The organism is Enterococcus sp. PLH-Efm8 (assembly GCF_053011625.1).
On sequence record NZ_CP172568.1, the window covers coordinates 1,195,686 to 1,253,356 of the forward strand.

At 37.6% G+C, this 57,671-nt stretch carries 59 protein-coding genes, 2 tRNA genes and 1 other annotated feature (2 of these 62 cut by a window edge); of the genes, 40 read left to right on the plus strand and 21 right to left on the minus strand.

The window, feature by feature from the left end:
- From ACIFUW_RS05945 to holA, 13 genes are all read left to right on the plus strand, one after another.
- Positions 1-2,297, plus strand: partial view of a pyruvate carboxylase gene (locus ACIFUW_RS05945; protein WP_002288741.1) — the 3' portion only. The gene continues 1,132 nt to the left of window position 1, outside the view; 2,297 of the gene's 3,429 nt are visible here — the last part of the coding sequence; its start codon lies off the left edge, out of view; the stop codon is at positions 2,295-2,297.
- Positions 2,298-2,317: 20 nt separating this feature from the next.
- Entirely contained in the window at positions 2,318-3,442 is a 1,125-nt protein-coding gene (locus ACIFUW_RS05950; protein WP_002295486.1) for a CAP-associated domain-containing protein, read from the plus strand.
- Positions 3,423-3,869, plus strand: a complete 447-nt coding sequence (locus tag ACIFUW_RS05955; protein ID WP_002295488.1) for a YlbF family regulator — start codon at positions 3,423-3,425, stop codon at positions 3,867-3,869. Before ACIFUW_RS05950 ends, ACIFUW_RS05955 begins: the two co-directional genes overlap by 20 nt.
- On the plus strand, positions 3,853-4,191 hold the full coding sequence (locus tag ACIFUW_RS05960) for a YlbG family protein (protein ID WP_002297107.1): 339 nt from the start codon (positions 3,853-3,855) through the stop codon (positions 4,189-4,191). Before ACIFUW_RS05955 ends, ACIFUW_RS05960 begins: the two co-directional genes overlap by 17 nt.
- A 118-nt stretch (positions 4,192-4,309) precedes the next feature.
- The gene (gene rsmD, locus ACIFUW_RS05965) at positions 4,310-4,870 is read left to right on the plus strand and encodes a 16S rRNA (guanine(966)-N(2))-methyltransferase RsmD (RefSeq protein WP_002295491.1); all 561 of its coding nucleotides are present in this window, start codon (positions 4,310-4,312) and stop codon (positions 4,868-4,870) included.
- Positions 4,867-5,358: a pantetheine-phosphate adenylyltransferase gene (coaD, locus tag ACIFUW_RS05970; protein WP_002295492.1), complete on the plus strand. Its 492-nt coding sequence runs from the start codon at positions 4,867-4,869 to the stop codon at positions 5,356-5,358. The genes rsmD and coaD overlap by 4 nt, the downstream gene beginning before the upstream one ends.
- On the plus strand, positions 5,348-6,391 hold the full coding sequence (locus ACIFUW_RS05975) for a SepM family pheromone-processing serine protease (protein ID WP_002295493.1): 1,044 nt from the start codon (positions 5,348-5,350) through the stop codon (positions 6,389-6,391). The genes coaD and ACIFUW_RS05975 overlap by 11 nt, the downstream gene beginning before the upstream one ends.
- 158 nt (positions 6,392-6,549) lie before the next feature.
- Positions 6,550-7,278: a helix-hairpin-helix domain-containing protein gene (locus ACIFUW_RS05980; protein WP_002320838.1), complete on the plus strand. Its 729-nt coding sequence runs from the start codon at positions 6,550-6,552 to the stop codon at positions 7,276-7,278.
- Between the two features lie 115 nt (positions 7,279-7,393).
- Positions 7,394-7,639 (plus strand): SGNH/GDSL hydrolase family protein, encoded by a 246-nt coding sequence (locus ACIFUW_RS05985; RefSeq protein ID WP_002297231.1) that lies wholly within the window; start codon positions 7,394-7,396, stop codon positions 7,637-7,639.
- Positions 7,636-7,854, plus strand: a complete 219-nt coding sequence (locus ACIFUW_RS05990) for an esterase (RefSeq protein ID WP_002295502.1) — start codon at positions 7,636-7,638, stop codon at positions 7,852-7,854. The genes ACIFUW_RS05985 and ACIFUW_RS05990 overlap by 4 nt, the downstream gene beginning before the upstream one ends.
- A 135-nt stretch (positions 7,855-7,989) precedes the next feature.
- Entirely contained in the window at positions 7,990-8,529 is a 540-nt protein-coding gene (locus tag ACIFUW_RS05995) for a ComE operon protein 2 (protein ID WP_002295503.1), read from the plus strand.
- Positions 8,522-10,795: a DNA internalization-related competence protein ComEC/Rec2 gene (locus ACIFUW_RS06000; protein WP_002322120.1), complete on the plus strand. Its 2,274-nt coding sequence runs from the start codon at positions 8,522-8,524 to the stop codon at positions 10,793-10,795. Before ACIFUW_RS05995 ends, ACIFUW_RS06000 begins: the two co-directional genes overlap by 8 nt.
- 37 nt (positions 10,796-10,832) lie before the next feature.
- Entirely contained in the window at positions 10,833-11,879 is a 1,047-nt protein-coding gene (holA, locus tag ACIFUW_RS06005; protein WP_002320835.1) for a DNA polymerase III subunit delta, read from the plus strand.
- A gap of 88 nt (positions 11,880-11,967) precedes the next feature.
- On the opposite strand, the gene rpsT is transcribed toward holA, so the two are convergent.
- The 8 genes from rpsT to ACIFUW_RS06045 form a co-directional block, all read right to left on the minus strand.
- The gene (gene rpsT, locus ACIFUW_RS06010; RefSeq protein ID WP_002292188.1) at positions 11,968-12,222 is read right to left on the minus strand and encodes a 30S ribosomal protein S20; all 255 of its coding nucleotides are present in this window, start codon (positions 12,220-12,222) and stop codon (positions 11,968-11,970) included.
- 399 nt (positions 12,223-12,621) lie between these two features.
- Positions 12,622-12,891 carry a hypothetical protein gene (locus tag ACIFUW_RS06015; protein ID WP_002289125.1) on the minus strand — a complete coding sequence of 90 codons (270 nt, stop codon included), beginning with the start codon at positions 12,889-12,891 and terminating at the stop codon, positions 12,622-12,624.
- Positions 12,892-13,152: 261 nt separating this feature from the next.
- Positions 13,153-13,281, minus strand: coding sequence for a hypothetical protein (locus ACIFUW_RS06020; protein ID WP_002295511.1), 129 nt, complete (start codon positions 13,279-13,281; stop codon positions 13,153-13,155).
- A 79-nt stretch (positions 13,282-13,360) separates the two neighbouring features.
- Complete coding sequence (locus ACIFUW_RS06025) at positions 13,361-13,816, minus strand: DUF441 domain-containing protein (protein WP_002289123.1); 456 nt, start codon at positions 13,814-13,816, stop codon at positions 13,361-13,363.
- A 137-nt stretch (positions 13,817-13,953) separates the two neighbouring features.
- Positions 13,954-15,882, minus strand: coding sequence for a heavy metal translocating P-type ATPase (locus ACIFUW_RS06030; RefSeq protein WP_002289122.1), 1,929 nt, complete (start codon positions 15,880-15,882; stop codon positions 13,954-13,956).
- Positions 15,883-16,078: 196 nt separating this feature from the next.
- Positions 16,079-16,912, minus strand: coding sequence for an undecaprenyl-diphosphate phosphatase (locus ACIFUW_RS06035; RefSeq protein WP_002289121.1), 834 nt, complete (start codon positions 16,910-16,912; stop codon positions 16,079-16,081).
- 191 nt (positions 16,913-17,103) lie between these two features.
- The gene (locus ACIFUW_RS06040; protein WP_002289120.1) at positions 17,104-17,808 is read right to left on the minus strand and encodes a histidine phosphatase family protein; all 705 of its coding nucleotides are present in this window, start codon (positions 17,806-17,808) and stop codon (positions 17,104-17,106) included.
- 22 nt (positions 17,809-17,830) lie between these two features.
- Positions 17,831-18,457: an MBL fold metallo-hydrolase gene (locus tag ACIFUW_RS06045; RefSeq protein WP_002289118.1), complete on the minus strand. Its 627-nt coding sequence runs from the start codon at positions 18,455-18,457 to the stop codon at positions 17,831-17,833.
- Between the two features lie 325 nt (positions 18,458-18,782).
- Between ACIFUW_RS06045 and ACIFUW_RS06050 the strand changes: the two genes are divergently transcribed.
- Positions 18,783-21,158: an ATP-dependent DNA helicase gene (locus ACIFUW_RS06050; protein WP_002289116.1), complete on the plus strand. Its 2,376-nt coding sequence runs from the start codon at positions 18,783-18,785 to the stop codon at positions 21,156-21,158.
- Positions 21,159-21,181: 23 nt separating this feature from the next.
- Here the strand turns inward: ACIFUW_RS06050 and ACIFUW_RS06055 are convergent, their stop codons facing one another.
- On the minus strand, positions 21,182-21,673 hold the full coding sequence (locus tag ACIFUW_RS06055) for a YajQ family cyclic di-GMP-binding protein (protein WP_002289115.1): 492 nt from the start codon (positions 21,671-21,673) through the stop codon (positions 21,182-21,184).
- 186 nt (positions 21,674-21,859) lie between these two features.
- Here ACIFUW_RS06055 and ACIFUW_RS06060 point away from each other — a divergent pair, with 186 nt between their 5' ends.
- Positions 21,860-22,780, plus strand: a complete 921-nt coding sequence (locus ACIFUW_RS06060; RefSeq protein WP_002289114.1) for a YitT family protein — start codon at positions 21,860-21,862, stop codon at positions 22,778-22,780.
- A 153-nt stretch (positions 22,781-22,933) separates the two neighbouring features.
- A complete protein-coding gene (locus tag ACIFUW_RS06065; protein WP_002289113.1) occupies positions 22,934-23,278 on the plus strand; it encodes a metal-sulfur cluster assembly factor in 345 nt (114 codons plus the stop codon).
- A 189-nt stretch (positions 23,279-23,467) separates the two neighbouring features.
- Here the strand turns inward: ACIFUW_RS06065 and ACIFUW_RS06070 are convergent, their stop codons facing one another.
- Complete coding sequence (locus ACIFUW_RS06070) at positions 23,468-23,968, minus strand: GNAT family N-acetyltransferase (RefSeq protein WP_002297227.1); 501 nt, start codon at positions 23,966-23,968, stop codon at positions 23,468-23,470.
- A 527-nt stretch (positions 23,969-24,495) separates the two neighbouring features.
- Here ACIFUW_RS06070 and ACIFUW_RS06075 point away from each other — a divergent pair.
- A tRNA-Leu gene (locus ACIFUW_RS06075) sits at positions 24,496-24,579 on the plus strand.
- A 323-nt stretch (positions 24,580-24,902) separates the two neighbouring features.
- On the opposite strand, the gene apf is transcribed toward ACIFUW_RS06075, so the two are convergent.
- A complete protein-coding gene (apf, locus tag ACIFUW_RS06080) occupies positions 24,903-25,541 on the minus strand; it encodes an aggregation-promoting factor (RefSeq protein ID WP_002289111.1) in 639 nt (212 codons plus the stop codon).
- A 334-nt stretch (positions 25,542-25,875) separates the two neighbouring features.
- Between apf and ACIFUW_RS06085 the strand changes: the two genes are divergently transcribed.
- The 3 genes from ACIFUW_RS06085 (at position 25,876) to ACIFUW_RS06095 (ending at position 26,985) form a co-directional block, all read left to right on the plus strand.
- Positions 25,876-26,310 carry a universal stress protein gene (locus tag ACIFUW_RS06085; protein WP_002296425.1) on the plus strand — a complete coding sequence of 145 codons (435 nt, stop codon included), beginning with the start codon at positions 25,876-25,878 and terminating at the stop codon, positions 26,308-26,310.
- Positions 26,311-26,332: 22 nt separating this feature from the next.
- A complete protein-coding gene (locus tag ACIFUW_RS06090; RefSeq protein WP_002295768.1) occupies positions 26,333-26,653 on the plus strand; it encodes a hypothetical protein in 321 nt (106 codons plus the stop codon).
- Positions 26,654-26,793: 140 nt separating this feature from the next.
- Positions 26,794-26,985, plus strand: coding sequence for a hypothetical protein (locus ACIFUW_RS06095; RefSeq protein WP_002296424.1), 192 nt, complete (start codon positions 26,794-26,796; stop codon positions 26,983-26,985).
- 70 nt (positions 26,986-27,055) lie between these two features.
- Here the strand turns inward: ACIFUW_RS06095 and ACIFUW_RS06100 are convergent, their stop codons facing one another.
- Positions 27,056-27,313, minus strand: coding sequence for a glucose uptake protein (locus tag ACIFUW_RS06100; RefSeq protein WP_002321369.1), 258 nt, complete (start codon positions 27,311-27,313; stop codon positions 27,056-27,058).
- Between the two features lie 157 nt (positions 27,314-27,470).
- Here ACIFUW_RS06100 and ACIFUW_RS06105 point away from each other — a divergent pair, with 157 nt between their 5' ends.
- On the plus strand, positions 27,471-27,734 hold the full coding sequence (locus tag ACIFUW_RS06105) for a hypothetical protein (RefSeq protein WP_002292935.1): 264 nt from the start codon (positions 27,471-27,473) through the stop codon (positions 27,732-27,734).
- Positions 27,735-27,757: 23 nt separating this feature from the next.
- Positions 27,758-27,946 (plus strand): hypothetical protein, encoded by a 189-nt coding sequence (locus ACIFUW_RS06110; protein WP_002288067.1) that lies wholly within the window; start codon positions 27,758-27,760, stop codon positions 27,944-27,946.
- Positions 27,947-28,028: 82 nt separating this feature from the next.
- On the opposite strand, the gene ACIFUW_RS06115 is transcribed toward ACIFUW_RS06110, so the two are convergent.
- Entirely contained in the window at positions 28,029-28,214 is a 186-nt protein-coding gene (locus tag ACIFUW_RS06115) for a hypothetical protein (protein ID WP_002288064.1), read from the minus strand.
- A 214-nt stretch (positions 28,215-28,428) separates the two neighbouring features.
- Between ACIFUW_RS06115 and ACIFUW_RS06120 the strand changes: the two genes are divergently transcribed.
- The gene (locus tag ACIFUW_RS06120; protein WP_002288062.1) at positions 28,429-28,800 is read left to right on the plus strand and encodes a YxeA family protein; all 372 of its coding nucleotides are present in this window, start codon (positions 28,429-28,431) and stop codon (positions 28,798-28,800) included.
- Positions 28,801-28,949: 149 nt separating this feature from the next.
- On the opposite strand, the gene ACIFUW_RS06125 is transcribed toward ACIFUW_RS06120, so the two are convergent.
- From ACIFUW_RS06125 to ACIFUW_RS06135, 3 genes are all read right to left on the minus strand, one after another.
- Positions 28,950-29,022: transfer RNA gene (locus ACIFUW_RS06125), tRNA-Gln, on the minus strand.
- Positions 29,023-29,067: 45 nt separating this feature from the next.
- On the minus strand, positions 29,068-29,496 hold the full coding sequence (locus ACIFUW_RS06130; protein ID WP_002295776.1) for a hypothetical protein: 429 nt from the start codon (positions 29,494-29,496) through the stop codon (positions 29,068-29,070).
- Between the two features lie 59 nt (positions 29,497-29,555).
- The gene (locus ACIFUW_RS06135) at positions 29,556-30,314 is read right to left on the minus strand and encodes a C39 family peptidase (protein ID WP_002296421.1); all 759 of its coding nucleotides are present in this window, start codon (positions 30,312-30,314) and stop codon (positions 29,556-29,558) included.
- Positions 30,315-30,608: 294 nt separating this feature from the next.
- Here ACIFUW_RS06135 and ACIFUW_RS06140 point away from each other — a divergent pair, with 294 nt between their 5' ends.
- Both ACIFUW_RS06140 and ACIFUW_RS06145 read left to right on the plus strand, forming a co-directional pair.
- Entirely contained in the window at positions 30,609-30,806 is a 198-nt protein-coding gene (locus tag ACIFUW_RS06140; RefSeq protein ID WP_002288059.1) for a hypothetical protein, read from the plus strand.
- Positions 30,807-30,911: 105 nt separating this feature from the next.
- On the plus strand, positions 30,912-31,394 hold the full coding sequence (locus ACIFUW_RS06145) for a hypothetical protein (RefSeq protein WP_002288056.1): 483 nt from the start codon (positions 30,912-30,914) through the stop codon (positions 31,392-31,394).
- Positions 31,395-31,451: 57 nt separating this feature from the next.
- Here the strand turns inward: ACIFUW_RS06145 and ACIFUW_RS06150 are convergent, their stop codons facing one another.
- Positions 31,452-32,048 carry a nitroreductase family protein gene (locus ACIFUW_RS06150; RefSeq protein ID WP_002288054.1) on the minus strand — a complete coding sequence of 199 codons (597 nt, stop codon included), beginning with the start codon at positions 32,046-32,048 and terminating at the stop codon, positions 31,452-31,454.
- A 386-nt stretch (positions 32,049-32,434) separates the two neighbouring features.
- Here ACIFUW_RS06150 and ACIFUW_RS06155 point away from each other — a divergent pair, with 386 nt between their 5' ends.
- Positions 32,435-33,901: a peptide MFS transporter gene (locus ACIFUW_RS06155; RefSeq protein WP_002288052.1), complete on the plus strand. Its 1,467-nt coding sequence runs from the start codon at positions 32,435-32,437 to the stop codon at positions 33,899-33,901.
- A 134-nt stretch (positions 33,902-34,035) separates the two neighbouring features.
- Here ACIFUW_RS06155 and ACIFUW_RS06160 read toward each other — a convergent pair whose 3' ends face one another.
- Positions 34,036-35,331 (minus strand): ISL3-like element ISEfa11 family transposase, encoded by a 1,296-nt coding sequence (locus ACIFUW_RS06160; protein WP_002297218.1) that lies wholly within the window; start codon positions 35,329-35,331, stop codon positions 34,036-34,038.
- A gap of 270 nt (positions 35,332-35,601) precedes the next feature.
- Between ACIFUW_RS06160 and ACIFUW_RS06165 the strand changes: the two genes are divergently transcribed.
- From ACIFUW_RS06165 to pheT, 5 genes are all read left to right on the plus strand, one after another.
- Positions 35,602-39,129 carry a PD-(D/E)XK nuclease family protein gene (locus ACIFUW_RS06165; protein WP_002296887.1) on the plus strand — a complete coding sequence of 1,176 codons (3,528 nt, stop codon included), beginning with the start codon at positions 35,602-35,604 and terminating at the stop codon, positions 39,127-39,129.
- Entirely contained in the window at positions 39,126-42,848 is a 3,723-nt protein-coding gene (gene addA / locus ACIFUW_RS06170) for a helicase-exonuclease AddAB subunit AddA (protein WP_002296885.1), read from the plus strand. Before ACIFUW_RS06165 ends, addA begins: the two co-directional genes overlap by 4 nt.
- Before the next feature lie 68 nt (positions 42,849-42,916).
- The gene (locus tag ACIFUW_RS06175) at positions 42,917-43,258 is read left to right on the plus strand and encodes a winged helix-turn-helix transcriptional regulator (RefSeq protein WP_002303789.1); all 342 of its coding nucleotides are present in this window, start codon (positions 42,917-42,919) and stop codon (positions 43,256-43,258) included.
- Positions 43,259-43,301: 43 nt separating this feature from the next.
- Positions 43,302-43,513 (plus strand) — a binding site (T-box leader).
- A 53-nt stretch (positions 43,514-43,566) separates the two neighbouring features.
- Positions 43,567-44,610, plus strand: a complete 1,044-nt coding sequence (gene pheS, locus ACIFUW_RS06180; protein ID WP_010729352.1) for a phenylalanine--tRNA ligase subunit alpha — start codon at positions 43,567-43,569, stop codon at positions 44,608-44,610.
- A 4-nt stretch (positions 44,611-44,614) separates the two neighbouring features.
- A complete protein-coding gene (gene pheT / locus ACIFUW_RS06185) occupies positions 44,615-47,035 on the plus strand; it encodes a phenylalanine--tRNA ligase subunit beta (protein ID WP_002296881.1) in 2,421 nt (806 codons plus the stop codon).
- A gap of 169 nt (positions 47,036-47,204) precedes the next feature.
- Here the strand turns inward: pheT and trpS are convergent, their stop codons facing one another.
- Positions 47,205-48,215, minus strand: coding sequence for a tryptophan--tRNA ligase (trpS, locus tag ACIFUW_RS06190; protein WP_002288045.1), 1,011 nt, complete (start codon positions 48,213-48,215; stop codon positions 47,205-47,207).
- A gap of 253 nt (positions 48,216-48,468) precedes the next feature.
- On the opposite strand from trpS, the gene ACIFUW_RS06195 reads away from it, so the two are divergent.
- The 8 genes from ACIFUW_RS06195 (at position 48,469) to cbpB (ending at position 54,834) form a co-directional block, all read left to right on the plus strand.
- Entirely contained in the window at positions 48,469-49,206 is a 738-nt protein-coding gene (locus ACIFUW_RS06195; protein ID WP_002296877.1) for an amino acid ABC transporter ATP-binding protein, read from the plus strand.
- 13 nt (positions 49,207-49,219) lie between these two features.
- On the plus strand, positions 49,220-50,035 hold the full coding sequence (locus ACIFUW_RS06200; RefSeq protein WP_002288041.1) for a transporter substrate-binding domain-containing protein: 816 nt from the start codon (positions 49,220-49,222) through the stop codon (positions 50,033-50,035).
- 12 nt (positions 50,036-50,047) lie between these two features.
- Complete coding sequence (locus ACIFUW_RS06205; protein ID WP_002288038.1) at positions 50,048-50,695, plus strand: amino acid ABC transporter permease; 648 nt, start codon at positions 50,048-50,050, stop codon at positions 50,693-50,695.
- Between the two features lie 15 nt (positions 50,696-50,710).
- Positions 50,711-51,367, plus strand: a complete 657-nt coding sequence (locus tag ACIFUW_RS06210) for an amino acid ABC transporter permease (protein ID WP_002296876.1) — start codon at positions 50,711-50,713, stop codon at positions 51,365-51,367.
- Between the two features lie 161 nt (positions 51,368-51,528).
- Positions 51,529-52,350, plus strand: coding sequence for a glutamate racemase (gene racE / locus ACIFUW_RS06215; RefSeq protein WP_002317207.1), 822 nt, complete (start codon positions 51,529-51,531; stop codon positions 52,348-52,350).
- Between the two features lie 2 nt (positions 52,351-52,352).
- Complete coding sequence (gene rph, locus ACIFUW_RS06220; RefSeq protein ID WP_002296875.1) at positions 52,353-53,708, plus strand: ribonuclease PH; 1,356 nt, start codon at positions 52,353-52,355, stop codon at positions 53,706-53,708.
- Positions 53,709-54,227 (plus strand): metallophosphoesterase, encoded by a 519-nt coding sequence (locus tag ACIFUW_RS06225; RefSeq protein WP_002288030.1) that lies wholly within the window; start codon positions 53,709-53,711, stop codon positions 54,225-54,227.
- Positions 54,228-54,333: 106 nt separating this feature from the next.
- Positions 54,334-54,834 carry a cyclic-di-AMP-binding protein CbpB gene (gene cbpB / locus ACIFUW_RS06230; protein WP_002295789.1) on the plus strand — a complete coding sequence of 167 codons (501 nt, stop codon included), beginning with the start codon at positions 54,334-54,336 and terminating at the stop codon, positions 54,832-54,834.
- Positions 54,835-55,113: 279 nt separating this feature from the next.
- Here cbpB and ACIFUW_RS06235 read toward each other — a convergent pair whose 3' ends face one another.
- Positions 55,114-56,034: a mechanosensitive ion channel family protein gene (locus ACIFUW_RS06235; protein WP_002295791.1), complete on the minus strand. Its 921-nt coding sequence runs from the start codon at positions 56,032-56,034 to the stop codon at positions 55,114-55,116.
- A gap of 125 nt (positions 56,035-56,159) precedes the next feature.
- Between ACIFUW_RS06235 and ACIFUW_RS06240 the strand changes: the two genes are divergently transcribed.
- Entirely contained in the window at positions 56,160-57,212 is a 1,053-nt protein-coding gene (locus tag ACIFUW_RS06240; protein ID WP_002321517.1) for a branched-chain amino acid aminotransferase, read from the plus strand.
- 109 nt (positions 57,213-57,321) lie between these two features.
- Here ACIFUW_RS06240 and fabI read toward each other — a convergent pair whose 3' ends face one another.
- On the minus strand, positions 57,322-57,671 hold the final stretch of the coding sequence (gene fabI, locus ACIFUW_RS06245; RefSeq protein WP_002295795.1) for an enoyl-ACP reductase FabI. Its footprint extends 406 nt past the window's final position; 350 of the gene's 756 nt are visible here — the last part of the coding sequence; the start codon falls outside the window, past its right edge; it ends in the stop codon at positions 57,322-57,324.

Consider the following 57,671-nt stretch of genomic DNA (forward strand, 5'->3'; position numbering starts at 1 on the left):
ACGCGGGCTATGTAGTGACACCGTATTTTGATTCATTGCTAGTAAAAGTATGTACGCATGGTGCTACCTTTGAAACAGCCATTCAGAAAATGGAACGTTGCTTGAAAGAATTTAGAATCCGTGGAGTGAAAACAAACATTCCATTTATGCTCAATGTCATCACACATCCTGAATTCCAATCAGGAAATGCAAAAACAACCTTCATTGATAGTACAGCAACATTATTTGAATTTCCTCGACTACGAGACCGCGGAAACAAAACGATGAAATATATCGGTGAAATTACTGTGAATGGTTTTCCAGGTATCGAAAGTGGCGAAAAACCATTTTATGAAGAACCACGTATGCCTAAAGATCTAATCACAAGAACTGATTACGTAACGGCTAAGAATGTATTAGATGCGAAGGGTGCCGATGCTTTGGTCGAATGGATCAAAGGACAGGAAAATTTGTTGTTGACGGATACGACATTTAGAGACGCCCATCAAAGTCTGCTAGCAACTCGTGTTCGGACAAAGGATTTCAAGCAGATTGCACGTTTGACTGGAGAAGGTCTTCCTGAACTCTTTTCAAGTGAGATGTGGGGGGGAGCAACATTTGATGTGGCTTACCGCTTTTTGAATGAAGATCCTTGGCAACGGTTGAGAAAAATTCGTTCTTTAATGCCTAATACGTTGCTGCAAATGCTTTTCAGAGGTTCAAATGCCGTTGGGTATTCTAATTATCCTGACAATGTATTGGTGGAATTTGTCAAAGAAGCAGCAGCGCAAGGAATCGATGTATTTCGAATCTTTGATAGTTTGAACTGGACTCCACAAATGGAAAAAAGTATCCAAGCTGTACGGGATACTGGTAAAATCGCAGAGGCAGCTATTTGCTATACTGGCGATATCAACGATCCAAGTCGGGCAAAATACAATGTTCAGTATTATAAAGACATGGCAAAGGAACTAGAACAACTGGGTGCGCATATCATTGCAATCAAAGATATGGCTGGGCTGCTTAAACCGCAGGCAGCTTATCGTTTGATTAGTGAATTGAAAGAAACGACAGATCTGCCAATCCATCTGCATACTCATGATACCAGCGGGAATGGAATCATCACTTATTCTGCTGCTTCAAAAGCAGGAGTAGACATCGTTGACGTGGCAATGAGTGCAATGAGTGGGAATACTAGTCAGCCTAGCATGAGCAGCTTGTATTATGCACTGGTCAATGGTCCACGGCTGCCAGAAATCACGATTGAAAATGCACAGAAATTAAACCATTATTGGGAAGATGTGCGCATGTATTACAAACCGTTTGAAAACGGCTTGAATGCTCCTGAAACAGAAGTATATATGCATGAAATGCCAGGAGGACAGTATTCGAATCTACAGCAACAGGCAAAAGCTGTCGGATTAGGTCATCGCTGGGATGAAATCAAACAAATGTATCATACTGTCAACTTGATGTTTGGCGATATCGTTAAAGTAACTCCATCATCTAAAGTAGTTGGAGATATGGCACTATTTATGGTCCAAAATGATCTTACAGAAGAAGATATTTATGAAAAAGGCGAAACACTAAGTTTCCCTGAATCTGTTGTGACTTTCTTCCAAGGAGAACTAGGGCAACCCGTTGGCGGATTTCCTAAAAAATTGCAAAAGATTATTCTTAAAGGCAGACCTGCATTGAATGAACGTCCAGGTCTTTTGGCTGAATCAGTCGACTTCAACGAAGTAAAAAAAGAATTGGCAGAAAAAATTGGCTATGAACCAAAACAAGACGAAGTATTAAGCTATTTGATGTATCCGCAAGTCTTTTTGGACTATCAAAAAGCATATAATCAATTTGGCGATGTTACATTACTGGACACACCAACATTTTTCCAAGGTATACGTTTGGGTGAAACAATCAATGTACAAATCGAACGCGGAAAAACGCTTATCATTCGTTTAGATGAAATCGGAGAACCCGATATCGAAGGGAATCGCGTACTGTTCTTCAATTTGAATGGACAAAGACGTGAAATCACTATCAAAGATAATTCGATCATCAGTACGGTCCAAACCCGATTGAAAGCTGAACCGACAAACCGAGAACAAATTGGAGCAACGATGTCTGGTTCTGTTTTGGATGTATTAGTGAAAAAAGGCGATAACGTTAAAAAAGGTGATACGTTGATGATTACTGAAGCGATGAAAATGGAAACGGCCATCGAAGCACGTTTTGACGGAGAAGTCGCACATGTATATGTGTCTTCAGGAGACACTATTTCGTCTGGTGACCTTTTGATTGAAGTGACTGAGAAATAATAAGCGAAAGGTGGGGAAACATGAAAAGACTGGGTTTGTTTTGGCTGATTCTGCTATTAGTTATTGTGGCATTCTACATGGAACCAGTCTTGTTTCCGCCAAAACTTGAAGTGAAGGAAAACTCTGATCAACAAATATCAAACCAAATGACAACGTGGAAATACCAGGAGCTTAAAGCAACTGGTTTTTCTACTTATATCGGAAAACCGATCGATCAGCTGGAAAAGGATTTTGGCCAAGCCTATGATCGATTAACTAGCGGATTTGGTTTTGAAACAAGATATTATGAAAATAAAGCTAGTCATCTCACATTTGAAGCGAACATCCAAGACAGCAGAGTCACAACTGTTAAAGTACTGCAAACAGGGCCTGCTGATATCGCGCCGTTTTATTTAGGGATGACGATGCAAGATCTTACGAAAATCACTACTATCTATACTAATTTCACTTTTGAGTACCATGATACAGAAGTTGGAATCGAACTAATGGAAGAGGATATGAATTATCGTCCGCTAATTGCTTTTGATAACGACACTTTTGCTATTTTATTTTTTGATCAAACAACAAACGGCCTATTTTCAGTTGTGTATTTAGATAAAGATAGTCTTTTGAAACTATTGCCATATCAAGTGTTTGGTGAAGGCCTTCCACATTATCAAGCAGATAAATCGGCTGATTGGGAATCAATCAATCGCGTTAAAGAACGAAAAAGTACGACTTTATTAAATATGCTTAGAAGAGAAGACGAACTTCCCATATACAATCAAACACTTGCCTTTCAAAACCACAGTCAGCTGCTACTACATGATTTTTTGACAAGGCCTGAGGAAATATTGTCAGAGGAACGTATGGCTGATTGGCAAAAATCGCTAGGCAGTGCTCAAACGACAGTGAAATTCTCACTGACGAATGATGAATTGGAGAAGTTAATCAGTAAACAAAAATTAGAAAATACTAGTGGGCTATTTATTCATCCGGCGATTGACGCTACTTTTTCGTTTTTATATTGGTACAGCGATCCTTACAACCATGACCGTTTCATGGACCCGGGAACGGATTCTGTAGGCATTGCTTTTTCTAAAGAAAATATGTTAGTCTTATTGCAAGAAGAAAACGGAGAAAGTAGTGATAGCAGTGATCGTTAACGAAGAGCTGTTTCAACTGGAGGATCAATGCCTCCAAGTCGCTGAAATGATAAAAAAGAGTAAAACGATGGCTTCTTATCTTGAACATAAACAGTCAATGGAAGAATCTGCAAAAGTTTGCCAGTTGAAAGAAGCGTTCTTGTCTAAGAAAGAAGCATTTGAAAATGTAGCGGCATATGGTGAGTATGCACCTGATTATCGTGAAAAAAAACGAGCTGTTCGAAAAGCAAAAAGACAGCTTGATATGGATGAGCATGTTGCAGCTTTCCGATATAGTGAAACACAGCTGCAAAGTCTGTTGGATCAAATTGTCCAAGTACTTGCCGAAGAAGTTTCTAATGAAATCAAAGTAGATGCAGGTAGCCCGTTTTTTGAAACGAAAAAACACTTTGGATGCGGAGGTAATTGTCATGCAATTAGACAATAGTGAATTTGAAATAACAAAACGACGCGGGCTGATCGTATGGGTCTACAGCTTAAAACAATTAAAGAATCTGAAAAAGTTCGGCTTGTTGCATTATGTCTCAAGAAGAATGAAATATGTCGTGCTTTACTTAAATGAAGAGACATTGGAAGAAACAGAAGAACGAATCCGTAAATTACATTTTGTTCGAAACGTAGAACGTTCTTACCGACCGGATATCGAAATGAATTTTGCCGAAAAAATAGGAAACAAAACAGTATTAAAAGACGAAGGTTTCGAAATTGAAGAGCTAAATACAGAAATCCGATTAGCTGAACATCTTTAAAAATCTCTTATGAGCAGTTTTTAAATAAAAAATAACTTGGATAACGATCGATTTTTGATCATTGTCCAAGTATTTTTTTGGTATACTAGTACCAGTACCATTTCTAAGGAGTGAGTAGATGCGGATAATATCAGGAAATTATGGCGGGCGCCGTTTAAAAAGTTTAGCAGGGGCGAACACCAGACCAACTACAGATAAAGTAAAAGAATCCATATTCAATATGATTGGACCATATTTTGATGGAGAGACAGTATTGGATCTGTTTGCAGGAAGCGGTGGTTTAGCTATCGAAGCAGTATCTAGAGGCTGCAGTCATGCGGTATGCGTAGACAAAAATTACCAAGCGCTAAAAATCATCAAAGAAAACATCGAAATTACGAAAGAACCAGAGAAATTTACCACAATAAAACTTGATGCGGACAAAGCAATCGAACGGCTAGCAGCGGAGAAACAACAATTCGACTACTTGTTTCTTGATCCGCCATATGCAAAACAAAAAATAATCGATCAAATCCATAAAATGGAAGAACTGGGACTTTTTTCTAAAACCGCAGTTATCGTATGCGAAACGGATAAAACAGTCGAATTGCCAGAAACTGTGGCTGGATTCCATCAAATAAGAAAACAGATTTATGGCATAACGGCCGTAACTATCTATAGAAAAGAGGGAAATCAATGAAACGTGCATTATTCCCAGGAAGTTTTGATCCTTTTACAAAAGGTCACTTAGATACGGTGGAACGTGCGGCTAAATTATTCGATGAGGTAGTAATTGGTGTTTTTATCAATACTTCAAAGAAAAGTTTGTTTCCCCCAGAAGAAAGAATGACATTGATCACAAAAGCTGTTTCTCATCTTCCTAATGTAAAAGTCATGCATCAAGAAAATCAATTGACGGTAGAAACAGCAAAAGAGATTGGTGCAGATGCGTTGATCAGAGGCATACGAAGTATCAAAGACTTTGAATATGAACGAGAGATTGCTCAGATGAATCATCATCTATATGATGAATTGGAAACTGTCTTCTTATTAGCAAAACCAGAATATAGTCACGTGAGTTCCAGTATTTTAAAAGAAGTACTGCACTTTGGCGGAGATGTGAGCAGCTACTTACCGCCAGTGATCAACGAAGCTTTAGCTGGAAAGCGTGAATCAAATGAAAGCTAAACAATGGTTGAAAACAGTACTGATTATCATATTTGGAATGTTGATCATTGGATTTGTAGTAGTTCCCTTGCCGTATTATGTAGAATCACCGGGAGCCACGATCGATCTGAAAGAACTAATTACGGTCAATGATAAGGAAGATAAAGGTTCTGGGTCTTTCTCTCTTACCTCTGTTGGTATCAGGCAAGCTACAGGTTTCTTAGCTTTAAAAGCTAAAATGACCCCTTTTGAAGAATTGATCAGTGAAGAAGAATTGACTGGTGGGGCGACAAATGAAGAATATAATCAAATGCAACAGTATTATATGGATTCTTCCCAAAATGCAGCAATCGAACAAGCGTTAAAACTTGCAGACAAGCCTTATAAAATGGAATTCAAAGGCGTATATGTCATGAGTGTAGAGAAAACATCGAATTTCTTTGGCAAGCTTTCAGTTGGAGATACAGTAACAAAAGTAGACGGGAAAAGCTTTCAAAGTACAGAAGCATTTATGGATTATGTAAAAAGCCAAAAAGTTGGACAAACAATCGAAATCAGTTATTTGCATAATGGTGAAGAAAAAACAGCTTCTGGTGATCTGATCGAGTTACCAACAGATAAAAAGGCAGGAATAGGTATCACGCTTACTGACCATACCGAGATCGAATCAGATACAGATGTTCGTATTAATTCTGGCTCTATCGGTGGGCCATCAGCGGGATTGATGTTCACTTTAGAAATCTATGAACAAGTCACTGGTAAAAACTTGCGACATGGTAAGCAAATTGCAGGAACTGGAACGATCAACAGTGAAGGAGAAGTTGGCCGAATCGGAGGAATCGATAAAAAAGTGGCAAGTGCGGATAAAGCTGGCGTAGAGATTTTCTTTGCACCAGATGATACGATTTCAGACGATGTTAAGAAAGAATATCCTGAAATAAAAACCAACTACGAAGAAGCAAAAGCTGCCGCTAAAAAATTGAATTCCTCAATGAAAATCGTACCAGTAAAAACAGTACAAGAAGCGCTTGACTATCTAGAGAAAATGAAATGAAACTAAATAATTAAAGAGGGGTTGTGACACGAGTTCTGTCACAACCCCTCTTTTTCGTCAAAAATCTTCACGATAAAAATAAAAACAAAAGAAAAAATTGACGTAATTAGATGTTGAAGGGACGATTTTGCCAGAGCTCACTGTTTCTTCAATTTTAAATGAAAGGAGTAATGAATGATTTTTACTGGTCATTCTTTGAAAAAAGAACAATGATAGAAAAAATCAGCAAGAAAATACTAGCTTCACCCAAATTGATCATTTGGATGTCTATGATAGTTCTTATCTTTTGTATCGCAAGTGGTTTTTTATTATCAAATTTGCTATTTTATAGAGAAACAGAAGAGACTGCTGCAAAAGAAATACTTTCTTCGTTTAGTTCCAGTGGAGAAGATCCATCAGCTGAAGGAAACGATGTAGAAGAGGATGCTCGTCCAAAGGTCATGTACACCGATATCAAAGGAAGTGTGAAGGAGCCTGGTATCTATTCCTTTTCTTCAGAAGAACGGGTCTATGATGTACTAAAGCGTGCAGGTGGATTATTAGAAGAAGCGGATAGCGATCGAATCAACTTTTCTGCGAAGATAGAAGATCAGCAAGTCCTATATATCCCTGCTGTAGGTGAAGAGCTGCCAGAACATCTTGATCAGTTGGCATCCTCGGAAGGAAAACAGCCTACAGCAGATTCCGAGCCTCCCAAAATAAATATCAATACAGCCACTCCATCAGAACTTCAGCAGATTCCTGGGATCGGATCAGTCAAAGCGCAAGAAATCATTCGATTTAGAGAAGAAAACGGATCCTTCCAGAAAGTGGAAGACCTGCAGGAGATTTCTGGTATCGGTGAAAAGACAGTTGAAAAACTAAAAAACTTCGTTACAATTAAATAGAATGATTCAAAATCGACTGGCACGAGCAATAAATGGACGCTAATGGATACTAAGAATAATCCAATTCTAAGAGCTTGGCAGGACGAGGAGGTAGTATTTTTGGATAGGAAATAGCTTGATTGTTCGCAAAGAAACATTAAAAAAACCAATGCTGAATGTCTATCTCCAAAATAAAATATCTGGGATTCATATTATGAATACGGCTGTCAGCGGCAATAACAGTCAAGCTCTACGAGAACGCTTTGCCAAAGATGTACTTAGCTATACAGCAGATAAAGTATTTATTCTCATTGGGACGAATGATCTAGCAGAGCATAAACAACTTTCTAAAGAAACGTACCAAAAAATCTGCAGTGGATGATAGTTCAGCTGAAAAAAGACTATAGTTCTGATCATGCTTTCTTTATCACGCCACCAGCAGTCGATGAGACAAAACAAAAATATCGGAATAACAAGTTGATCAAAGAATATATCTCTGTTCTCACAGAAGTAGCAAAACGCCATGATTGTGAAGTATCGATTTTTATACGGAATTTCTTGAACAAATGGATTCGAAGAATTTTTATAATGGGCTAATGGATGACGGACTTCATTTCGGCAGTGAAGGGTAGGATCTTTTGTCAGACAGGATGATTCGTTATATTTAAAGAATATTTTGTTTAAGCAATGAGTACTTTTTAATCAACTTGAAAAAACGGAGGAATATAAAACATGTTAGAAAAATCTTCAAAAGCATGCGATACGAATAAAGAAAAAGTTACTGATAAGTCACATAATGAACGCATTCCTTGGGACCAGTACTTTATGGCTCAGGCAGTACTGTTATCTTTACGTAGTACGTGTACACGTTTAGAAGTAGGAGCGACACTCGTTCGAGAAAAAAGGATCATTGCTGGCGGCTATAATGGAGCAGTCAGTGGAGATGTCCACTGCATAGATGAAGGGTGTTACGTCGTGGATGGACACTGCTTGCGAACGATCCATGCAGAGATGAATGCACTCCTACAGTGTGCAAAACTTGGTATCCCGACGGAAGGTTCAGAAATCTATGTCACACATTTTCCATGTTTGGCCTGTACAAAGGCTTTGTTGCAAGCTGGTGTGAAAGGGATCAATTATCTCCATGACTATCGAAATGATCCTTATGCCCAAGCGTTGATCGAACAATTAGGTGTATCTGTACACCAAGTTGCTTTAGACTCACAGCATTTTTCAAAACTTCAAAATGAATTAACAGGAAAACATGTCTAGCGTTTTAGAAAGGCATGTTCGAAATCGGTTGATTTTTCCGGCAATTACGTCGATGATTATCTGTTTGTTGTATTACACTGACAATTGGGGTTATCGTTTGCTTCTTGCCGGAATTTTTTTATGGTTTTCGCTAAAAGAAGGACGTTTTATCGCGTACTTGTGTATTTTGTGTAGCATAACGGTATCCATTTCTTATAGGCTACAAGAGTATTCATTTTTAGAGGAAAAAACAACATCTGCGCAAATTACTGTATTTACAGATACGATTCGTGCAAATGGTAATTTTTTGACAATGGAAGGAAGGTTATCAGAGAATAAACAAAAGCTCCAGCTTTCTTATCAAGTAAACACAGAAGCAGAATTGAAAACATGGCTTAACTTCCGAGGAAAGGGAATAGAATTGACTGCTGAAGGCGAGTTCATCTCTCCAGCAAAAAAGCGGAATCTTTATAATTTTGACCAAGAAGCTTACTTCAGGAACCATAGAATTTCTGGACGGTTCCAAATTCAAAAGATTGAACAGATCACCATGCAAAATCACTGGCGAAACTGGCTTCAGAGAAAAAGAGGATCTTTTATCTCCTTTGTCCAATCTGAATTTCCGCAAAAAACAAGTGTATATATTAATTCTTTATTATGGGGCTATAAAGATGCAGGATTCAGAGAACCAGAAGAAATTTTTAGGGAGAGTGGTTTGCTGCATCTGTTCAGTCTATCGGGTCTACACATCCAATTTTATTTAGGGTGGCTGTATTATTTATTTCGACGTATCGGATGGCCACTACACGTCAGTATTATTCCGTTGAGTCTACTAACTATCTGTTATGTTTCTATTGCAGGAAGTTCTATTTCTGTTTTGCGTGCTAGTTTGCTGTTTTTATTGCGATTGCTAGTCAAATTGCTGAATAAGCATTATTCCACCATGGACTTATTTGCAGTTGTCTTTTGGCTTCTTTTACTATTTGATCCTCGATTTCTTTTTCATGCGGGTGGACAGCTTAGTTTTTTCATGAGTTTTTTGTTTATCCTGATTTCTTTTGATGGAGATTGGTTGAAAAAAACGGCCTCTCACGTCCTGTTTACTATGATCACGATGCCGTTGATTGTATGGCATTTTTATGAGTGGCCTATTTTAGGTAGTCTTTTTACATTACTGATTGCACCGGTATTCAAGTTTCTTTTTCTTCCTGGTGTGTTATTTCTCACACTCTTCAATCGCTGGCTGCCGGAAACTTTACTTTTGCTGATAGAAGAGGGATTAATCTTATTTGAGCGAATAATCGATTTTTCTTCAGGGTCGTCTCTCATTATAGGACGTTTGCCCCTTGTGCTATCTGGGATGTATATTTTCGGATTACTGATTTGTATGGATAGGTTGAAAGAACAACCTGTGAAACACTTGTTTTATGTTGGTCTTTTTTCTTTTATTTTTTTGACTTTGCCATTTTTACGCTTTTCTTCAACGATCGCTTTTATCGATGTCGGTCAAGGAGACAGTATCTTTTTGCAAAGTCCTTTTCGAAAAGAAACGATTTTGATCGATACTGGAGGTCAGTTACACTTTGAAAGAGAAAAGTGGGCGCAAGGTATGATACGTCCTCCTGCTGAAAGAAATATCGTTCCATATCTAAAAGGTCAGGGGATAAGTGTAATCGATAAACTCATCTTGACACACGACGATACGGATCATGTGGGAGAATTACCCACGTTATCTCAGCATTTTACTATCAAAAAAATTTATATCGGTTGGGGCGCTGGACGAAATGAGCCATTACAAAGGCATTTATCTGAAGCTCAAAAAAATGGTACTGAGATCATTGAAATCAAACATGGGGACAGGATCAGCGGTTATTATGATCTTTATGTATTGACTCCTTTTGAAAAGGGAGAGGGAAGAAATGAAGATTCGATTGGTCTATGGATGGAATATAACAATAGGCGCTTTTTATTTTTAGGAGATTTGAATCAAGCAATGGAAAAACAATTGCTTTTGATTTATCCTAATCTGAAAGCCGATGTAGTCAAATTAGGTCATCACGGTAGCCGTACGTCAAGTAACACAGATTTTCTTTCCCATATTGAAGCAAAACATGGGATTATATCCTGCGGCGTAAATAATCGTTATGGTCACCCGCACAGCGAAGTATTGGAGACACTAGAAGAAAATCAGATAAAAACATGGCGAACGGATCAACAAGGAATGATCACCTATCGCTGGCATCCAGTTTTTCATCCTCATGGGCTAGTGGAAACAATGATAGACTAGTAATTCTCATCTGCTCATGGTAGGATAATTTTTGAAAGTGGTGAGTAATTTGAGTATACAAGCAGAGTTACAAAAAATACGTAAAGAAAAACTTGCATCTTGTTACTTGATTTTAGGAACAGAAAAGTTTCTCCAAGATCAAGTTCGGACAGAAATTGTCAAAAAAATCCAATTAGAGGGCGAAGATGACTTAAATTTTTTAAGTTTTGACATGGAAAATGCAAGTTTAGATGAGGTAGTAGCTGAAGCAGAGACGTTGCCGTTTTTCGGAGATCAACGGTTAGTATTCGTAGAGAATCCTTATTTTTTAACAGGTGAAAAAGTAAACAATGGAATCGAACAAAATACTGATTTATTGACGGCTTATTTGAAAGAACCATTAGAATCGACTGTATTAGTATTCTTTGCGCCATATGAAAAGTTGGATGAACGGAAAAAAGTAACGAAACAATTGAAAAAAACAGCAATTATCATCAATGTCCAACAGTTGAATGAAAAAGAAGTACGTCAATATCTGATGAATACCTTAGAGAATTCCTCAATCAAAATGGAACGAAGTGCAATTGATTTATTCTTGAGGTTGACCGACTTAGATTTATCCAAAATGATGAGAGAGTTACAGAAATTGGTCCTTTATGGACAAAATCAACAGCAAATCACGGTAAGAGAAGTAGAAGAATTAGTTCCTAAAACGTTAGAACATAATATTTTTGACATGACCCAATATATTTTAAAAGGGAAGACGGAACAAGCTTTGCGTTTATACGAAGATTTAGTTATGCAAGGGGAAGAAACAATCAAAATTAATGCGATTTTGCTTTCTCAATTACGTTTATTTTTACAGACAAAATTTCTTGTAAAGATTGGTTATCAGCAGGCAAATATTGCTGAAACATTGAAAATCCATCCATATCGTGTAAAACTTGCCATGCAGGAAGTAAAAAAATTCGATGAACATTTGCTGGTACAGTTGTTTGATCAATTAGTTGAGATGGATTATCAAATCAAAACGGGACAAATCGAAAAAGAATTAAGTTTTCAACTATTCGTTTTGCGCACAGGGCAGTTGTTAAGAAATCGATAAGAAGAAAGACGAGGGCAAAGCATGCGGGAAGGTCGTTTGTTTTTGTCCTTTTTTTGACAAATAAAAAAATCGGCCGAAGCCGATTCTTTTATTTAGCGATTTTTTTGCTTAAACGAGATTTGTCGCGGTTAGCTTTGTTTTTGTGGATTAGACCTTTTGATTCAGCCATATCAATAGCTTTAACAGCTTCTTTATATAACGCATCTACGTTGTCAGCACCTGAAGCTACAGCATCTTCAAATTTTTTGATTGCAGTACGCATAGCGCTTGTTTGAGATGAATTTTTCACATTAGCGTTTTCGCTTGTACGAACACGTTTGATTGCAGATTCAATGTTTGGCATTAGTTTCACCTCCGATAACTTAAGTTCTTACGCGTGTTACCGCATAATTCAACATTCATTATTATACCTAAAGGCAGCGTGCTTTGCAATATGAACATGACAAGTTTTTTTCCTTAACAGTCTTTTATTAGGATTTTTTTTCAGTAAAAACGGATAGTACAAGCTGAAAAAAATCAAAAAGACGCTATTGTGGGAGGCAATAGCGTCAAACCAAACTAGATTTTTATTTATCTATTTAAACAAAGTTTGAATGGGAATGTTTGGTACTAAGTTATTATATAACAAAGAGAACCGTTTGCAAAGTTTTTTTTGAAAAGGGATACGATTCCCTGTTGTTCTTTGTTTTTCTATTAAGAAACTGCAGTTATTTTATAACCAGTATCCTTTGATCAGTAAAGGCTATTCTGGTGTACCGATTATTTTAATGTATTCATCGATATTTTTTATCAACATTTTTTTTATGACCAACTGGTTCCGACGGTTCCATTTGCCACTTACTTCCAGCACATATTTATTTAGGGGCAAACGTAAGATATATTTTGCCAAATAGCGATCTTTAAGCAGGCCATTGATCACACGGTCCTCAAGCTGCAAGTTGATCCCAGTCAGCATCATTGGCTGTTCTTGTAAAACGTACGTATCAATTAAAAGACCTTCAAAAGTTTCCACAAGCGTCTTCCTTTCTTTTCAAAGTAACCTGAAAACAGGCACTAATTCTTCCATTTTGATATTCGTTGAAGTGGATGCGATCATTCTTTCTTTTGTCCACTGTAATCTAGTATAACAAAAAAGAGCAGAAGAGCCAAAAAGAAAAAAGAGCATCGAATTCTATAGGAAGTCTCATTGGCACGGCCTAAATTATTACAAAACATTGATTAAAAAAAGCCCCTGCATCGCAGGAGCATCCCCTATATCGTTTTAATAGGTCAATCAAAAAGCAGTATCAAACACATTTTGTATCAAATCAGGAAATAATAGATAAGCTAAGCCCAGAATCAAAAGTACCGCTAGAAGAAACCAGCCGATTGTTCCTATGAAATACTTTAATTTTTCGAACATTGTATCACCTCGTTGTCAGTATATCACGGATCAGTAAATTGGGGGTGTTAAGAATCTCCTAAAATAGACAAAATTTGTTCTATTTTCCTAAAGCAAATACTTGTAAGATACAGTAAGTGATACCAGAAGCAATGACCGGTCCGGCGGCGATTCCTCTTAAGAAGACAACACCTAAAATCGTGCCGAAAACAAGTGCAACAGTGATTTGTGGATCAGAAGCAATCAATCCTACACCCTTGGAAGATAAGACAGCCACTAGCCCACCGCAAAAAACAGCTACCCAGCCAATAGGGGATTTAAAGGCTTCTAATAGATCACGTAGACCGATTTCTCCTGTTGCGATAGGGATTAGAATAGCCGCTGTGATGATCGTCACCCCAATATTGATTCCTTTGCCTTGAAGCCAAGGGAAAAAGGAACGGGAGGCTGGTATGAGCTTCATAATCAAAACAAAAGCTGCCGCTATCATCAGACTTTGATTTTTAGCTAAAATTGCTACAAGTAAAATAATTCCTAAAAAAAGCCAACTTTCCATGAAATATATTCCTCACTTTCTTCGAAACAATCATAACATGTTTTTAGAAAGTTACAAAAGTAGGAATTCATCCTTCAAGACCTATTCATAAGCTGTTTTTTTCATAAAATAAACAAAATCATAAAAAAACACTTTGCTTATTTGACAGAAGACAGCCGCGCTTTGTATAGTGGACAAGACTTACATTTTTTTGAAGAATCAGAAAGATCAGGTAAAGGTCTTAGTAAACGCAAGCCATTCAGAATAACCAATATTGTGCTTCCTTCGTGTCCTACAACTCCAAGAGGTAGATTTAAAAATTGCAGGAAGTTAGAAGCAATCAACAAGAGAATAACAAGAATCGAAAAAATAATATTTTGTTTGATGATCCGCCGCATTTTTAAAGATAGCCGATGACTGTAGACAAATTTATTTAAGTCGCTTTTCATTAAGACGATGTCTGCGATATCCATAGCGGCATCTGTCCCTTGCCCCATAGCGACACCTAAAGAAGCGGCTGCTAAAGCAGGCGCATCATTGACTCCATCACCAACCATCGCATTTACTTGGTAAAGTTCATTCTCTTTTTTGACTAGTTGTGTTTTTTCTTCCGGAGTACAGCTTGCATAGTAATGTTCAATCCCTACTTGTTCAGCAATGGCCTTTGCTGTGCCAGAATGGTCGCCGGTTATCATACTTGTATGGATGTTTTGGGATTTAAAGTAGGAAATTACTTGTTGGGTATTTGCTTTTGGAATATCTAGCAGACCTAAAACAGCAATTAACTGCTGATCTTTAGAAAGATAAATCACGGTTTTGCCTTGATTTTCCAAACGTTCGATCATTTCCGCAATCTCTTTGCTGATTATCATCGTCTCAGGATCATATGCGTGCTTGCCAACTTTCCATTGCGCACCTAAATAGGTAGTTTGTAATCCAAAACCAGTAATTTCTTCTATTGGTAAGTATTGGATTTCTTCAGGTATTGTGCAATCGAAATATTGCAAAATCGCATGAGCAAGTGGATGCGTCGTTTTTTGTTCCATAGCAACAAGAAGTTGTTGTGCCAAATCCTTTTCATCAAAGAAAAAGCTGTCAGTTACAACTGGTTTTCCTTTAGTGAGCGTTCCTGTTTTATCAAAGGCAATCGCTTTTAATTCAGAAAGCTTTTCTAAATGGATACCGCCTTTGATTAAAATCCCATTTTTTGCAGAATTTGAAAGAGCAGCTAGAGAAGCTGGTGTAGCAGATGCGACAAGCGCACAAGGAGAAGCCACAACTAATAATACCATTCCTCGATAAAAGCTTTCATCCCAACTCCAACCTAGGAAAAAGTGGGGGAGAAGGATCATTAGAGGAACAGCAAGCAAAATCAATTTTACATAATTATTTTCGATTCGTTCGATAAATGAAGCTGTTTGAGTTGGCGTATTCTGCGCTTCTTCTACTAATTGGATAATCTTAGCAAAGACAGTTTCGGAACTCGTTTTTGTTACTCGAATCGTGATGGGATTTCCTTGATTCAGCGTTCCTGCATACATCTCATCGCCTAAATATTTTTCTACAGGCACAGATTCACCGCTTAATGCAGACTCATCGATCGTTGCCTGTGTGCTTTCTAAAAAGCCATCTATCGGAACAGCTGCTCCTTTAGCGACAAATACCAAGTTATCCACCTTTAGTTGAGAAACATCTACTTCTTGCATTTGTCCATTTTCTTTTAATAATTGGGCTTTTTGTGGTTGAAGATTCATCAAAGCAGTAATTTCTTTTTGACTTTTATTAGTTGTGTATTCCTCTAATGCACCGCTTAAACAAAAGATGAATGTCAACATTGCTCCTTCAAAGTAATTACCGATCAAACAGGCACCAATAGCAGCTAAAGCCATCAATAAATCCACATTCAGTGTCCGATCATTCCACAATTCTTTCAAGCCTTCCGATGTTTGTTTATATCCACCGATGATAATGGCACTGATATAAAAAAGTGGGGTGATGGTAAGAGAGAATCGGTCGAAGATAAAACCGAAGATCATAAATAAAAGGCAGCCGATTGTTGCTGCAAAAGCTTTTTTCTGATTAGTCATCGTTATTAGACCTCCTTGTCAAAACAAGGATAGCATAATAAAAATGTAATTGATAATAATAACAGCTAAATGAGAACGATAATGGTTATCATTTGGTGATTAAGCTTGATGTTGTTTTTATTATTTATAATGATTATTATTAAAGAAAATAAAAAACCAGAACATTTCTCAAATAAGAGAAGTGTTCTGGTTTTTTCTACATTGCAATAAACCAATAACCAATCAAAATGATACCAAGGATAATACGATACCAGCCAAAAGCGGTAAAGTCGTTTTTCTTCAAATAGCTTAGTAAGAATTTGATAGCTAAGACGGAAACCACAAAAGATACGAATGTTCCTACAAGAAGAACAACAGTTTCTTCCATTTTGAATGAATTCCCTTCAGCTAAATATTTGACGATCTTCAAGCCGCTTGCGCCAAACATGACAGGAATCCCTAAGAAAAATGAAAACTCTGTAGCGACAAAACGCGAAGCACCAATCAAGATAGATCCTAGGATCGTTGCGCCAGAACGGGATGTTCCGGGAACAAGTGCCAAGACTTGGAATAACCCAACAAGAAGAGCTGCTTGGTACGTAAAGTCATTCAGAGAAGTCCAACGAGGTGTTTTGTTTTTGTTGCGTTTTTCGACAATAATAAAGGCAATACCGTAAACGATCAAAACAATGGCAACTGGTAAGAACTTGTGGAAATTTGCTTCTAACCAATCATCCAAAGGCAAACCAATGATGATGGCTGGTATGCAAGCAACGATCACTTTAAACCAAAGTGTCCACGTATCTTTTTTTTCTACCGTTGATTTACTTGGAGAAAATGGGTTTAACTTGTGAAAATAAAGAACGACGACAGCCAAGATCGCCCCTAATTGGATAACGACATTGAACATCGACATAAATTGTGAACTGGCATCCAGTTTGATGAATTCATCTGCTAGGATCAAATGACCAGTACTACTGATGGGCAGCCATTCCGTTATTCCTTCAATAATACCGAGAATCACTGCTTTGATAATATTTGCAAAAAACATAAATTCCTTCCTTCCCAATTAAGATACATCTTATAGTATACCGTTATTTTTTGAGAAACCCAATCTGTTTTTTAATATTAAGAAAAACTTGAGAAATAAAGCAGATAAGTACACGAAGAGAAAAAAGAAGACAAAGCCCTCGTTCAGACTTTGCCTTTTATGATTCTCTGGTAAAAATTAAAATATCCCCATTATAGAAACGAGTCGCGACTATGTGTTTTCCCGTTATCGATATAAGACGTATCATTGATGCCGTGGATAGAAAATCGACCGTTTGCATAAGTGACCTTTGTTACGCTGCCATTTAAAAGCCCAGCACGAACAGGCTGTTTAGGATCGATCAGATTAAGCAAAAAGGCGATCGTCAAACCATGAGATACGACTAAAACATTTCCACCACCATTTTTTTCGCAGTGATGGGCGATATCTTCAAATCCTGTCCATACACGGTCTCGCAATGTTTCATAAGTTTCCGCCCACCCAGCGGTATCTAAGTTGTATACAGCATTAGCAATTTGTTCAAAAGAAACTTCTGTGGTAAACATTTCATCATATGTTTTAAAATTCAATACACGAGGGATCACACCCCACATTTCCATGTCATATCCACCTTCAAGAGACCCGAAACACCATTCTCTAATCCTTTTTTCAATAAAATAAGGAATTTCTTTTCCCTTAGAATGTTCTCCTAGAATAATACGGGCAGTTTCGATTGCACGACCACTGTCACTAGAATAAGCAAATGAAAAGTCGACATTTTTTAACCCGCGACCTAAATAATGAATGCCTTCTTGTCCTTGCTTTGTGAGGGGTGTATCACACCAGCCTTGTACTCGTTCAATTGTATTGAACATCGTTTTTCCGTGTCGTACGATATAAAGTGTAGTTTCTGTCATTTTATTCTCCTCCTAAGTCGTTTTAACGATTGAAAAAAGGATTTGTCCTTTTTTCCTGTTCAATCGTCGTTGCATCGCCATGTCCTGGATAGACTGCAAATTCATCAGGTAATACAAACAGCTGGGTCCGAATACTATGAAGTAATTGTTCTAAATTCCCTGTATACAGATCGGTTCTACCGATACTTCCTCTAAACAGGGCGTCGCCAGAAACGACAAAATCATCAAAAATAAAGCTGACGCTTCCTATAGAATGCCCTGGGGTAGGGACGACGCGAAAAGACATGTTTCCTAAAGTATAAGTTTTCATTTCAAATTCATATTCTGCAGGCGAGACAATAACATCAGCAATATCATCATGTCTACCGAGTCCAGAAAGATTCAAAATCGGATCACCTAGCCATTTTTGCTCTAGTGGGCTGACATAAACTGGGATTTGATAATACGCGCGTAAAGGTTCCACTGCACCGATATGATCGTAGTGAGTATGGGTAAGCAAAATCGCTACCGGCTGTTGGTTTGTTTTTTTGATTTCTTGTTTGATTCGTTCCGCATCTTCTCCAGGGTCAATGATCAAAAGTGCTTCTTCGTTGTAGACCAAATAACAGTTTTCTTCAATCATTCCTGTTTTTAATCTTTCGATATGCATGTGCATTCCTCCTTGATAGCCAAAACTTCTTTCATCCATTAGTATAACGCATTCATTGCTAGGAAACAAAAACAGGTACTTATTTCTCTTTACTTATCTGAATTATCAGACTATATGAAAAGTATTTGGATATTCTAAAGAGAAGGAAAGTAAGTTTTCATAGCATTTTAATATGTCCTTGTTACATTAGATTCATCCAAAAATCCAAATTCTATATCCTATATCCCTGCCTAATCAGCAGGGTGTTTTTTTATGTTTGGAAAGAGAGCTCTTTTTGCTAAACTAGGTTTTTTCAGGTAATCTTAGAGAGAAAGAGGTGGTGGAAATGATCAAACAGTCAAAAATATCTGTGCGGCACTTAGTAGAATTTATTTTGCGACGTGGAAGTATCGACAATCGTAAAAAAAGTAACCATACTGCATTAGAAGGAGCGAGAATCCACCGCAAGCTCCAAAAAGATGCGGGAGAAAACTATGAAAAAGAAGTCTTTTTAAAAACAACAGTTCAATTAGATGAATATTACCTGATCGTTGAAGGCCGTGCAGACGGTATTTTCAAAAGAGACGGTATTTATTATATAGATGAAATCAAAACCTCCGAACCACGATTTGAAGATTTAGAACCAGAACAAGTGGAACTTTTCTTTCATCAAGCAAGGGTGTATGCCTATATCTATAGTCAAGAACATGATTTACAAGAAATAAATCTGCAATTGACTTACTTCCAGACGGCAGAAGAAGTGATCACGAGAAAGGTTGAACATCAGACAAGAGAGCAGTTAGAAACTTTTTTTAAAAAGCTGACTGAAGATTATAAAGAATGGCTTGTTTTTCAAGAAAACTGGCGCACTGTACGCAATGCCTCTTTGATGGCTTTGAAATTCCCCCATGATGAGTATAGGAAAGGTCAGCGTGAACTAGCGGTAGCTGCTTATAAAACGATCCGTACGAAACAGAAATTGTTTGTAGAAGCACCTACCGGAACAGGAAAAACAATCTCTACGTTATTCCCCGCTTTGAAAGCTGTAGGGGAAGAAGAGGGAGAAAAGATCTTTTATCTAACGGCTAAAACAATAACTAGACAAGTAGCTGAAGATGCTATGACAGCATTAAAAGATACAGGAGCTGAAGTAAAAAGTGTCACTTTGACGGCGAAAGACAAGATCTGCTTTTTAGATGAGACGACCTGTAATCCAGATCAGTGCCCATATGCCAATGGTTATTACAATCGGATTAATGAAGGTTTATGGGATCTTTTGAATCATGAGAATCAGATCACTCGTGAAGTCATCGAAACTTATGCAAGAAAGCATACACTTTGTCCTTTCGAACTATCATTAGATGTCAGTATCTGGTGTGACGTAATCATTGGGGATTACAATTATTTATTTGATCCAACTGTTTATTTAAGACGTTTTTTTGAAGATGAAAAAAACGAGGACTATCTGTTTTTGATTGACGAAGCACATAATTTGGTGAATCGTTCCCGAGAGATGTATTCGGCAGAACTATCTTATGAAAAAACGAAACGAAGTAAGGAAGCTATACCAAAGGAATTCAAAAAACTTCATCGCCGTTTCAACAAACTATTAAAAGAATTTGATTCGATCCGAGAAATAGCAAAAGAAGATCATTGGGATTATCATCATCAAAAAGCACCGGCTGAATCTTTAGTAAAGGCAGGTTATCAATTAAGCGAAAAAATTAAAGAATGGCTGGCAGAATTTCCTGAGCACCCATCACAAGAACAATTGCTTCCTTATTATTTTGATTTGCTTCATTTTTTGAAGGTCAGTGAATTTTATGATGATCACTACGAAACAACAGTCGAAAAAACGTATCGCGATCTGATAGTAAAAGAGTTTTGTATTGATCCAAGCTTGTTTCTTGAGCAGTCGTTGGATAAAGGAAAAAGCAGTATTCTTTTTTCTGCTAGTTTTTCACCACTCTCTTATTATCAGGAAACACTGGGGGGACAAAAAAGTCTGGCTTACAAACTGCCGAGTCCTTTCCCAGAAGGAAACCAGCAAGTTTTCATCGCAAATTACCTAGAGACGACTTATCGAAAAAGGGAACACAGTCTGGCAAAATTAGTAGAGACGATTCATGCTTTTGCTGATGGAAAGGTCGGGAATTATTTCGTTTTCTTTCCTTCTTATCAATATTTAGATCTTGCGGTGGAAGCATTCAGACAGCAATATCCCGACAGCAATGTGCTAATCCAAGAAACGGACATGAATGAGGAAGAACGCGAACGATTTTTAACAAAATTTCAAACAAATCCCGCTGAAACATTGATTGGATTTTGCGTACTTGGCGGGATTTTTTCAGAAGGAATCGATTTGAGAGGGGACCGATTGATCGGCAGTATGATCGTAGGTGTAGGTTTGCCGCAGATGAATCATGAGCAGGAACTGATCAAATCATATTATGATGAGAAGGAACACCTTGGATTTGCTTACGCTTATCAGCTTCCTGGAATGAACAAAGTCTTGCAAGCTGGTGGTCGAGTGATTCGTGGCATGGCGGATCAAGGAATCGTTGTATTGGCAGATCAACGATTTTCTAGTTTTTCTTATCGACGTTTATTCCCACAACATTGGCAAACAGCAAGAGAAGTACGAAGTGTTGGGGAATTGGAAGAAGGAATACAGCGTTTTTGGTTATCAAAAGAAGCAGTAAATCAAAAAAACGAGGAATGACAGACGTCAGCCTCGTTTTTTGATTAACGATAGTTAGTGAATTGCAACTCGATTGGTAAGTCAAGTTTACGTAATAAAGCAATCACAGCTTGTAGATCATCACGGTTCTTACCTGTCACTCTAATCTGATCTTCTTGGATTTGTGCTTTTACTTTCAGTTTTTCATTTTTGATAGCTGTAGTGATTTTCTTCGCGTTTTCACGATCGATTCCGTTGACCAAATCGGCAGTTTGTCGAGCTTTGCCACCTAGAGCGTGTTCTGATTCGGAAAAATGGATATTTTTGATTGGCACATTTCTTTTGATCAGCTTACCAAATAATACATCTTTGATCTGTTCGATTTTGAAATCATCATCGCTCAATACAACTAGATTGCTGTTCTCTAATTTGATTTCTACTGTAGAATCCTTGAAGTCAAAGCGATTGGACAATTCTTTTGTTGTTTGCTGAATCGCATTTTTTACTTCTTCTGTATTGACTTCTGATACAATGTCGAAGCTAGCATCTTTTGCCATAGGAACCCTCCTGATATACATATAAATATTTACCATACATCTATCTTATCATAGGATTAGGGCAGATTCTTACCTGTTTGCTAAAATTCTTCTCATTTGAGTTCGAAGTATTTTATTTTAATAGATAAACTGTTATTCTTACATTTGGAATACCAAAGTAGGGGAGAGGTGCTTGTGAGTAAAATTATGACTGCGTATCATAAAAATGAAAGATTAAAGAAAATAGTGGTTATTTTGATAACCGGATTGACCGCTGCGGTCGCTTTAAATTATTTTTTGATTCCAGCCAATGTCTTTTCTGCAGGGATGAATGGGATCGCTCAAATCATTTCCTCGCTTTTATATGAATGGTTTCATATCAAGATAGACACAGGAACATTTATTTTTCTTTTGAATATCCCTGTGTTTGTATTAGGGTTTCTCAAAGTAGGAAAACGAGCAACGATCCTTAGTTTTGTGAATGTTGTATGTGTATCGGTGATGACGATGCTGCTTCCAGTCGGACAGATCACTGATAATATTTTGATGAATGCCCTAGTAGGCGGTGTTTTATTAGGTCTTGGCGTAGGATTATCTTTAAAAATGGGCTTTACAACTGGTGGGATGGATATCATCTCTCTTGTACTTTCACAAACAACTGGAAAAACAGTCGGAAACTACATGCTGATTCTAAATGGTATCATTGTAGTCATCGCAGGCTTCTTCTTTAACTGGGAAAGTGCCTTGTATACGATTATTTCCATTTATGCAATGACTCAAGTAATTGATGCCATCCACACGAGTCATCAAAAAGTAACAGCAATGATCGTTACCGTCAAGCCAGAAGAGGTAACAGAAGAACTAGCAAAACGGATGGTACGTGGAATGACATTACTGCCGTCTGTCGGTGGCTATTCAAAAAAACAAGGGAACATGATCATGATGGTCATCACCCGCTACGAAATGTATGATCTTGATCAGATCGTTCATGAAATCGACGACGATGCATTTATCAATATTTTACCAACTCATTCAGTATTTGGCCGGTTTGCAAATGAAAACGAACAAAAAATGTATCGAACAACTGGCGTATTGCCAGAAATAAAAAATCGTTCACAAAAAAAATGAGGAATCAGGTTTATTTTAGAATAAATTTAATCTATTACATCTAATAAGAACATTTTTATAAATTTAAACGAGAATCTTACTTCTAAATTCTCATTTACAAGCAGCTAAAAAAAGAGTATGATAAATAAAAATCGTGTTAAGGAGTGTCGTACGATGAGCGAAGCAAACCAAGAACGGTCTGGACAAGAAATAGAACTAATCAAAGAACGTATTCTTGCTGCCTTGGAAATGGTGATTGATCCTGAATTAGGAATCGACATCGTCAATTTAGGCTTGATTTATGATATAGAATTCAATCCTGAAAATGGAGAAACAGTCATTAAGATGACTCTAACAACTATGGGCTGTCCATTAGCAGATATTTTAACAGAATCTATCCATGACGCATTAAAAGAAGTGCCAGAAGTAACGAAAGCAGAAGTCAAACTAGTCTGGTATCCAGCATGGACGACAGATAAGATGAGCCGTTATGCACGGATTGCGTTGGGGATACGATAGAAATCTTGGCTGACTAGCTATGAGAAGCAAATAGGAAAAACAAAAAAGCCTTTTATCCTTTCTAGAAGAAAAGAGATAAAAGGTTTCTTTGTTTATAAAATTTTGTCTGCTATATTATAAGTTAATTAAATAAATGTGTTCTATTGATAAAGGACATTCAAATCCCTTTCCTTTTGGAATCCTTCTTTTTTACATCAGTTTGATTTTCGTATAGTATTCTTTCTCATCTTCACGATAAATCGCAGCCCCATTTTTTTGTTGTGCTTTAAGACTGCCAAGATTTTTTTTATTTACAGACAAAAGTGCCTCATCAATGCCGATTTTTTTTGCCTCTTGTAGTACTAATGCTAATCCTTGTGTGGCATATCCTTTTTTACGATAATTAGGGGAGATGCCGTAACCAATATGGCCAGCGCCGTTTCTTAATGTTTCGTTCAGTTTATGGCGCAAATTAAAAATTCCTACATACTCATGTTCATCACTTTCTAAAATAAAGACGGTTGCGGGAACGTAACTCTCAGGAAGATCGATTCCTAAAGACGTTTTTTCGCATTTTTTTACATAATCTAAAAATTCAGCAAATGTATAGCCATAAGCATTGTTGATAAATCCACTCTCATTTGGTCCAAAGCTAGTTTGTAGCTGATAAGCTTTCTTTAAATCTGCTTCCCATAGTTTGATCAGTTTCATCGTATTCACCTCTTTAAGTAACCTTATTCATTTGTTTTCTACTATAGCACTATTGTTGTAAATAGCCATGCCTATTTTTATTTATTGTGTCATATCGTATTAAGAATCATCGAACAATACAAATATGAATTACAATAAAAAAATTATTTGAAGTTCGTTCATTCGTTACTTATGATCTCTAGAAGAAAGAAAACGTGAATTACTTCAGCGTCTAGAATTCCAGAAGGATAGTAATCAACAGAAGAAATAATCAATATCCAAATGAAAGAAGATAGCTGAATCGAGAAAAAGAGGAAAAAAGAAATGAAGAAAAAAATAAAATAGTTACTAATCCCAGAGTCGTTCGTTTAACATTGAAATCGATCATATGGATAAAACAGATTTTTTCACCAACCCTCAATAGATGATGGAGTTGCTCGGATGAATTATTTGTGTAGATGGCATAAGGGAGGGCGTACAGAAATGAAAAAGAACAAAAATATGTTCTTGACAAAAAACACATGTAATCCTAAACTAAAAGATGTGATGCGGCTATGGCGGAATTGGCAGACGCGCTAGCTTCAGGCGCTAGTGAGGGTGACCTCGTGGAAGTTCGAGTCTTCTTAGCCGCATAATTTGTTTTTTTATAAAGAGAAGGTACACCTGGAGCGATGAGAAAGAAAATAACATATTATCTAAAAGAATATAGGAAAAATTTTAAACAACGGAACCAGATTCAAATAAATCAAAAAAAATTTGTGTGAAGGTGGGACAGTTTAAAACCTAATAGATTGATTCAAATAGTAGATTTATAGATTCTGATACAAGAAATACTGGCAAACGATAGTTAAGGAATAAAGACTAAACTTAAACTCAAAAAGAGGTCATGCGAAAGAATAAATCGCATGACCTCTTACTATATTTTGAATGTGTTTAAACGTTCAAATAATGAATCTTAGTACCAACCGTTTGCTTCCCAGAATGCTTTCGCCGCTTCCCAAGAACCATAACGTGAAGTAACATATTGTTCTGCTACTCTTTCTTGGTTTGCAGCAGAGTAGTCACCATTTAAGTAAGAAGAATCTAATTGGTAACGGCCGATGTAACGTCCGTTCGTTGCTGTGTAAGAACCGCTTGATTCTTTTTGTGCGATCCATTCTTTTGCAGAGCTTGTACTTGCTGGAGTAGCAGCAGTTTCTGTTACAGCAGGAGCAGGTTGTGTTTCAGCAACAGGCGCTGCTTGTGTTTCCGTTTGAACCGTTTCTTGTACAACAGGTTGTTCAGCTTGAACAGGTTCAGCTTGGACTGGTGCTTCTTGAACGGCTGCTTGAGGTTCAGCAGCTGCTTGTGCAGAGCCTTCTGTTGGGATTGTTAATTGTTGTCCTGAGTAGATCAGGTTAATATCAGAAATTGAATTTGATTCTGCAATGGCATTGATCAAGGAGTTATCACCAACGTATTTTTGAGAAATCGTTGATAGAGTATCACCTGATTGAACGGTATAAGCTTCGTCCGCATGAGCAGTCGTTCCCATGAAGAATGCAGCGCCGGCAGCCAAAGTTGTTCCAAAAAGTAAAGTTTTAAGTGATGTCATGAAAAATCTCCTTTATTCGTTAAAAAGTTTTATTTGTTGTGTTCAACGAGGAATACTTTAACACGTGAAAATATTTCATAGGTAAAAGAAGCATGACAATTTATGACAAATCCACGTTTTTTGTAACAGAATGATGTTCGCTCGATGTGAAAAATGATGAGGAATTTCACATAATGCAGAAATAATGGGATTAGAACAGGTGTTCTGATGAGAAAAGAAATGTATAAATAACTTGAAAGAAATTGCTTTTGTTCATCATTTTATTTACATATTGCGTATATTTTTTGTATTTTTGCTTGAGATGTTACAATAAAAGAAAAAGGAGGCGGTTCCAATGAGTAAAAGATACCAGAACATCATGGTAGCAGTTGACGGATCAAGACAATCGATCAAAGCGTTCGCTGAAGCCCTTGACTTAGCAAAGGACAATGAAGCCCACTTATTTATCGTGTCAATCATCAACAAAGTTGAGCTGACCCATAGTGCCTATGCCTTTTCAAAAATCTATGCAGATGAAAAACAAAGAACAGAAGTAGCCATGCTGAAAAAAATCAATGATGCCAAAGAGTACGGCATTGCTGAGATCCACGCAATAGTTGAAACTGGAGATCCAAGAAATTTGATTGCCAATGTCATCCCTGGACAAGAAAATATTGATTTGATCGTTATGGGAGCGACAGGAAAAGGTGCTATACAACAAGCATTAGTTGGATCGACCGCTTCTTATGTCGTATCACATGCCCCTTGCAGTGTGTTGGTCGTGAAGTAATGAGATAAGGGAGGAATAGAAAATGGTTCGTCCTCAAGAAGTCCGTGCGCCAAAAGAAAAAATAGAAATTTTAGCAATTATTGAAGACGGCACACAAACAAAGAAGGGATACTCGATCGCTTTAGTAAAGTGGAAAGGAAAAAAAGGTGTTGCTCTGAGATGGGATGGAGATAACCAACAAGATAAAGGATTCCCTGTCACAGCTAACGGTTATCATCCAGCGTGGTTTGTTCTGCCTGATAAATTTATGGAATTATACAGCTATGATTATGCAAGAGCCGCAGCATCAATCAAAGCATTAGATAAATTAACAGAAGAGCAGAATGAAATGGAGGAAAAATAAAAAAGACGAACCAATCAGCCTTTAGAAAACTGATTAGTTCGAGGAGTAAAAATGAAAAAAGGTTATTTGGGATGAAACTAGAATAATGCGTATAACTTAAATAAAACTTAAAGCAATAAAATGGCAAGAGGGTGAGGCAAATGGAAGCAGGAAAAGTATTACAGGAAGTAAAAGCACTATGTGCAGATAAAAAATATGAAGAAGCGAAAAGCCTGATCGAAAAGAACAAAGAAAATTTGGAAGAAAAGTACCCGATCGCACAAGAATTTATAGAATTAAAACAAGGAACGATCCTTCACCGATTCAAACATTTTTTTGGTATAACAGAATAGAAAAAACGATTAAAGATCGGCAGAAATTTGCTGCATCTTTAATCGTTTTCTTTTTAAACATGCGAGGGATTCAATTCTGATTCTTATATAAAAAATAGATCCAAATAATAAGAAAAATTACTGAAAGCGTCAATTCGATGATGTGTGTTATTAATACAGACGTTGTTTCCCAATGCCTAAAAGAAAAAATTTGATAAGTAAAATATACAGCAGGTAAAGAGGCCAGTAAAACTGAAAACTTCTTTTTTGTCCATTTTATGTAATAGAAAAGAATGCTTATCATAATAAAAAAAGGAATATAAAAAACAAATTGACCGATCGCGATCATACTATTGCCTCCGATAAATAAAGTCCATGATACAAAATAACACTTTGTGCGAAATGGCGCAAGCAGTTTTGTGGATTTATCCGGTAAAATCTGTATCGATTTTGAAATTAGAGGAGAAACTTGCTATAATCAAAGTGAAAGAAGGAGTGGGATTTTCATGGATCATGTAGTGTTAGAAATCGATTTGCATTTGATCAATAATATTCGGGTGATTTACTATGTTGTAAGTAACAGTGTCGAACAACGTGTACTGACGAATAAAATAAATGGTATTTTAGCAAAGAAAGACGTTCACCGATTCAATAATGGTGAAGGAAGTTATTATAGTATCCCAGTAGAAAAAATTATTTATACGACAGTCAAAGTCAGAGAAGATCTAGATACCAAAAAAGCATATGAACCTATTTTTACAACTTATTGATTGACAGCAGATGGAGGAAAAAAATGAATCCATATGAACAACTTATTCAAGATTTGATCGATGGAAAAATCGAAAAGATTGATGTAAAAAGAGAAGAATTAATGGCTTTTCGAGAAGCGTGGCTGAAGTTGGAGAATCGTAAATATGTGGTGGGAAAAGCCTCACTGAACGGCAATGTGACTTATCATTACGATCCGACACGTTTATTTTAGTATGAAGTATTCAGAAAAGAACCAAAGGAGGACGATGCAGCAGCATTGTCCTCCTTTGATTTTACAAAAGTGAAAGTTTTACTTATTTGAATAGATTTTTAAATTTGTTTTTGACACTGTCGATATTTACATCTTTTAAAAGATTTTGGGCTTTCTCTTTATAAGGTCCTAATTGTTCTTTATGTTCTTCGATAAATCGTTTTGCGCCATCGAAATTGCCGTTCTTAATCATTTCCTTGACTTTTTGAAATAATTCTTCTTGATTCATTTTGAACACATCCTTTGCTATCAACATGATTTTTTACATGGACAAAACGAGAAAAACTGATTTATCCACACGTCAATAATATCAAATAACGATCATTTTTACTAAAAAAACACTCGATTCTCGCTTCTAAAGTAGGAGAAAAATCTCCAACTTGGGACGGATGGAATTTCTTTAACTGACCCATATACTGAATATATAACAAGGAGGTAGAAAGATGAAAGTGATTAAATATTTGATTGGACTGGCGGCGATTAGTGGTATTTTGCTATTTGGACTGAAATATTATACTGAAGGAAGTTATGGAGAAATCCCTGGTATACTTGATCAGCTAAATCCATTAGTTGAAAAAGGAGAGGTCTATGTAAAGACACAAAAACCAGAGGAAGTAAATGAATATGGTACAGCAAGGTATGTGCAGAAAGCTGCTGATGCCAATGGGAAAGAACGAACGGTTGAATTTAATGGTCTTTCTGTGTTAAAAGAAAATCATTATTTGAAAATTAGCAATAAAGGAGCACACATAGAAACGTATGAGGAAGTTCCTAGAGAAAAAGTTCCGGAGAAAGCATTAGCAATTATTGGGTAAATCAGTTTTTGTATTAAGAATACGCCCGATTTTATTATTCATAATTTAATTATGTAAACTAAATACAAGTAGTAAAAATAATACAATAATCCCCCTGCAAAAAGATTGTTCTTTTACAGGGGGTTCATTTTTTCAGCAAGCACATCAAATTGGGATGGCAGGGTTCGAACCTACAATTGCTTGATTCAGAGTCAAGTGCCTTACCAGTTTGGCTACATCCCATTTATTCAACAAAATAATCATAGCACTTTCCTAAAAAAACGCAAGTTATTTTTCTTGATCGGATAGTTGTTGCTTTACTCGTAAAAGGCGGCGTACTAGTTTCTTTTCTAATCCAGCAGGAAGGGCAATCAGTTCTGCTACTGACAAGACGGTGTCCAATAACTGATATTCTTTGACAGGTTCATTCATAATATGATAGATGTTTGCTAAACGTTCAATATATTCAAAGCGAGTATACTCTGTTCGAGCAATTAGAAATTTCAATAAATCGGTGGCTTTCTCGTACTCTTGATCTGCGTAATAAACAAGAGATTGACGATACAATTTGATTTCCAGTTCATTGAGGGTAGCAGGTCTGCGACGCTCGTTCCACTCATTAATAGAGACTTTACCTTGAACATTTCCCTTGCAGTCACGGACAAAAATAATCGGAATTTCATTTGGATCCATTTTTTTATGTGTGAATTTTTCCATTATCTACGCTCCCTTCAAAGGTTTGGTATCTTGAGTATAAGGGATTTTTGTTTGAATTACTAGCTTTTCTCCAAAGTTAGCATCTGTCCACCCATTGCAGTGAAAATCGCCGAAAAATCGTTGATCGGTACTGCTCGATTTTTTACACCATAGGGATCGTTGACATAAATATTTTCTTTGTCATATCCAGTGACTACACAAGCATGAACAAGAGGAGTGACTCTTACTTCTCCATTATTTGTGGTCCAAGTCATAAAATCAGTTTCATCTGGGACTTCAAAATTGATAGTCACAGAAGTCCAGACAGGATTTCCTTTAGATAGTGCTTTTTTGATATCATCGAGTTGAGCATCGGTTTTTGGAAAAGTGTGATAATCCGTTTGGACGATTTGCTGAGCAAGGGAGGCAACTGGGGGAACATAGACGACCATAGCCCAGTCTCCGCCACTGATATCACCAACAAATCCTTCATTAGGATCGCCATGAGTCCCATCTGCATTGAAAACAGGGACGTAATCCAATTGCTCAGCTAACTGGTTTTTAGTTGTTTCATAACCATAAAAAGATAAAAGCATAGAAAGCGAAGTGACTTCACAGCCATTTTCTAAAGAAGGAGAATCAAACTGGCTCTCTAATGGAACATCTAGTAAAACTTCTGCTTTCTCTTTTGTCTTTTTCGTTTTTTGTGTTGAACTTTTTTGTGCAGTGTTCATTGTATGTTCTGGAGAATGGATATGTAGGTAATAACTTGTACCGCTTAATAAAAGAGCAGCTGTGCCCCCTAGAAACAATAGTTTTTTGAACGTTTTTTTCTTCATTTGAAATCTCCCTTTTCAGCTGTTTATCTTTCCTATTATAAATGTATTTTTATTGGAAATGGAAGTATTATATTTTAATATGTAGGAAATAATTAGTTTTTAAGGAATATGTTTTAATTTTTTGAAAAAAATTCTTCTAAATACAACAGCTGTTTTAATTGTGAAAACGAAAACAGTACGCTATAATGCCTGTAAGGTTGATTTTTAACTGTAAATAAAAATCAATGAGTTAAATCTCCAAAGAAATAGCAGTGGTAATGTGGAGAAAAGTTCCAGCAGTTTAGGAGGATTTTGATGACGGAAGAAATGATTAATTTAGGAGAACAATATGCATGCAAACCAATTGGTTTTACAAAAACGGTCATTGGTGAAGTTGTATCAAAAATGACAAACTGCGCCGTGGTCAAAGTTGCCCAATGTGCTGCAGAGGACCAAGAATTATTAGATGAAAAAGCAAGCATGGTTGTTGCAAAATATGATACATTTGAATAAAGAAAACAATTGGACGTGCGGCGTGCTGCAAGTCCAATTTCTTTGAGAAGGTAAATCAGTATTCTTTTCCTATTTTCTGGAGAAGAAAAAGCGAGGCGAGTTGTCATGGTAACATTCTTTACGGTTCTATTGTTTTTATTCGTTGTTGTGATGTTTTTATTTCTTTGGCTGGTTCGAAAAGAAATTATTTATCGGACTGTGCGAAATCGATGGGTCTACTTGGTGATACCCTTCTTAGTGTCACTAGTCATTTGGTATACACTCATCAGTCATCCTACAGCAGATGAATTGGCAAAAGGGATCTTGTCAGCAATGATTTTTATTAGTTTTTTGTTGGACAGTAGAGGAATCACAGAAGAAGGACTTGTTTTGAATAGCTTTGACAAAAAAGGTGTTCCTTTTTCTGAGATCAATAAAATTGTATTATATCAGCCAAAAGGTTCTAAAATCGTAAAAATGAATTTTTTCCGAAACGGATGGCGAGGACCGATGCTGAAATTTTCTGCATCATTAGAAGAATTAGTTCCATTTTTGTCCCAACGCTTAAACGATGAGGCAGAGATTGATATTATGATTGATCCAGAATAAAAACAGAGGTTGCGACAAGATGTTTGTCACAACCTCTGTTTTTTATTTCAAATAAAATTATCCAAATACGCGGAAGCGATCGGCATCGTTCATGTATTCTTTTTCCCCAGCCGGTGTTTCTGGTGAACCGAATACTAATTGCGAACGTAGTTTCCAGTTTGAAGGGATATTCCATTCTTTTGCAACTGCTTCGTCAATAACTGGGTTGTAATGTTGCAAGTTTGCGCCCAATCCTTTATCAACTAATGCTACCCAAGTATTAGCTGTTGCGATTCCGTTTGATTGTTCTGACCAATCTGGGAAGTTGTCTGCATATAATTCAAATTGTTCTTGTAGACCTTTTACCACGTCAGTATCTTTGAAGAATAATACTGTACCATAACCATTTTTGAAACCAGCTAATTTGTTTTGTGTATTTGGGAAAGCTTCTGCTGGAGTCAATGGGCGAAGTGCTTCTTCAGTGATTTCCCAAAGTTTTTCATGTGCATCTCCGAAAAGGATAACTGCGCGTGTTGATTGAGCATTGAAAGCAGTTGGGCTTTCTTTAATTGCTTCTTTGATCAAAGTTGTTAATTCTTCATTAGAAAGTGAAACATTACGTCCTAGATGATAGATTGAACGGCGGTTTTTCAAAGTGTCAGTAAAAGTTGTCATAATAAAATTTCTCCTTTGATTTGCGTTTTGCATTTTTTTAATTGATTACGAAATGAAGTATAGCACCTTACAAAAAGTAAGTAAACAGATATGCTCACAAAAAATAAGCGAAGTTCAAAAAACAATTTTAATAAGAAAAATCGTTATGTAAGGATTTTCTTAGTTATCGCTTTCATTGTTGTGTTTTAGGAATTTTTGCTTATTTGAAAAAAACAGCTGATATATAATTATTAAATCTCTATCTTCTTTTTTTTATGATATTGCCATTAAAAATTACTTGCTTTTATAGAAAATTAGTTTATATTTCTTAAATAAGTTTTTTAGTTAAATTTTTCGGTAAAGATGTATAATATTTTCTGAAAATTTAAAGAATTGGGGTATAGATTATGGAAAAACAGCAAGACAAGGGCTTCTTCGGGCAGCCGAAGGGATTGTCAACTTTGTTCTTCACTGAGATGTGGGAACGATTTAGTTATTACGGTATGCGTGCATTACTTATCTATTATATGTACGATACAGTTGCCAACGGGGGACTTGGATTACCACGAGCAACAGCATTAGCTATCATGTCGATCTACGGATCTTTGATCTACATGTCTAGTATCGTCGGCGGATGGGTATCTGACCGAGTGTTAGGAGCAAAACGCACTGTATTCTTCGGTGGAGTTTTCATTATGCTTGGCCACATCGTCTTGGCTTTACCATTTGGTGTAAGTACATTGTTTGTTTCGATGGCATTGATTATTATCGGAACCGCCTTTTTGAAACCAAATGTTTCTGGCATGGTCGGACATCTTTATTCAAAGACTGACTTGCGAAGAGATGCAGGATTTTCGATTTTTTACATGGGTGTCAACTTAGGGGCATTATTAGCACCACTAATCGTTGGTACAATCGGTCAAGAATATAACTATCATTTAGGGTTCTCTTTAGCTGCTATTGGGATGTTCTTTGGATTATTACAATACATCATCCAAGGACGCAAGACATTAGACGGAGTGGGTACAACACCGCCGAATCCTTTGACAACTGAAGAACGTAAAGGATTCATCCGTAACTTGATCATCGCACTTGTTGTTATCGCTGCAGTATTCGGCGGGGCACAACTAACTGGTCATCTGACAATTGACTTTTTTGTCAATACAATCAGTGTATTGGGGATTATCTTACCGTTGTATTACTTTATCAAAATGCTGACTTCAAAAGATGTAACTGCTGAAGAAAAACCAAGAGTATGGGCTTATATCCCATTATTCCTTGCAGCAATCATTTTCTGGTCATTACAAGAACAAGGTTCATCTATCTTAGCTTTATTTGCTAGTGAACGTACACAATCTACGCTATTTGGTGTAACGATCCAAGCAAGCTGGTATCAATCATTGAATCCAATTTTCATCTTTATTCTGACACCAGTATTCGTAACGATGTGGACGAAACTTGGTGAACGTCAACCATCTACAGTAGTGAAATTCTCTCTTGGACTTTTATTTGCAGGATTATCGTACTTGCTATTGATGTTGCCGGGTATGCTTTATGGTACAAGTGGAAAAGTAAGTCCATTGTGGTTGTTGGGAAGTTTCTTCATCGTGGTTATTGCTGAATTGTGTCTTTCACCAGTTGGTTTGTCTGTGACAACAAAATTAGCACCACGAGCATTTGAATCACAAACAATCGCTATTTGGTTCTTAGCTGATGCTTCTTCACAAGCAATCAATGCACAAATTGCACGCTTCTACACACCGGGAACAGAATCTGCTTACTTCGGTATTATCGGTGCAGTAGCAATCGTCGGTGGTATCTTGCTATTTACTGTGAAAGAACCAATCAAAAAACTAATGGGCTCTATTCATTAATCAATGAACATAAAAACAGGAATTGCTTATTTGCAGCAGTTCCTGTTTTTTGGGCTCTTTGTCAATAAGGACTGATGAGTTGTGCAAAATCAAATCTGAGTCAGAATGAACCACATTCTGGCTCAGATTTTTTGTTATCTTACATTGATTAATTGATTGATCAAAAAGATTCTAATTCTCATGTTCTCAAATGATTTAAATCCGTAGGATACTCGTTTCATTGTCTTTATGTGGGTATTCTTCGCTTCTATTTTTCCATTGGAATAAGGATAGATCATTGCGTTGGTGATGCCTTCTTCATAGGTCAGAAGGTTTTGAAGCTTTTCCCGAAAGCTGTCATCTAACGTTTCGGGAAGTTCTGCCAATAAGGAGAAAAATAAGTCAGGGTCTTTGTCTCGAAAGGCTTCAACTAATTCATGAAAAAAGGGATACGCCTCCTTTAGGGGCGGAGAAAACTCAAGCAATCGATCAATCATCATTGCTTCAGTAAGAAATGGGTATTTTGGTGCTCGGAAACTTTTCCATGTTTTGTATTCATAATGGTTGATGTTTGCACGATTTTTTAGCAAAAAGCGCCAGTTCTTTTTCAGTTTTTCTGCCTGGCTTTTCTGTCCGGCTTTACGAAGTTCATTCATTTCACGGATACGCAACTCATTGAACGCTTGATTCATGTGTTTGACAATATGAAACCGATCAATCACGACTTTCGCATTTGGCAGAACACGTTTGGTGAGCTGGAAGTAGGCGGCGTTCATGTCTGTCACCAAGAATTCTACTTCTTCTGGATTGGTACAACCTAAGAAATAGCTTGTTAATCGAGGTAATTTACGCGTAGGCAAAACATCTATTAATTTTCCTGTTTCGCCATCCGCGCAAATAAAGCTCATCTTATCTTCTATGGAAGCATGCGAACGAAATTCGTCAACCATCAATACTCTGGGGAGGATCTTCTTAGATTGCTTTGGTAAATAGCTTTTAAACTCTTTCAATGTACGAATAACGGTGGTCAAAGATACCTGACAGCTTTTCGCAATAAAAGATAAAGATACTTTTTCAGTCAGTAAAGAAGCAATTTTATATCTAACATGATTTGCGATTGAATGTCTGGGTTGGACAAAATAACTTTGAGCCGTCCAATGGGTGCGACAGTTTTTACAGGTATAGCGTTGCTTTTTTAGGCGCATAACCAAAGGCATATGATTGTATTGTTCAAAACGGACAATCGTTTCCTTTTTTCCATTTTTCACTATAATTGCTTTCCCGTTTCCATCTACCACAGTAGAACCACAACTTCTACAAGCACGAGGAGTAGGCGAGAGAACAGCATCGACGACCAACGTCTTTTTCTTCTGAAGGGTCTCGTAAGAGACCTCTGTAATCATCAAATCTTTCTCTGTTATTCTCAGCATTTTTTTGATAGAATCATTCATATAGCGTATCGTCCTCTCAGTTGTTTATTTTGTGGTGATTTAATCATACTAGAGAACGATATGTTTTTTAATACCTAAAATGAAAATGGGGCTGAAGAATCAATTCTGATTCATCAGTCCCATAAATTATAGAGCCGTTTTTTGCGTATACTTAAAAAAGTAGAAATATCAGAACCTTAAAAGGATATAATTTGAAGAATATAGAACAAATGTTCAGTATTTTTTGATATAATAAAGGAGCACCGTATCATGTGTTGAAGGAGGAAAAGCATGTCTTTACAATTTATTCTTGGAAACGGGAAAAAAGATCACCGTCAAGTCTTGATCGACGAAGCATCCGCTTGGCTCGACCAGGATGCAAGTAACCAAGTATTTTTCCTTGTTCCCAACTACAGCAAATTCGAACAGGAACAAGAAATTTTAGCGGAGATGCGAAGAAGAAGCGGAAAAAAAACTTTCAGCACAACAAACGTTCAAGTATTTAGTTTTTATCGTCTGGCTTGGTATTTGCTGCAACAGACAACTCTTCTTACAGGAAATGAATTATCAGAATCAGGATCTGCAATGATCTTGCGACAGATTTTAGAAAAAAATGAGGAAGAATTAACAATCTTTCGCGGAGAAATCAATAAAAGAGGGTTTATTCGTCAATTACAAGAACTCTACAGTGAATTGCGTACAGGAAATATTCAACCAGAAGACCTGATGCTTTTATTTGGTGATTCACCTAATGCAGAAGACCAGCAACTTAAAATGAAAGACTTGAAGCTGATTTTTTCAGCTTATGACAGCGAATTGACTCAACGTGCACTAACAAATGAAGATGCACTATCTATACTAGCAAATTATATGCAGACACAAGATTTCAACAACGTCAAATTTATTGTCAGTGGTTTTTCTCGAATCAATGGTCAAGAGTATCAATTACTGCAGGCAATGATGGAAAAGGGGCAATTGGTTGTCGATTTATTGCTGGATCGTCCTTATACAGCGGATCTTCCAGAAGTACTTACGCTCTTTCATGAGACTGGAAAGCTTTATTTCCGTCTTTTTCAAAGTGCAAGAGAACGGAAAGTCCCTATATTAGTGGACCGATTTGCACCAGAGCAGACTCGTCCGACAGAGCTTCAACTGCTGCAAACAATGTGGGAAGAGACATCTAGCCAAAAGAAAGCGGCAGTACACAAAATAGGGGGACAAGAGCATCTCCATTTGTGGGAAGCTGAAAATCCAACTGAAGAAGTCCGACAATTAGCTGTTGAAATCAGACGACTAGTCAGTGAAGAAAACTACCGTTATCGTGATATCCAAGTGCTGACAAAAAATATGTCTTTATATGGAAATATCCTTCGGCCGATCTTTCAAGAAATGGCAATTCCTTTTTATATCGATGAAGAACAAATGATGGAAAATCATCCGCTGATCGAATGGATCAACAGTCTGTTCGCTCTTGACCGCTATTCTTATCGGCTAAGTGATATTATGCGTTTTTTCAAAACTGAATTATTTCTGTCGACGGAAGCAGAAACCGAACTTGATGAATGGAAACAAGAGCGAGATGAATTCAGGAAAAAACTGGACATCACTGAAAATGTAGCACTTGCTTACAATTATCAAGGAACTTATTGGACTCGTGAAAAAGACTGGCAGTTTGTGGCGTATGATTTTGAAGCAGAACAGATTGAAGACGTACAGTATTTGGAAGAACAGTCAAATACGATTAGACGATTATTTCAGAAAGCTGTACCAGTATTTTTGAAAAAAATAAAGAAAAGCAAAACAGGACAAGAGGCCGCAAATGTTTTTTATCAATTTTTGATCCAAAGTGGCGTACAGCAACAATTATTGTTTTGGCGTAATCAGGAAGTAGACAGAGGAAACTTAGAAGCGGCAAGAAACCATGAGCAGACATGGGGAGCGCTGATTGATCTGTTGGATGAATATGTAGTAATTTATGGTGAATCGGCTTTTGACTGGTCACTGTTCCAAGAAATCATTACAAGTGGTCTAGAAAATCTAAGTTATGGTAAAATCCCTACCGCAATCGACCAAGTGCGAATCAATCGTTTGGAATTAGTTCGACCAAATCAAGCTGCCGTCACTTTTGCATTAGGGTTGAATGATCAAGTGTTTCCAGACCGAAAAGAGACAAAAGGATTGTTGTCCAGTGAAGAACGAGAAGTATTAAATCAGGCCTTGCCAGATGGACAGTTTTTATTCGACCCATCAAAGGAAAGTATCTCTTTTGAGCCTTTCCAAGCCTATCTTGTTTTTCTTTCCGGAACAGATCGATTATATCTTAGTTATGCACAAAGCTATGACACAGATGGTTCGCTGAAGATGTCTCCTTATTTGCGTAGAATCACAGAATATTTATCTGTTCCCGTCGAGAGAAAAGAGCATTTGACGATCGAAAGCGACCCTAATTGTTATGTAGGGACTTACAGAAGCGGAATCAATACAGTCAATAGGATTTATCGATTAGCTTTAGATGAAAAAAAACCTGTACCAAAGCACTGGCAAAAGCTCAAAGAATTAGTACTGAATTCGTCATGGCGAAATTTTGCTTTACAGATTTTTGAAAGTCAGGAACATTTAAATGTTCCTGTTTCGATGCCAGAAAAAATGGCGGAAGAGCTTTATGGAAAAGAGATTTATACTTCAATTTCACGTATGGAGAATTTTTATAATTGTGAATACAAATACTTCATGCAATTTGGTTTGAAATTGAAAGAACGAACTGTTTATGGTCTAACTCCAGCAGCAACTGGTGATTTTTATCATGAATCATTGGATCGTTTCTTCAAGCTACTGTTTTCAAACCAATTATCCTTAGTGAATATGTCCGATGCGCAGCGTAGAGACTTTACTGAAAAAGTGCTGCAGGAAGTATTCGGAGAACTTCGGTTTGAGATATTGGATAGTTCTGCAAGAATGAACTATATCCGCTACCAGTTAGGACAGACGATTCAAAAAGTGACATGGGCTTTGCAAAAACAGAGCAAAAATACAGGCATGCATCCTCTTCAGACAGAGATTCTATTTGGTCAGATTGCTGGAGCAAAAGGTATCACAGGTCTGGAATTACCGTTGAGTAATGGTGGAAAACTCCATGTTCGAGGGAAAATCGATCGAATCGATGTAGCTTCTGAACAAGAAGATACTTGGCTAAGCGTCGTTGATTACAAATCTAGCGGACGTTCATTCGATGTCACAGAAGCTTATTATGGCATGGCTATGCAATTATTGACGTATCTGGACGTAGCATTGATGGATGCGGTACGTTTGACTGGAAAGGCGGCTGTTAAACCAGCAGGATCATATTATTTACATGTTCATAATCCTGTATTGACGGAGACAGATGATGTAGAGAAGAATACATTGAAAAAATTTAGTTATGATGGCGTTTTTGTCGATGATCCCGCTCTTTTAGAAGTACTAGATCATTCACTGGAAGCAAAAGAACAATCACTGATCTATCCAGTGAAAAAAAATGCGAAAGATGAATACCAAAAAGGTAGTTTCAGTAAAGACAAATTTTTCACGGAAGAAGAACTGCAACTATTCATGGCGCATAATCGGGAAAATATGCGGTTAGCTGGAGATGCGATTACTTCCGGAGAAATCAAACTAAATCCAGCTTATAAAGATAAACAGCGGATTGCCTGCGAATTTTGTCCATTCAGAAGCATCTGTACGTTTGATGTGATGCTGAAAGAAAATAATTACCACCGTCTGGAGAAAATAGATAAGGAAGAAGCACTGCGTAGAATATTGAAAAGGAGTGAAGAAGAGTGAATCAAATTCCTTTAAAACCGCAAAATGAACGATTCACAGATGATCAGTGGCAAGCGATTTTTGATCAAGGAGATAATCTATTAGTCTCTGCGTCTGCCGGATCAGGTAAAACTACAGTGCTTGTTCGAAGAGTGATTGAAAAACTAAAAATGGGTTTTGATATCGATGAATTATTGATTGTGACATTTACTGAAGCTGCCGCAAGAGAAATGAAAGAAAGAATTCAAGAGGCATTACAAGAATCCGTCAATAGCGAAAGTGACCCTGTACGTAGACAGCATTTTACTAAGCAGTTAGTTTTATTGCCCACAGCGAATATCTCAACCTTACATGCTTTTTGCCTGACAGTTATTCGACGTTATTATTACTTAATTGATATTGATCCAGTCTTTCGCATGTTAACAGATGAAACAGAAACGATCTTGATGAAGGAGGATGTGTGGGACGAGCTGAGAGAAGCACTTTATGCAGAAAATGATGAACGATTTTTCCAATTAACAATGAATTTTTCTAATGATCGTTCAGATGACGGCTTGACGAATCTGGTGTTTTCTCTTTATGAGTTTGCCCGTGCCAACCCTGACCCCCAAAAATGGCTAGAACAGTTAAGCGATAATTATCGTTTGCCTGAGGGGCTAGCGAAATCTCGATTATATCAAAAACAAATCCGTCCTTTAGTTTTGGCAGATATATACCAATGTGTACAGTTATATGAACAGATGACTCAGTTAGCACAAGGTGAAGGATTAGAAAAAATGCATGAGCAAGTAGCTGGAGAACAACAGCAGATCAAGAATATCTATGAAGCGTTCTCGCAAGATCGGTTAGAAGAAGCTTATGCTGGTTTGGAACAACTAACTTTTTCAACTTTTAAGAGCAGTCGGAAAGCAGAATTGAAAGAAATTTCCAATGAAGTCAAGGGCATGAGGGATAAAGCAAAAAAACTGATTCAGCAGATAAGTAAAAGTTATTTTCCTGTTTCCCCAAGCCAAATGGAAGAATTAACGGACAAAGCACTACCGTTAGTCGAAGAAATGACAAAAGTCACGCAAAGCTTCATGGACGGTTTCAGTATGCGTAAACGGGAAAAAGGTGTGCTGGATTTCAATGATCTGGAACATTTAGCGTTGCAGATTCTCACAGAAAAAACGAAAGATGTATGGCTGCCAAGTGAAGCTTCAAAACATTATCGAAAAAAATTCAAAGAAGTAATGGTAGATGAATATCAAGACGTGAACCAATTACAAGAAGCCATTTTATACTGGCTAAGAGAACCCGATGATACAAAAGGAAATATGTTCATGGTTGGGGATGTCAAACAATCCATCTATTCTTTCCGTTTAGCAGATCCTAGTTTATTTATCGGGAAATACGAGAATTTCTCAAAGAAAGAAGGCGGACGTCGAATCGTTTTGGCTGAGAACTTCCGCTCTAGAAAAGAAGTCCTTTCTTTTACGAATCTTATTTTTGAACAACTAATGGATCCAGCAGTGGGTCAAATCAATTATGACGAAGCAGCCAAACTGATCCAAGGATTTTCAGACTTTCCAGAGAATGAACAGTTTGAGCCGGAAATCATGATCTATGAAAAAGAACAGGAAGAATCAGAGATTGAGATTCCGACGGATGATATACTGGAAGACAAAACAGAAGGCGAACTTTTTATGACAGGACTAAAAATTCGTCAATTAATTGATTCCTCCTTTATGATTTATGATAAAAAATCAAAAAAAAGTCGTCCGATAGAGTACAAAGACATTGTTCTCTTGACACCTACAAAGAAGAACAACTTAACGATTTTAGAGATTTTCAAAACATTGGATATTCCATTAGAGATGAATGATGCTCAAAACTATTTTCAAGCGACAGAAATTCGCACGATGATCTCGCTGCTACAATTAATCGATAATCCCTATCAAGATATTCCGCTTGCGGCTGTATTGCGCTCACCGATCGTGGGTCTGATTGAACCAGAATTAGCCAGCATTCGATTAGCTAACCGTGCACATACTTACTATGATGCTGTGCTTGCTTATCAAGCATCAAACGAAGATGAATTAGCAGCTAAGCTGGAACATTTTGGCAAGCAACTAGAGCATTGGCGAGAACTTGCTCGCCGTTCTTCGATCACTGACTTGTTATGGGATATCTATTATGAGACGGGATATCTAGAGTATGTGGTCGGTCTGCCAGCAGGGGCACAGAGACAAGCCAATCTTTATGCATTGGTTGATCGTGCCAAAGCTTACGAGCAAAGTTCTTTCAGAGGATTATACCAGTTCGTGCGTTTCATTGAAAAAATGCAAGAAAAAGATAAAGACTTAGCAGAACCAGTCATTTCAATAGAAGATAATGCTGTTCGCGTTATGACGATCCATGCAAGTAAAGGCTTGGAATTCCCAGTTGTATTTTTGTTAGATATGACAAAGGAGTTCAACTTACAAGACTTGCGCAATCGGTATGCTTTTGAAGAAAAACTTGGAGCAGGAATTCGCTATATGGATCCTGAAACACGAGTGTTATATGATACGTTACCGTTTCAAGCCATCAAATTGGCAAAGCAAAACAAATTGTTGTCGGAAGAAATGCGTAAATTGTATGTAGGATTGACTCGGGCAGAACAAAAGCTTTTCATTGTCGGTTCCTATAAAAATAAAGAGCAAATGATCCAAACGTGGTCTGAAGCAGCTGATCATGAGGAGTTAGTTTTTGATCCTGCGCTACGTTTGAAGGGCAGAAGCAGCTTGATGAATTGGATTGGTTACGGATTGATCCGTCATCCTGAAATGCAGAAATACTTAGAGGAAGAAATTTCGACTTCTCTTCTTCAACATTCAAATGCACAGTTTTCTATTTCATGGATGAATCAGCAATCGATCATTGAACAAAGACAGTTGCTTGCTGAAAAAGAACTGGTTAACTTAGATCAGCAGATGAAAGAAGATGAAACTTTATTAGCAGATTCGTTACAAAAACGTCTGGCATATGAATATCCTTATCAAGCTTCTTCACAAACCACAAGTTATCAATCTGTATCTGAAATCAAACGATTATTCGAAGATCCAGATGATACACAAGAATCACGTTTGACTCTGGAAAGCAGTCAGAACAAAGCAGCATCCCGTCAATTTCGTTATACGCAAGAACAACTAGCAGAACCAAAATTTTTGCAAAAAGATCGGCAAGTGTCAGCAGCTGCTGTTGGAACTGCTACGCATGCTTTGTTACAATTACTGCCATTAGAGATGCCAACTACAGAGAGTATCCATCAAAAATTACAGGAATTGGTAAGGAAACGGTTAGTAGACGAAAAAGTCGCGAAAAAAGTAGATGTTTCTTCTATTATATGGTTCTTTCAAACAGAACTTGGTCAACAGCTGATTGCCAACAAAGAAAACGTAAAACGAGAACAACCTTTTTCCATGCTGCTTCCTGCTGACGAAGTATTTCAAGACTATCCAAATCAAGAAGATGAACTATTAATCCACGGAATCGTCGATGGATACCTAGAAGAAAAAGATCATCTCAATATCTATGATTTTAAAACAGATTTTATTTTACATCCGGATGATCCAGCAGAAATAGATGCAATCGTCCAAAAATATCAAGGACAGCTAAGACTTTACCAACAAGCAATGTCAGAAGCTTTGAATAAGCCAGTAGAAAATGTTTTCCTAATTTTGCTTCGAGTGAAACAAATTATAAACATTAACAAATAATTATAATTGAGCAAACTTGACTTATGTTTTGTAAGGATTATGCTATACTCTGGGAAGAGGTGAGTATGATGGAGCTAACACAGACAGAATTCGTTTTATGCCCTAAATTTGAAAAAACATTCTCTATTTTAGGAAAAAAATGGAACGGATTGATTATCGATGTACTACTCGAAAACGGTCCGCAACGCTTTGTTGAGCTTGCGGCAAAAATCCCGATGGTCAGTGATCGAGTATTAGTCGAACGCTTGAAGGAATTAGAAAAAGAAGGAATAGTCACTCGAAACTTTGCCTGTAGCGAAAAGAGCCGTTCAGAATATCTCTTGACTGAAAAAGGAGCAGACTTGCAAAAAGCGATGCGTCAAATACAAGTTTGGAGCGAAAAATGGATCACAGAGGAAGAATGCGGTTGATTTTGTAAAAAAAATCTTGTAAACTATAGTCCATACGAATAAGTAAAGAACGATGACGAAAAAGAGTAGTTTGGCTAAACCAGTTCAGGGAGATCTGTCGCAGACTGAAAGCAGATCCTGTGTTTGAAAAATGAAGTTCACTTTCCGAGTTCGTCTGATAAAATCAGACCGGCAATTGTCGTTAACGAAGTAAGAGTGCGGTGTAAGTCATTTATCCGCAAATTAGGATGGTAACGCGAAGACCTCGTTCCTTAACAGGAATGAGGTCTTTTTGTTTTGTATTTGGAATTTAAAGGAGGAACAAGCACATGTCTCTACAAGCACAATTAGAGAGCTTGAAAGAAGCAACGCTCGTCAAAATCACAGCGGCACAAGATTTAAATGAATTAAATCAAATACGTGTTGAAACGTTAGGAAAAAAAGGACCGATCACAGAAGTATTACGTGGGATGAAAGATCTAAGTCCAGAAGAGCGACCAAAAGTCGGAAGTTTCGCAAATGAGATCCGAGATCTTTTGACAGAAGAGATCGTGCGAAAAAAACAAGTATTAGAAGAAGAAGCGTTAAATGCAGCTTTGGCAAAAGAAACAATAGACGTGACACTACCTGGTAGAAAAGTAAAACATGGTACACGTCATATCGTGACACAAATCATGGAAGAAATTGAAGATATTTTTGTGGGTATGGGCTATCAGATCGTAGAAGGATATGAAGTAGAATCTGATCATTACAATTTCGAACGGATGAATCTGCCAAAAGATCATCCAGCAAGGGACATGCAAGATACTTTCTATATTTCAGACGAGATATTGATTCGGACACATACTTCACCAGTCCAAGCACGGACAATGGAAAAACATGATTTCTCTAAGGGTGCTCTACGAATGATCTCGCCAGGGAAAGTCTTCCGCAGAGATACAGATGATGCGACCCACAGTCATCAGTTCCATCAAATTGAAGGGCTAGTTGTTGATAAAAACATCACAATGGGCGACCTTAAAGGAACATTAGAAGTCGTAATGAAAAAAATGTTTGGGGAAGATCGTGAAATTCGTTTGCGTCCAAGTTATTTCCCATTTACGGAACCATCAGTAGAAGTAGATGTCAGCTGTTTCAAATGTGGTGGTGCCGGTTGTAACGTATGTAAATACACTGGATGGATCGAAATTTTAGGAGCTGGCATGGTACACCCGAATGTGTTGAAGATGTCAGGAATCGATCCAGAAGAATATTCAGGCTTTGCTTTCGGCCTTGGACCAGACCGCGTAGCTATGTTGCGGTATGGAGTGAATGATATCCGTAATTTCTATCAAAATGACTTACGTTTCTTAAGTCAGTTCAAGGGGGAGTAAGAAAATGTTAGTTTCATATAAATGGCTCAATCGTTATGTAGATTTATCGAATGTAACACCAAAAGAATTAGCGGATAAGATGTCTGTGACAGGAATCGAAGTAGAGGGAGTAACGGTTCCAGAAGAAGGCTTGAAAAAAATCGTTGTCGGTGAAGTCAAGGAATGCGTACCACATCCAGATTCTGATCACCTTTCTATTTGTCAAGTCGATATTGGCGAAGACGAACTGTCTCAAATCGTTTGTGGAGCGCCTAATGTGAAGGTTGGAATCAAAGTGATTGTTGCACTTCCTAACTCACGTATCGCTGGTAATGTAAAAATCAAAAAAGGAAAAATGCGTGGCCAAGTATCAAATGGCATGATTTGCTCATTACAAGAAATTGGCTATTCAGATAGTGTTATACCGAAAGAATACGCTGAAGGTATCTATTATATGCCACAAGAAGCTGTAAATGGCGATCCAGTTTTTCCTTATTTGGATATGGATGATTCGATTATTGAATTATCTATCACACCGAATCGTGCGGATGCATTGTCAATGCGTGGCGTAGCTTATGAAGTTGGGGCAATTTATCGTCAGACTCCTACATTCGATGACGAAAAGCTGGTAGAATCCTCACGTCCTGCTAGCGATAAAATTCAAGTGGAAGTTGAAGATAAAGAAGCAGTTCCTGCTTATCAAATCAGAATCATTGAAGGAGTAAGAATCCAGCCAAGTCCTCAATGGCTGCAAAATCTTTTGATGAACGAAGGCATTCGTCCAATCAACAATGTAGTAGATGTGACGAACTATATTTTGCTTTTATTCGGACAACCACTACATGCATTTGACTACGACAAATTGAAATCAAAAGAGATCTTTGTCCGCCGTGCAAAAGAAAATGAAACATTAGTAACACTAGATGGAGAATCTCGGGAATTGACAACTGACAATCTCGTCATTACTAACGGCAAAGAACCAGTTGCTTTAGCTGGTGTCATGGGAGGGTTAGACTCAGAGATCACGAATGAAACAACAACAGTTGCACTAGAATCTGCTTTATTTGATCCAATTTCGATTCGTCGTACAGCAAAACAATTTAATTTGCGTAGTGAATCCTCTGCACGTTTTGAAAAAGGAATCAACCATGCGACTGTTGGAGAAGCCAGTGAGGTTGCTGCAGCAATGATCGTTTCTCTTGCGGGTGGGGAAGTTCTACAAGGCGCGGTCAAAGGCTCAGAGATCAAAGCAGAAGACGTATCAGTGAAGATTTCACTTGAACGCATCAATCAATATTTAGGAACATCTCTTGTCGTTAAAGAAGTAAATGAGATTTTTGAAGCACTTGGATTTAGCTATGAAGAAAAGGAGTATGTTTATTCCGTAGTAGTACCACCAAGACGCTGGGATATCCAAATCGAAGCAGATATTATCGAAGAAGTTGCTCGTATTTATGGATACGACCAGTTGCCATCTACACTTCCAAGTGGAGAAACGGTTGCTGGAAGCTTGTCAAAAGAACAAGAAACTACTCGTAAAATTCGTACAATCTTTGAAGGAAGCGGATTGAGCGAAGCAATCAGTTATGCATTGACAACAGAAGAAAAATCAAGACAGTTTGTTATAAATGAAAGTAATATTACACGTTTGGACTGGCCAATGAGCGAAGAACGTTCTGTATTACGAATGAATTTGATCAGCGGACTATTAGATGATATCAGTTATAACACTGCCCGAAAAAATACAGAGATTGCTTTATATGAAATTGGTCGGGTGTTCTTCCAAGAAAATGATCCACGTACACATCTGCCGCAAGAAGTAAAACATGCAGCAATCGCTATTTCTGGTATTTGGGAAGAAAAAGATTGGCAGACGAAAGCTCAAAATGTAGACTTTTTCACCATCAAGGGTCTTTTAGAAAACTTATTTGAACAACTAGGCATCACTGAAGATGTCCATTATCAAACAGTGACAGAAATGAAGGAAATGCATCCTGGAAGAACTGCTGCGATTTACCTTGGCGAAAAATTTATTGGTTTTGTCGGTCAAGTGCATCCAACGATTACAAAAAGTTATGATATTCCAGAAACATATGTTGCTGAGTTTGATTTATCTGCTATAGTGGAAGCTGCTCAAAAAGGGATCGTTTTCGAAGCAGTGACAAAATTCCCAGCAGTCAGCCGGGACATCGCTTTGCTTGTAAAAGAAACTGTGACAAATCAGGAATTAACAGAAGTTATCCGTTCTGCTGCCGGAAGATTTTTAACAGATATCCAATTATTTGATGTCTATCAAGGAGAAAACATTGAAAAAGGACATAAATCCATGGCGTATAGCCTGACATTCGTCAACCCAGAAGCAACATTGACAGATGAAGAAATCAATAAAGCAATGGAAAAAGTCGAAAAAGCGTTGGTAGAAAACCTAGAGGCAAGTATTCGCTAAGAAGGAAAATATAGTAAGTAACGATCAAGTAGCTTTTGAAGACCATACATTTGAAAAAAAGATGTGACACAACTTCGTCACATCTCTTTTTTTGATTTTAAAAAAGGAATAGCACAGAGACGAGATAAAAAAACAGGCCTTTACAGCCTGCTTTTTTAGAGTAAATGAATTAATGGAAGTAATTGATTCCCATTGCTGATTTTACTTCAGAAAGTGTTTGTGCAGCTACTTTAGCAGCTTCTTCACTACCTTTACGTAAGATTTCCATAACAGCTGAAGGATCTTTTTCCAATTCTTCTCGGCGCGCACGGATCGGTGCAAATTCAGCTTCCAATACATCAATGAGGTATCGTTTGATCTTTACATCACCAAGTCCGCCGCGGCGGTAATGAGCTTTCATTTCTTCAATTGCTTCTTTATCTGTTCCGAATACATCCAAGTAGGTGAAGACCATATTCCCTTCTACTTGTCCAGGATCTTGTACATGGATGTGGTTTGGATCAGTATACATACTCATGACTTTTTTCTGTAAGACATCGGCAGGATCGGAGATATAAATACCGTTTCCTAACGATTTACTCATTTTGCCATTTCCATCGATTCCAGGTAATCTACCCATTCCTTTTGGTGGGAATACGCCTTTTGGTTCCACCAAGACTTCACCATATGTATGATTGAAGCTTTGTACGATTTCCTGTGTCTGCTCTAGCATTGGTTTTTGATCCTCACCAACAGGTACAAGATTCGCTTTGAATGCAGTGATATCTGCTGCTTGAGAAACAGGATAGATAAAGAATCCTGTAGGCACGCTTTCACCGAATTTTTTTTGTTCGATTTCTGTTTTGACAGTCGGATTGCGCCGAACGCGTCCTACGCTGACTAAGTTCAAATAATACATGGTTAATTCAGCTAATTCCGGAATTTGTGATTGGATAAATAAAGTAGATTTTGCAGGATCTAATCCCACGGCTAAATAGTCTAAAGCAACTTGCAAGACATTTGATGAAACCTTCTCAGGATTTTTAGCATTATCTGTCAGTGCTTGCATGTCAGCAATCATGACAAACAGTTGGTTGTCTTCATCTGCCTGCATAGCCACTCGGGTTTTTAGAGAACCGACGTAATGCCCTAAATGCAGCTTCCCAGTTGGTCGATCTCCCGTTAAAATAATATTTTTCAAAAAAGACACCTCTTTACGATTTGTAAGTCTGAGCACTTAATATCTTACCGTTTTTCCTGAAAAGAAACAACAGTTCCTAAGGAAAAAACAAGGAAAGAGGATAAAATAACTAATAGATTAGAAATGGAAGAAATATTTATGGGAGAATAAACGTTCTAAGAAACTTTACAAATTACTAAACTATCAGATATAATGTATTTTATTATACATCTTTAAAAGAAATCTTACTAAATAATAATGGGAGTGTAATTCTATGGCAATGATTAAATTTGATCACGTGGATAAATATTATGGCAAGTTCCACGCATTAAAAAATATCAATCTCGAATTCGAGAAAGGAGAAGTTGTCGTTGTCATTGGTCCTTCTGGTTCAGGAAAGAGCACGATGCTTCGCTGTATCAATGGATTAGAGACGATCTCTTCAGGTAAGCTGCTGATTAATGATACTGACTTGCATGATAAAAAGACAAAACTGACAGAAGTCCGAAAAAACATCGGCATGGTTTTCCAACATTTCAATTTGTACCCAAATAAAACTGTTCTGGAAAACATCAAATTAGCACCAATCAAAGTGTTGAAGCAAGACCAGGCAACTGCAGTCAAAAACGCGGAGAAATTTTTGAAAACTGTCAATATGTTAGATAAGAAAGATTCTTATCCTTCCATGTTATCCGGGGGACAACAGCAACGGGTGGCAATCGCCAGAGGTTTAGCGATGAATCCTGAGATGCTGCTGTTTGATGAACCTACTTCTGCTTTGGATCCGGAAATGATTGGTGATGTATTAGACGTTATGAAAAAATTGGCTCATGACGGTATGTCAATGATTGTCGTGACACATGAAATGGGCTTTGCCAAAGAAGTGGCGGATCGTGTTATCTTCATGGCTGATGGAGAAGTATTGGAAGACAGCAGAAATGTGAGAGACTTTTTCGAAAATCCAAATGAAGTCCGAGCACAGCAATTTATCAGTAAAGTTATCAATCATTGATAGGAGGAAAAAGATGCGCAGGTTAAAAAAAATACGCCTGATTTTCCTTTTAGGCATTGCTTTTCTTGCACTAGCCGGATGTAAAGGAAATGGGTTGGCAAATGAAGATATTTTAGAGCGAAGCAAATCTACCAATGAAATCATCTGGGGTGTCAAGTATGATACTCGATTATTTGGAATGATGGATATTGAGAGCAGAACTGTACAAGGATTTGATGTAGATATTGCAAAAGCAATCACTAAAAAGATCCTTGGTGACAATGGAAAAACAGAATTTGTTGAAGTCACTTCTAAAACTCGGATTCCATTATTGAAAAACGGAAATATCGATGCAATTATTGCAACGATGACGATCACAGATGAACGAAAAAAACAGGTTGACTTTTCAGATGTCTATTTCGATGCTGGCCAAGCTTTGTTGGTAAAGAAAGGAAGCCAAATCAAAAGTGTAGATGATTTGAATGCTTCTACAACGGTTCTAGCAGTCAAAGGTTCTACATCGGCTGCGAATATCCGACAGCATGCACCAGATGCAAAAATTTTAGAATTAGAAAACTATGCAGAAGCATTTACTGCTTTACAATCTGGTCAGGGAGACGCGATGACTACGGATAATGCGATTTTGTTAGGGATTGCAGATGAAAATCCAGAGTATGAGTTAGTTGGTGGAACGTTTACTAATGAGCCTTACGGGATTGCGATCAACAAAGGGCAAGAAAACTTCTTGAAAGCTGTTAACCAAGCGCTAGAGGAAATGCATGCAGATGGCACATACGATAAAATCTATCAAAAATGGTTTCCAAATGAAACTGAAGGAAAAGTAGAGTAAGGGGGAGAGGCAATGAGCGAATTGATACAAACTTATGGACCAATCTTTGTCGACGGGTTCAAGATCACATTGTTTTCGAGTGTCTTAGCACTTGTGTTTAGTTTGATTATCGGAACGTTAATGGCAATCTTCCAATTATCAAAGAATAAAGTAGTGAGCGCCTTAGCAAAGGCATATGTAGAATTTTTTAGAAACATTCCATTATTAATCATCGTGATGTTTTTTTATGTTGTCGTACCGATTTATTGGTTTAATCTAGATGGATTCCAAGCAGGTACGATTGGATTAACGATCTATACATCTGCTTTTATTGCTGAAACAGTACGTTCAGGGATTCAAACCGTACCAAAAGGTCAAACAGAAGCAGGACTATCTTCTGGTTTTACCTATTCAGAAATCATGCGTTATATTGTTTTACCGCAAGCATTCAAAATCGTTATCCCGCCATTAGGCAACCAATTTATCAACCTCGTAAAAAACTCATCTATTTTAGCAATCGTAGCTGGTTTAGATTTGATGTATCAAGGAGACTTGATCGCTAGTGAAACATTCAATACCTTCGATACGTATATCATCGTTGGGTTATTTTACTTAGTTATCACGCTACCGTTATCTTACTTAATGGTTTATCTTGAGAAAAAATGGGCGGTTCGTTCATAGAAGGAGGGGAAATACATGGATTTTAGCGGCGCTTTTTCATGGATGAATATCCGTTTTTTATTGGAAGGATTAAAGGTTACTGTTGAAGTTTCATTGTTTTCGATCATTTTTAGTTTCTTGATCGGTGGTCTGACAGGTGTGATTCGTTTTGCGAATATCCCTTTCTTTTCCAAAATCCTTGGTGTAGTGATTGATATTATACGGAATCTTCCATTATTATTGATCATTTTCTTCACTTACTTTGCCTTACCTCAAATCGGCATTCAGATGAACATCTTCTGGTCCGCTGTCGCAGCATTAACGATTTTTGAGTCAGCTATGTTGTCGGAAATTTTCCGAGCTGGACTCAATGCTGTTCCAAAAGGACAGATGGAAGCAGGATTATCAACGGGACTGACTTATGTAGAATCGATGCGAACGATCGTGTTACCGCAAGCATTTAAATCAATGATCCCGGCAATTGTGAGCCAATTGATTTCACTGATCAAAGATACTTCATTAGCAGTAATCATTTCTTTACCTGAACTTTCTCATCAGGCACGTATTATTTATGGACAGAACACCAATTATGTGCTTCCGATGTTCATCATCATGACACTTATGTACTTCGTGGTATGTTACGCGCTTTCTCTGCTTTCCGGTTACTTGGAAAAGAGACGGTACAGTTATTAATAGATGATTCTTTTAGCGGTTGTGGCAAACTAAAGTCACAACCGCTTTTCCTCTTTCCATTCGAAAAAAAGAGATTTCGATTGTTTTAAGCAAGTAAGAGCACTTGAAAATTCACGCTAAAAAGTACACAATAGGGAGGATAGAATTTATTGAAAAAAAGGATGATACGATTGACAGATAATCGCCCTATCGGATTTATTGATTCAGGTGTCGGCGGCTTGACTGTAGTAAAAGAAGCCCTGAAACAATTACCGAATGAAAATATTTTATTTGTAGGAGACACAGCACGCTGCCCATATGGCCCTAGACCCGCGGAACAGGTAATCCAGTATACTTGGGAAATGACGGATTATCTGGTGGAGCAAGGAATCAAGATGCTGGTGATCGCCTGCAATACCGCAACTGCGGTGGCTTTAGAAGAAATCAAAGCTGCTCTTTCTATTCCAGTCATCGGTGTGATCCTTCCCGGTACTAGAGCGGCAGTAAAAAAAACACAAAATAAACAAGTTGGCATTATCGGTACGATTGGTACGGTAAAAAGTCAAGCTTATGAAAAAGCACTGAAAGAGAAAGTACCAGAATTGACTGTGACAAGTCTTGCTTGTCCCAAATTTGTTTCAGTTGTCGAAAGTAATGAATACCATTCATCGGTGGCGAAAAAAATTGTGGCAGAAACATTAGCTCCTTTAACCACTAAAAAAATCGATACATTGATTTTGGGATGCACCCATTATCCATTATTACGCCCCATCATTCAAAATGTAATGGGAGAAAATGTTCAACTGATCGATTCTGGAGCAGAAACAGTAGGTGAAGTATCTATGCTGTTAGATTATTTCAATTTGAGCAATTCACCGCAAAATGGTCGGACATTATGCCAGTTTTATACAACTGGCTCTGCCAAACTTTTCGAGGAAATAGCTGAAGACTGGCTTGGAATCGGACACTTAAATGTAGAACATATCGAATTGGGAGGAAAATAAGGATGCGTCATGACGGGAGAAAAGCCCAAGAGCTTCGCAAACTGGAGCTTCAAACAAATGTTTTCAAATATCCAGAAGGATCGGTAGTGATCCGTTTTGGTGATACAACAGTTATTTGTTCTGCAACAATAGAAAATTCTGTTCCCCCTTTTTTGAGAGAAACAGGAACAGGATGGGTGACAGCAGAATATAGTATGCTGCCTCGAGCAACGAGTACGAGAAATCGTAGAGAAAGCAGCAAAGGGAAACTTTCTGGTAGAACAATGGAAATCCAGCGTCTTATTGGTCGTTCCTTGCGTGCAGTAGTAGACTTGGAAAAATTAGGAGAACGTAGTATCATCGTAGACTGCGATGTGATCCAAGCGGATGGCGGTACTAGAACAGCAAGTATCACTGGGGCATTTGTGGCATTGAAATTAGCCATTGAAAAACTTTTAAGAGAAAAAGAATTGTCAGAAGATCCAATAAAAGAACATCTTGCTGCAGTTAGCGTAGGAATCTTACCAGATGGGACTTGCGTCACAGATTTGGATTACCAAGAAGATTCCGCAGCACTTGTAGACATGAATCTTGTAATGACAGAATCTGGAAAATTCGTGGAGATTCAAGGAACTGGAGAAGAAGCAACGTTTGATGGTGAACAGTTGAATGAAATGCTCTTTTTTGGAAAAAACGCGATTGAAGATTTGATCAAAGAGCAAAAACATGCTTTGCTAACAGAGTTTGCTCAAAATGATGAGCGGATAGAAGAAACAAAAACAATCATCATTGCGACAAGAAATCCAGGAAAAGCAGAAGAGTTTCGAAATATGTTCAAAGAAGCGGGATATCATGTAAAAACATTACTTGACTATCCTGAATTGCCAGATGTGGAAGAAACTGGCAGCACATTTGAAGAAAATGCCCGATTAAAAGCAGAAACGATTGCACAATTGCTTGATCAGCCAGTCTTAGCAGATGATTCAGGTTTGAAAGTGGATGCTTTAGGCGGTATGCCAGGAATCTATTCTGCACGTTTTGCAGGGGAACAAAAAAGTGATGCGGGGAATAACGCCAAATTATTATATGAATTGACAGATGTGCCGGATGAAAAAAGAACAGCACAATTCCATTGTACGTTAGTATTCGCGGCACCCAAAAAAGACAGCCTTGTAGTAGAAGCGGAATGGCCCGGTCGAGTAGCCCGTATACCATCTGGCGAAAATGGCTTTGGGTATGATCCTTTATTTATCCCAGAAGGTAAGAAACAAACAGCAGCAGAATTATCGAGCGAAGAAAAAAACAAGATCAGTCATCGGGCTCAAGCAATGAAAAAATTGAGTGCCGAGTGGAAACAATGGCTGGAAGGAGAGAGATAGATGCGGTATTTAGTAGTAAGTGATAATCATGGAGACAGAGATATCCTCGTTGACTTAGTAGATCGTTATCGTTCTGAAGTGGATATCTTTTTCCATTGTGGTGATTCGGAATTAGAAGCTTCTGACCCATTATGGGATACATTCCAAGTGGTTCAAGGTAATTGTGATTATGGACCAGGATTCGAACAGAAAAAAGTGATCCAAACTGGTCAGGATACAGTATTCATGACTCACGGTCATTTATCGAATGTCCGATTTGGTTTGACACAGTTAGCAATCGAAGCTCGAGCTGCAACTGCCGATATGGTGTTTTTTGGTCATACCCATCAAATAGGCTGTGAGATGGATCAGAAAATCCTGTTTTTGAATCCTGGTAGCATTTCTCAGCCTAGAGGCCCGATCCAAATCCCATCATATGCTCTTATCGAAAGTTTAGATGACCAAATTTCTGTTCAATACTATAACCGTGCCCATCAGGCAGTTGAAGAGTTGGCCTTTTCTTTTTCGAGAGAGCGCTGAATAAAAAAACTCTAATTTTTAATAAAAATAAGCTTTATTTTATGAATTTTGCATCCGGTTTCGGTAAAATAGTAGTGTTGAATGAAATAGAAATGGAGGCCATCAGATGATTGGACCTATAGTAAGAGAAATGCTGCTGGAAAATCAGGAAACGTTTTTGATTCCTGCAGAAAATGTGGCAAATGTTATGTATCATCATCCATTGTCCCATGGTTTACTTGTGTTATCGAAGGTCGGTTATTCCAAAATTCCTGTATTAGGAAAAGATGATCACTTTGTAGGACTAGTAAGTTTATCAGATGTGGTCAATAAAATGATTGACTTGCAAACAATCAGCATGGACCCGTTAGAAGGACTAACGGTTGCTGATGTGACAGAAACAGATGTTCCGACAATTGATGAAAATTGGGAACTAGAAGAAGTACTCCATTTGTTAGTCGATTCGCCTTTTTTACCGGTTGTCACAGAAGATCGGATTTTCAAAGGAATCATTACAAGAAAAGAGCTGCTTAAAGCCGTAAACTTCATGGTGCATGAATTAGAACGTCGTAATATATTGTCTCCGAAAATCGAAGAATTAAAAGAACAAATCGATATCGTGAGCTAAAGAACGAGAAACTAAAAGATAATCAAAAAATAAGTAGAAAAAACAGCGTACCAGTTTTGACTTTATCTTGAAAAAGAGGCTGGGACAAAAGCGTTTAACTCCAAGAAATAAGAAGGAATTCACGAAAATTGCTTTTCAAATTTTTGTGAATTTCAGCTTATTTCCGAAGGAGTTGCTTCTGCTTCCGCCGTTTATACGTGTTTAGAGCGTGGGACAAAAGTGTTCTTTACTTTTGTCCCACGCTCTTTTTAGTGAGATTCGTTGCATCGTTTGTCCAAATTATTTTCCGACAGCAATTGGACTGTTCGGAATCGTGAAACCAGAAGCTGTCAATTCTTTGACATAGGAGCTCAAGAACTCTTCTTTTAAGGCATATTGTTTTCCGTTCAATGCGTAGCAGACCGTACGAATCGCAAAATTGCTGTTTCCAAGATCCACTAATCCAAAGATAGAAGGTTCAGTTTGGAGCTCTTCTTGGTATTTTTCAGCTAATGTACGATTTACTCGATCAATGATCTCATAGATTTTGTCATATCCTTCTTCAGGAACAATCCGAATATCTAAAAGTACTTGCATATTTGCACGAGAGAGATTGCTGATCGTGGTGATGTTTCGATTCGGGATGAAATGGACAGTACCATCCGTTGCTTTCAGCTGAAGGGTACGGATACCAACAGATACGACGGTTCCTTCAATCGTTAAGTTTGCTAGCTTGATGTAGTCCCCAACATCCATCTGTTGTTCCATGATAATAAAAAATCCGGTAATAACATCACTCATGAACCCTTGGGCACCAAGACCGATTGCCACACCTGCAATTCCGGCACCAGCCAAAAGTGATCCGATCGGCACACCGATAGCAGATAAAATTGCATAGATAAAAAAGAAACCAAGGGTATAATGAAAAATAGTATTTAAAAGACTATGTAAAGTCTTTAAGCGGCTCTCGTTTAGAATGGCTTTTTTAGAATACTGATTAAAAGACTTATCAATCAGATATTTTCCCACACGGTGAAGAATCCAAAAAAGGACGATCAAAAAAATCAGATATAAACTTTTTTGGATAAAGGCAGCCAAAATGGCGTCCCAATCAATCCCGTCCCAAAACCGCTGAAACGCATTTACTTTGCTGACAGCTTGATCTGTCAATGTCTCGCCAGAAGAGTCTGTCGTACCGGCAGTTGCTAATAATGAAAACATAAAATCCTCTTTTCTAAAATTTGATTCTTTCTGTATTGTACCAAGAAGTTTTCAAAAAAGGAAATAGCAAAAATAACTATAATGAAGGAAAAAAGCTGAAAATAAAATGACAAATAATATGGATAATGATAAAATGTGGAGAAAATAACGAAGGTGGTAAGTATATGCAAATCGATTGGAACAATCTAGGTTTTTCTTATATCAAAACTCCTTGGCGTTTTATTGCCAAATGGAAAGACGGACAATGGGAAGAAGGAGAATTGACAGAAGATAATTACCTGACGATTCATGAAGGCTCTCCAGCGCTTCATTATGGTCAGCAATGTTTTGAAGGTCTAAAAGCTTATCGTCGAAAAGACGGCAAGGTCAATCTCTTTCGACCTGAACAAAATAGTCGACGGATGAATCAAAGTGCTAGACGATTGCTGATGCCAATGGTCCCTGAAAAGATGTTCGTTGATGCTGTCAAGCAAGTGGTAAAAGCAAATGAAGATTTTGTGCCGCCCTATGGAACAGGCGCTACATTATACTTGCGCCCTTTACTGATTGGGGTCGGTGAAAACATTGGTGTCCATCCAGCTCCAGAATATTTATTTGTCGTCTTCTGTACGCCAGTAGGAGCGTATTTCAAAGGTGGACTAAAACCAACGAATTTTATTGTATCTGATTACGATCGTGCTGCTCCTAAGGGGACTGGTGCAGCAAAAGTCGGCGGAAATTACGCAGCGAGTTTACTTCCAGGAACAGAAGCAAAAGAACTGGATTACTCAGATTGTGTTTATCTTGATCCAGCCACACATACGAAAATCGAAGAAGTAGGTGCAGCAAATTTCTTTGGAATTACAAAAGACGGAAAATTCATCACTCCGCAATCGCCCTCTATCTTACCAAGTATCACGAAATATTCCTTGTTGCAGTTAGCTGAAGAACGACTAGGACTGCAAGCAATTGAAGGAGATATTTTCATTGATGATCTAGATCAATTTGCAGAAGCTGGTGCATGTGGTACAGCGGCTGTTATTTCTCCAATCGGTGGGATTTATCACAATAACAATCTTCATGTATTTTATAGTGAAACGGAAGTAGGACCAGTAACAAAACGGTTGTATGATGAATTGACAGGTATTCAATTTGGAGACATAGAAGCACCAGAAGGCTGGATTGAAGTCGTGGAATAATTTCAAAGTAATGAGTTGAAAAAAACGTAAAAAGAAAAAATCAGGAAGAGACTTTAAAAAGTTTTTTCCTGATTTTTATATGTTTTACTTTAAAGAATGCAACAAAAGTTTATGAAAGATGGACACCTTTGTCAACGTAGATAATATCACCGATGATTCCGCTGGAAAGTGGGCTGATTAAGAAAGCACAAGCATTACCGACTTCTTCGATCGTCACACCTTGCTGATCAGGCGTACGAGATTCAGATAACTGGATCAGTTTTTGATAGTCTTTAACACCTGTGACAGCTAATGTTTTGATTGCCCCAGCTGAGATTCCATTGACCCGAATTCCTTTAGGCGAGAACTCAGCTGCCAAATAACGGATAGCAGCTTCAAGAGAAGCTTTCGCAATACCCATCATGTTATAATTCGGGATTGCGCGTTCTGAACCTAGATAAGTCATGCTAACGATCCCGC

Excerpts from the sequence above, each read along its gene's own strand:
- ACIFUW_RS06090 (WP_002295768.1), top strand. The coding sequence starts at position 26,333 with ATGGTTCGTCCTCAAGAAGTCCGTGCGCCAAAAGAAAAAATAGAAATT.
- pheT (WP_002296881.1), top strand. The coding sequence starts at position 44,615 with ATGTTAGTTTCATATAAATGGCTCAATCGTTATGTAGATTTATCGAAT.
- ACIFUW_RS05980 (WP_002320838.1), top strand. The coding sequence starts at position 6,550 with ATGAAAGGAGTAATGAATGATTTTTACTGGTCATTCTTTGAAAAAAGA.
- ACIFUW_RS06105 (WP_002292935.1), top strand. The coding sequence starts at position 27,471 with ATGGATCATGTAGTGTTAGAAATCGATTTGCATTTGATCAATAATATT.
- ACIFUW_RS06070 (WP_002297227.1), bottom strand. The coding sequence starts at position 23,968 with ATGAAACTGATCAAACTATGGGAAGCAGATTTAAAGAAAGCTTATCAG.
- ACIFUW_RS06100 (WP_002321369.1), bottom strand. The coding sequence starts at position 27,313 with ATGATCGCGATCGGTCAATTTGTTTTTTATATTCCTTTTTTTATTATG.
- ACIFUW_RS06165 (WP_002296887.1), top strand. The coding sequence starts at position 35,602 with ATGTCTTTACAATTTATTCTTGGAAACGGGAAAAAAGATCACCGTCAA.
- ACIFUW_RS05990 (WP_002295502.1), top strand. The coding sequence starts at position 7,636 with ATGATAGTTCAGCTGAAAAAAGACTATAGTTCTGATCATGCTTTCTTT.
- ACIFUW_RS06060 (WP_002289114.1), top strand. The coding sequence starts at position 21,860 with ATGACTGCGTATCATAAAAATGAAAGATTAAAGAAAATAGTGGTTATT.
- coaD (WP_002295492.1), top strand. The coding sequence starts at position 4,867 with ATGAAACGTGCATTATTCCCAGGAAGTTTTGATCCTTTTACAAAAGGT.
- apf (WP_002289111.1), bottom strand. The coding sequence starts at position 25,541 with ATGACATCACTTAAAACTTTACTTTTTGGAACAACTTTGGCTGCCGGC.
- ACIFUW_RS06065 (WP_002289113.1), top strand. The coding sequence starts at position 22,934 with ATGAGCGAAGCAAACCAAGAACGGTCTGGACAAGAAATAGAACTAATC.
- ACIFUW_RS06130 (WP_002295776.1), bottom strand. The coding sequence starts at position 29,496 with ATGGAAAAATTCACACATAAAAAAATGGATCCAAATGAAATTCCGATT.
- ACIFUW_RS06110 (WP_002288067.1), top strand. The coding sequence starts at position 27,758 with ATGAATCCATATGAACAACTTATTCAAGATTTGATCGATGGAAAAATC.
- ACIFUW_RS06050 (WP_002289116.1), top strand. The coding sequence starts at position 18,783 with ATGATCAAACAGTCAAAAATATCTGTGCGGCACTTAGTAGAATTTATT.
- ACIFUW_RS06235 (WP_002295791.1), bottom strand. The coding sequence starts at position 56,034 with ATGTTTTCATTATTAGCAACTGCCGGTACGACAGACTCTTCTGGCGAG.
- rpsT (WP_002292188.1), bottom strand. The coding sequence starts at position 12,222 with ATGCCAAACATTGAATCTGCAATCAAACGTGTTCGTACAAGCGAAAAC.
- ACIFUW_RS05975 (WP_002295493.1), top strand. The coding sequence starts at position 5,348 with ATGAAAGCTAAACAATGGTTGAAAACAGTACTGATTATCATATTTGGA.
- ACIFUW_RS05950 (WP_002295486.1), top strand. The coding sequence starts at position 2,318 with ATGAAAAGACTGGGTTTGTTTTGGCTGATTCTGCTATTAGTTATTGTG.
- ACIFUW_RS06140 (WP_002288059.1), top strand. The coding sequence starts at position 30,609 with ATGACGGAAGAAATGATTAATTTAGGAGAACAATATGCATGCAAACCA.
- ACIFUW_RS06210 (WP_002296876.1), top strand. The coding sequence starts at position 50,711 with ATGGATTTTAGCGGCGCTTTTTCATGGATGAATATCCGTTTTTTATTG.
- ACIFUW_RS06025 (WP_002289123.1), bottom strand. The coding sequence starts at position 13,816 with ATGGAAAGTTGGCTTTTTTTAGGAATTATTTTACTTGTAGCAATTTTA.
- ACIFUW_RS06085 (WP_002296425.1), top strand. The coding sequence starts at position 25,876 with ATGAGTAAAAGATACCAGAACATCATGGTAGCAGTTGACGGATCAAGA.
- ACIFUW_RS06120 (WP_002288062.1), top strand. The coding sequence starts at position 28,429 with ATGAAAGTGATTAAATATTTGATTGGACTGGCGGCGATTAGTGGTATT.
- ACIFUW_RS06175 (WP_002303789.1), top strand. The coding sequence starts at position 42,917 with ATGGAGCTAACACAGACAGAATTCGTTTTATGCCCTAAATTTGAAAAA.
- ACIFUW_RS06200 (WP_002288041.1), top strand. The coding sequence starts at position 49,220 with ATGCGCAGGTTAAAAAAAATACGCCTGATTTTCCTTTTAGGCATTGCT.
- rph (WP_002296875.1), top strand. The coding sequence starts at position 52,353 with ATGCGTCATGACGGGAGAAAAGCCCAAGAGCTTCGCAAACTGGAGCTT.
- ACIFUW_RS05960 (WP_002297107.1), top strand. The coding sequence starts at position 3,853 with ATGCAATTAGACAATAGTGAATTTGAAATAACAAAACGACGCGGGCTG.
- ACIFUW_RS06000 (WP_002322120.1), top strand. The coding sequence starts at position 8,522 with ATGTCTAGCGTTTTAGAAAGGCATGTTCGAAATCGGTTGATTTTTCCG.
- ACIFUW_RS06195 (WP_002296877.1), top strand. The coding sequence starts at position 48,469 with ATGGCAATGATTAAATTTGATCACGTGGATAAATATTATGGCAAGTTC.
- ACIFUW_RS06135 (WP_002296421.1), bottom strand. The coding sequence starts at position 30,314 with ATGAAGAAAAAAACGTTCAAAAAACTATTGTTTCTAGGGGGCACAGCT.
- ACIFUW_RS06095 (WP_002296424.1), top strand. The coding sequence starts at position 26,794 with ATGGAAGCAGGAAAAGTATTACAGGAAGTAAAAGCACTATGTGCAGAT.
- ACIFUW_RS06205 (WP_002288038.1), top strand. The coding sequence starts at position 50,048 with ATGAGCGAATTGATACAAACTTATGGACCAATCTTTGTCGACGGGTTC.
- ACIFUW_RS06155 (WP_002288052.1), top strand. The coding sequence starts at position 32,435 with ATGGAAAAACAGCAAGACAAGGGCTTCTTCGGGCAGCCGAAGGGATTG.
- ACIFUW_RS06035 (WP_002289121.1), bottom strand. The coding sequence starts at position 16,912 with ATGTTTTTTGCAAATATTATCAAAGCAGTGATTCTCGGTATTATTGAA.
- ACIFUW_RS06240 (WP_002321517.1), top strand. The coding sequence starts at position 56,160 with ATGATAAAATGTGGAGAAAATAACGAAGGTGGTAAGTATATGCAAATC.
- ACIFUW_RS05995 (WP_002295503.1), top strand. The coding sequence starts at position 7,990 with ATGTTAGAAAAATCTTCAAAAGCATGCGATACGAATAAAGAAAAAGTT.
- ACIFUW_RS06150 (WP_002288054.1), bottom strand. The coding sequence starts at position 32,048 with ATGACAACTTTTACTGACACTTTGAAAAACCGCCGTTCAATCTATCAT.
- cbpB (WP_002295789.1), top strand. The coding sequence starts at position 54,334 with ATGATTGGACCTATAGTAAGAGAAATGCTGCTGGAAAATCAGGAAACG.
- racE (WP_002317207.1), top strand. The coding sequence starts at position 51,529 with ATGATACGATTGACAGATAATCGCCCTATCGGATTTATTGATTCAGGT.
- ACIFUW_RS06160 (WP_002297218.1), bottom strand. The coding sequence starts at position 35,331 with ATGAATGATTCTATCAAAAAAATGCTGAGAATAACAGAGAAAGATTTG.
- ACIFUW_RS06045 (WP_002289118.1), bottom strand. The coding sequence starts at position 18,457 with ATGCATATCGAAAGATTAAAAACAGGAATGATTGAAGAAAACTGTTAT.
- ACIFUW_RS06055 (WP_002289115.1), bottom strand. The coding sequence starts at position 21,673 with ATGGCAAAAGATGCTAGCTTCGACATTGTATCAGAAGTCAATACAGAA.
- ACIFUW_RS06145 (WP_002288056.1), top strand. The coding sequence starts at position 30,912 with ATGGTAACATTCTTTACGGTTCTATTGTTTTTATTCGTTGTTGTGATG.
- pheS (WP_010729352.1), top strand. The coding sequence starts at position 43,567 with ATGTCTCTACAAGCACAATTAGAGAGCTTGAAAGAAGCAACGCTCGTC.
- ACIFUW_RS06115 (WP_002288064.1), bottom strand. The coding sequence starts at position 28,214 with ATGAATCAAGAAGAATTATTTCAAAAAGTCAAGGAAATGATTAAGAAC.
- ACIFUW_RS06020 (WP_002295511.1), bottom strand. The coding sequence starts at position 13,281 with ATGTTCGAAAAATTAAAGTATTTCATAGGAACAATCGGCTGGTTTCTT.
- ACIFUW_RS06030 (WP_002289122.1), bottom strand. The coding sequence starts at position 15,882 with ATGACTAATCAGAAAAAAGCTTTTGCAGCAACAATCGGCTGCCTTTTA.
- ACIFUW_RS06225 (WP_002288030.1), top strand. The coding sequence starts at position 53,709 with ATGCGGTATTTAGTAGTAAGTGATAATCATGGAGACAGAGATATCCTC.
- rsmD (WP_002295491.1), top strand. The coding sequence starts at position 4,310 with ATGCGGATAATATCAGGAAATTATGGCGGGCGCCGTTTAAAAAGTTTA.
- ACIFUW_RS06040 (WP_002289120.1), bottom strand. The coding sequence starts at position 17,808 with ATGACAGAAACTACACTTTATATCGTACGACACGGAAAAACGATGTTC.